The organism is Erythrobacter sp. SD-21, from assembly GCF_000181515.1.
Lineage (GTDB): Bacteria > Pseudomonadota > Alphaproteobacteria > Sphingomonadales > Sphingomonadaceae > Qipengyuania.
Window position 1 is genome coordinate 1 of the sequence record NZ_ABCG01000009.1, and the last position, 55996, is coordinate 55996.

Consider the following 55996-nt stretch of genomic DNA (forward strand, 5'->3'; position numbering starts at 1 on the left):
AACATACGTTCGCGCTGAGCTTGTCGAAGCGCAGCCGCCAGCGGCCATCCTCCTCGCAGCCGGTCGTCCTGATTTCATCGCCAAACGCCGCGATGCGTCGGGCGAAAGCTGGATCGCCTCGGGCGGGCGCGGCTTCATGCTCGATCCCGCATCGCCGCTGGCGCGGGCCGAGTTCCTCGTGATCGGCGACGCGCAGGGGCAGGCGAAGGGCGCGCGCATCACTTCGGCTATCGCTCTGGAACAGGCCGATCTCGAACGCTGGCTGGGCGACCGGATCGAGAAACGGTCCGTCTTGCGCTGGAAACAGGACCGCGTCGAAGCGCGGCTTGAAAAGCGGCTGGGCGCGATCACGCTGGCGAGCGGTCCCGATCCCTCACCGGACAGCGCGGCGCTTGTGGATATCCTTGTGGGCAAGGCTCTGGAAAACCCGGCAAAACTGATGCCGACGGAGTTGCAGGCGCGCGCCGCCTTCATCGGGCTGGATGCGTTCTCGCCCGAGAACTTGGCCGAAACCGCCGATCTCTGGCTAGCCCCGCTTCTGGAAGGTCGGCGCGATCTGGACCTTCCCAAGGGCCGACTGGTCGATGCCCTGCTCGGTTTGCTCGACTGGAACGACCGGCAGCGGCTGGACAGCGAGGCGCCGCGCGAGTTCACCTCGCCCGCCGGCACCACGCACCGGATCGACTACACCGGCGACGACGCGCCCAGCGCGGAGGTGCGCGTGCAGGCGCTTTTCGGCCTCGAACGCCACCCGATGATCGGCCGCACGCCGCTGCTCCTGAAACTCACCAGCCCCGCCGGTCGCCCGATCCAGTCCACCCGCGACCTGCCCGGATTCTGGCGCGGCAGCTGGGACGATGTGCGCAAGGACATGAAGGGCCGCTACCCCAAGCATCGCTGGCCCGAGGAACCATGGGCGGAAAAGCCCAGTTTGAAGACCAAGAACGCCTTTTCAAAATCCGGCGGCTGAATTACAGGGTCCTCATTATGGCAGCACGTATCTACCAGCGACCGCAGAGCGCGATGCAATCGGGCAAGGCCCGTACCGACGAGTGGGTGCTCGAATTCGAACAGTCCGAAGCCCGCCAGGCAGACCCGCTGATGGGCTGGACGGGCAGCGGCGATACGCAGGCGCAGGTTCAGCTCAATTTCCCGAGCAAGGACGAGGCCAAGGCCTATGCCGAGAAATACGGCATCGCCGCCCGCGTCCACGCCACGCCGCCGCACAGCCTGAAGCTGCAGGCTTACGCGGATAATTTTAGGTAATCGGGCCCGCGTAAAATGCGGTGTTGAAATCTGGGCCAACCGCCGCCATATGGCGCGCCGGGAGTCGGGTGGACGTTTGCGTTCGCTCACCGGGTCAGGTCCGGAAGGAAGCAGCCCAGGTGAATTGCGGCGGGTCGCTCGGCTCCTTTATTTTCCCACACCCTTCATGACATTCGGCGCGTCTGCGCCTAACTCATAGCGCATGGGTGATTCACCGGAAAATACCGACGGTCTGCCGTGGGAGACTGACGTCGAGGACGACGCGCCGAGCGCTGCCGAACTGGAGGCGGCGGGGCAGGACTCGATGTTCGGCGATACGCCGGAGCCTCAGGCCGCACCTGCGCCCGAGCCAGCGCCGACACCCGCGCCCGCATCGGTGGAACCGTCAGCTGCTGCAATTCAGACGCAGGAGAGCGCCGAACCCGCGCAGCCCTACCGCGTCCTTGCACGCAAGTACCGACCGCAGACCTTTGCCGAGTTGATCGGGCAGGACGCGATGGTCCGCACGCTGGCCAACGCCATCGCGCGCGACCGGCTGGCCCATGCCTTTCTGATGACCGGCGTGCGCGGGGTGGGGAAGACCTCGACCGCGCGTCTGATCGCCAAGGCGCTCAATTGCATCGGCCCCGATGGCGAGGGCGGTCCGACGATCAGCCCCTGCGGCGTGTGCGAGCCCTGCACGGCCATCGCCGAAGGACGCCATATCGACGTCATCGAGATGGACGCTGCCAGCCATACGGGTGTCGACGATGTGCGCGAAATCATCGAGGCCGTGCGTTATGCCGCGGTTTCGGCGCGCTACAAGATCTACATCATCGACGAGGTCCACATGCTCTCGCGCAACGCCTTCAACGCGTTGCTCAAGACGCTGGAAGAACCGCCGGCGCATGTGAAATTCCTCTTCGCGACGACCGAGGTCGACAAGCTTCCGGTCACCGTCCTCAGCCGCACGCAGCGTTTCGACCTGCGCCGTATCCCGGTCGAACTGCTCGAAGCGCATTTCGCGGAAATCTGCCGCAAGGAAGGTGTCGAGGCCGAGGACGAGGCGCTCCACATCGCCGCCAACGCCGCCGAAGGTTCGGTGCGCGATGGTCTCTCCATCCTCGACCAGGCGATCGCCCATGCCGACATGGATACGGGCGGCAAGGTCACTGCCGATCGCGTGCGCGACATGCTGGGCCTTGCCGATCGCGGGGCGCAGCGGCGCCTGTTCGCCCATATTCTCGATGGCGATGCTAAAGCCGCGCTGGCAGCCGTGGACGACCAATACGCACTGGGTGTCGAGCCGCTTGCGCTGATGCGCAGCCTGATGGACCTCACCCACCGCATCGCGCTGACGCAGGTGTCGGGCAGCGAGGCGGAAGCGACCACAGCCGAGGAACGCGACCAGCTGACAGAATGGTCAAAGCGCCTCGAAGTCGGGCAGGTGCATCGCCTGTGGCAATTGCTGCTCAAGGGACACGAGGAGGTCCGCCACGCGCCCGATCCACTGGTTTCGGCGCGCATGGCGTTGCTCCGCGTGCTGCATGCTGCGGGAATGCCCGATCCGGGCAAGCTGGCGAAGCAGTTGGAAGAGCTGGCCGCACGTGGCCCCGCTCCGGCGGCGAGTGCGGGCGAGGGCGGGGCCGGCGCTCCGACAGCCGCGCTCGACTGGGAAGAGCTGATCGAGAAGGTTTCCGCCGCGGGCAAGTTGCAGGCGGAGAGCATCATGCGCCTCCAAATCCGCCCGATCAGCGTGGAGATGGGCAAGCTCGTCTACACTCGCGATGCGAAGTATGGCGACGCGATCGAGCCAGTGCTGAAGGACGCGCTCTACGCCGTCACCGAGACGCGCTGGCAGTTGGAAACCGGCGATCCTGCGCTTGCCACGCCCTCGCTCGAAGAGCAGCGGCAGGCCAAGGCGGAAGCGGCTAAGGCTGCCATGAAAGAGCATCCGATGGTGAAAGCGGTTGAAGCTGCGTTCCCCGATGCCGAAATGATAGAAGACCGCGCCGACGTTCCCCCGATGCAGCGCGAGGTTCCCTGGAACCGCAGAGCATAAGGACGACCGAGATGAAATCGATGGAAGAAATGATCGCCGCCGCCCAGAAGGCCGCCGAGACGATCCAGACGCAGATGAACGAAGCGCAGGCCAAGCTCGACACGATCGAGGTCGAAGGCGCTGCCGGTGGCGGCCTCGTCAAGGTCCGCGCCACCGCCCGTGGCCGTATCATCGGGGTCGAGATCGACGAAAGCCTGATGAAGCCGGAAGAAAAGCAGATGGTCGAAGATCTCGTCGCCGCCGCCTTCAACGATGCGCGCGACAAGGCGGATCGCAAGTCGGCCGAGGAAATGCAGGCGATCCAGGGCGGCATGGGCCTGCCTCCGGGCATGAACATCCCGGGTCTTGGCTAAGCCTGTCCTACAAGCCATTACGCCTGCTATCGCAGGGGCAATGGCGGGACATGACGACACAGGGAAAGGGCCGCGCGAGCAATCGCTGCGGCCCTTTTGGCGTCCTGCGCGTTTTTTCTTCAGGACCGTGTTCCAAGCGCTCCATCCTTCAGCTACGCACGGCTGAAGCTGAACGGCTGGCGCTGTGCACAGCTAAGCGGGAACACGGCGTTGCGAAGCGGCTCATCGCTACCCATATTCGGTAGCAACCCACGGCGCGCCTGTGCGCCGCAGATGGATAGCCTAATATGACCGAGACCTTTCCCCTCCTTCCCCTGCGCGACATTGTCGTTTTCCCCGGCATGGTGGTCCCGCTCTTCGTGGGCCGCGACAAGTCGGTGGCGGCGCTGGAAGTCGCGATGGAAGGATCGAAGGACATCTTCCTCCTCTCGCAGCTCGATCCGGGCTGTGACGATCCGGAGGGCCGCGATCTGTACGACACCGGCGTCATCGCGCAGGTGCTGCAGCTGCTGAAGCTTCCTGATGGCACGGTCCGCGTGCTGGTCGAAGGGCAGGCGCGTGCCAAGCTGCATGAACTGCGTACCGTCGGCGACTATGTCGCTGCTGACGTGACCGAGATCGAGGAGCCGACTGCATCGGGGACCGAGATCAGCGCCATGATGCGCCAGGTGGTCGAACAGTTCGGCGAATACGCCAAGCTCAACAAGAAGATCGGCGAAGATGCCGCCGAACAGCTCGCTGAAGTCGACGATGCTGGCGATCTGGCCGATACAATTGCCGCTGCCATCCAGGCCAAGGTCTCCGACAAGCAGTCGCTGCTGGTCGAACCCGACCCGTTGAAGCGCCTAGAGATGGTCATGTCCTTCATGGAAGGCGAGCTGTCGGTGCTGCAGGTGGAGCGCCGCATCCGCGGCCGCGTGAAGCGGCAGATGGAAAAGACGCAGCGCGAATACTACCTCAACGAGCAGCTCAAGGCGATCCAGAATGAGCTGGGCGACGGCGACGAGGATGGCGGCAACGAGATCGCCGAACTGACCGAGAAGATCGGCAAGACCAAGCTTTCCAAGGAAGCGCGCGCCAAGGCGGAAGGCGAGCTAAAGAAGCTCAAGGCCATGCAGCCGATGAGCGCCGAGGCGACCGTCATCCGCAACTATCTCGACGTGCTCCTCGGCCTGCCCTGGGGCAAGAAGAGCAAGGTCAAGAAGGACATCGGCAAGGCGCAGGAGATCCTCGATGCGGATCACTACGCGCTGGAGAAGGTCAAGGACCGCATCATCGAATACCTCGCCGTGCAGGCGCGCACCAACAAGCTGAAAGGCCCGATCCTGTGCCTCGTCGGCCCTCCCGGTGTCGGCAAGACCTCGCTTGGGAAGAGCATCGCCAAGGCGACGGGCCGCGAGTTCATCCGCCAGTCGCTGGGCGGCGTGCGCGACGAAGCCGAAATCCGCGGTCACCGCCGCACATATATCGGCTCGCTTCCGGGCAAGATCGTCACCAACCTCAAGAAGGCGGGCAAAAACAACCCGCTCTTCCTGCTCGACGAGATCGACAAGCTCGGTCAGGATTTCCGTGGAGACCCGGCCTCGGCGCTGCTCGAAGTGCTCGATCCGGAACAGAATTCGAAGTTCCAGGACCATTACCTCGAACTCGACCTCGACCTGTCGGACATCATGTTCGTCACCACGGCGAACAGCCTCAACCTGCCGCAGCCGCTGCTCGACCGCATGGAGATCATCCGTCTCGAGGGCTACAGCGAAGACGAGAAGGTCGAGATTGCCCAGCGTCACCTCCTCCGCAAGCAGGTGAAGGACCACGGCCTGAAAGACAGTGAATTCGAGCTGACCGAAGAGGGCCTGCGCGACCTCATCCGTTACTACACCCGCGAGGCGGGCGTCCGCACGCTCGAGCGCGAACTAGCGCGGTTGGCCCGCAAGAGCCTGCGCAAGATTCTCGAGGGCAAGGCCGAAAGCGTGCGTATCACGCCTGACAATCTTTCCGAGTTCGCAGGCGTGCGCAAATTCAAGCATGGCATGGGCGAGGAAGAGGCGCAGGTCGGCGCGGTTACCGGTCTCGCCTGGACCGAGGTGGGCGGCGAACTGCTGACCATCGAAAGCGTCACCACGCCGGGCAAGGGCGAGATCAAGACCACCGGCAAGCTCGGCGAAGTGATGAACGAAAGCGTTGCCGCAGCCTTCAGCTTCGTGAAGGCGCGTGCCCCGCATTACGGTATCAAGCCAAGCATCTTCCAGCGCAAGAACATCCACATCCACCTTCCCGAAGGGGCAGTGCCCAAGGATGGCCCGAGCGCCGGTATCGGCATGGTGACTTCGATCGTTTCCACGCTGTCGGGCGTTGCGGTCCGGCCAGACGTAGCAATGACGGGTGAGGTCACCTTGCGCGGCCGTGTGCTGCCGATTGGTGGTCTGAAGGAAAAGCTGCTCGCAGCACTGCGCGGTGGCATCAAGAAAGTGCTCATTCCAGAAGAAAACGTGAAGGATCTGGCCGAGATTCCCGACAACGTGAAGGAAGGGCTGGAGATTGTAGCCGTGTCCCACGTCGATGAAGTGCTCGAACACGCGCTGACTTCGCTGCTGACTGCGATCGAATGGACCGAGGCGGACGATTTGGCGAGCCAGCCGGGGCCGGCCCATGGCGGCGCTTCGCCCACCGCGCATTAACAAATGATCTGTTGCGCCGCAGCGAACTGTATCGTTGCGGCACAGCATTTTCTCCGTTCGCCGCAAAATCGCGATTTCAAGCTTAGAAAGGGCTGATTTTCGCGGAATTTGCCTTTGACACGCGCGAGAAAAGCCTCTCAATTCGCTGCTCCCCGGTTGAACCGATTCACCGGACCACAATCAAAACTCGAATGAGGGGGTTCTAAAGAGAATGAACAAGAACGATCTGATTGGTGCAGTTGCAGAAGCGAGCGGCCTTTCGAAGAGCGACGCATCGAGCGCCGTCGAAGGCGTGTTCGACGCAATCACCAAGTCGCTGTCGAAGGGCGACGAAGTTCGCCTCGTCGGCTTCGGCACCTTCTCGGTCGCCAAGCGCAAGGCCTCGACCGGCCGCAACCCGCGCACCGGCGAACCGATGAACATCCCCGCTTCGAACCAGCCGAAGTTCAAGGCCGGCAAGGGTCTCAAGGACGCCGTCAACTAAGACGCGCCTCGAAAGCACAAGGAAACGCCGCAGCCACCTAAGGGTGACTGCGGCGTTTTTACTTTCCTACAGGGTTTGCTCTGGACTAGTCGAACGCGATCAGGGCCGTCGGGGCCTGTTCGGTGCGCGGGTTGATGTCCCACACCAGAGACTGTCCGTGCGCGTGGGGCCGCGGCCCCTCGTCGGTGTTGTTGGCGAGGATGCGGCCGTCGGTGACGATGGTGAAGGTCCCTTCGGGCACGACGATCTTGCCTATCTCCTCGCCGTCCTTGCCGGACATCTGCGCGAGGCCGGCCATCCCGGCCATCATACCCTGCATCGGATTTCCGCCCCCTTGCGCGGCGAAGCCCGGCGCATCGACGCGCAACTGGTTCTCGTCGCGCAGCATCACGGTGACGAACATGTTCGCCATCGGCATCTTTTCGATCATGGGGAAGGCGAAATCGTGGCTCATCCTTCCCGAAATGCGGAAGTCGACGTCGAACAGTCCATCGCCGAGATAGGTCACGTCTTCCCAACCGCGCTGGCGTTCGAGCTTCTCGGCCAGTTCTTGCGCCGCTTCGGGATTGGACGGATCAATTCCGCCCAGCATGGCCTTCATTTCCTCGGCCTTCTTCCTGCGTTCCGCCTCGCGCGCGCTAGCCCTGGCATCCCATTCGGCGCGCTGCTCGTTCACCTCGGCAAGCGTGCATTCGCGCGTTTCGAAATCCTCGTCATAGCACTCGGCCTCGAAGGTTTCTTCCTTGCCCATTTCCGCCAGTTTCGACAGCGCGAGCATCTGTATCTCGCCGTCGTAGCTGTAGGAAAAGCTGCCATCCTTCATGACGTGCAGCTCGCTGGTAAAAGCACCCGGCGTCAGCAAACAGCCGGAAAGGGCCAGCGTGCTCGCCGCAACGAGACTGGCTGCGCGCAGTTTCATCGGCATCTTGGTCACTTAGAATTTCCCCCAGTTCAATCTTCAGCCGCGCGTGGCAGCCGCATAAAGCGCGATCGCAGCCGCGTTAGACACGTTAAGGCTTTCGATTTCGTTAGAAATGGGCAGCTTGGCGAGGGCATCGCAATGCGTCTCGATATTTTGCCGCATGCCTTCGCCTTCCGCGCCGAGCACAATCGCAACAGGTCCCGCGGGGAGGGCCTCTGCAAAAGTGGTGTCGGTATGGCCAGTGAGGCCGATGCGCCAATATCCGGCCTCGGCCATCTCCTCCATCGCACGGGCGAGATTGACTACCCGGATCCACGGGAGCGTCTCGAGCGCGCCCGATGCAGACTTGCCGATTACGCCACCTTCGGGCGGAGCGTGGCGATCCTGCGTGACGAGCGCCGCCGCGTTGAAGGCGACGGCCGAGCGCATGATCGCACCGACATTGTGCGGATCGGTAACCTGGTCGAGCACGATGATGGGGCGCGCCGGATCGCCGTCGAGCACTTCATCGAGGAACCGGTCCTCCAGCGCCGCGCATTCGAGGACCAGACCCTGGTGCGGCGCATCCTTGGCGACGAGGCGCGCGAGGTCCTGCACATCGGCGTACTCCACAGGGAAATCGGGCGGCAGCTCGCCGTCGAGCGAAGCCACGCCTTCGCGCGTCGCCCACAGCTTGCGATGCTGCCGGTCGGGGTTCTTGAGCGCCGCCTCGACCGCGTGGCGGCCCCAAAGGCGCACGTGGCCCGCGCTGGCCCGGCCACTGCCGCGTCCGCCCTTCATGCGGCCGGCGCGGCCTCTCAATGCGCGTTTGCGTTCGCCTTTTACCATGCTTTTCGTCCTGTATCCGAGATTGCGAGGCGCTCCTGCCAGCGAGGGCATTGACACGCAAGCGCCGCTTCGCCAAAGGGGCGCCTCTCGGCAGGGGATACCTAGCGAATCCCCGCACTTCAGCTCGAACTTTCGGGCCAGATGGCGAACTGGTGTGGACAGGTGGCCGAGTGGTTAAAGGCAGCAGACTGTAAATCTGCCCGCGCAAGCGTACGCTGGTTCGAATCCAGCCCTGTCCACCACCCGCCAAATTTCGATCGTCGTGAACTGGCGGCCAGCCAAGGTTGGATGCCGCTGTTCTCGCCTAGGCTTGTCTGTCCTCCGTCTCGCTCTCCAGCACCGCCGCCATCGGTGTCGTGCGCGGAAGGCTCTGGAACGTTTGCTGGTCTTCCGACGGGACCGAGGCGCGCGCAAAGCTGCGCCAGATACCGAAGATACCGCCGGCAAGTGACAGGCCACCGATAACCAGGAACAGGCCCTGTGGTCCGAGAGTCCCCATCCCGCCCGAGCCGATGAGCGGCCCTGCCACGGCGCCCGCCGAATAGGTGAGCACGAGTCCACCGCTTGCGCCGATCCGTTCCTCTTCCGCGAGGTGGTCGTTCGAATGGGCGACGCAAAGCGGATAGAGGGCGAAGGCGAAGCCGCCGAAGAGGCAGCCCAAGGCAATGGTCGTCAGCGGTGGAAGCACCGCGAGAGCGAGGGGGGTCGATATCGCGGCCACGGCGAGAAAGCAGCTGATCACCACCAGACGACGGTCGAACCGGTCCGAGAGGATGCCGAGCGGATATTGCAGCACCACGCCGCCGGCGATAACCAGCGAGGTGAAAAGCGCGACCTGCGACAGTCCCATGCCGATGCGCTGGATGTAAACCGCGCCAAGACCATAGAACGCTCCGAGCATCGTTCCCGTCACCAGGGTGCCCACAATTCCGAGCGGCGAAACCCGGTAGAGGCGGCGGAGCGAGAAGGGCGCAATGGCTTCCATCCGCGGTTGTTCCATGCGGGTGAGCAGGACGGGCAGTAGGGCGATCGAGAGCAGGATTGCTGATACCATGAAGGGCAATGCGGGCGCGCGGTCGCCGAGATTGAGCAAGAACTGGCCCGCAGCCTGCCCGCAATAAAGGGCGATCATATAGGCGGCGAGAACGGCGCTGCGGTTCTTCGGGTTTGCTTGCTGGTTGAGCCAACTCTCGAGGCAGACGAACACGCCCGCCATGACGAAGCCGTCGATAAAGCGCAGTATGATCCAAACACTGGGGTCGTCGAGGATCGCGTAGGTGAGGCTGCTGGCCGAATAGATGGTCACGAAAGCGGCAAAGGCGCGGATATGGCCGATCCGGGCGATAATCCGAACCGCCCGCAGGGAGCCCAGCATCAATCCGCCGAAATAGCTGGTCGCAACCAGGCCGATAATGCCGGCCGGAACGCCCAACAGTTCGAGCCGGATTGCGATCAGGGTCGACAGGAACCCGCCTCCTGCCATCAGCACGAAGATCGCCAGTAGCAGGGCGCGCACGGGATAGGCGGAAGACATCATGACGCTCCGCCGTATGCGTGGCGGGGTCGCTCTTCAAGACAAGTCTTGGACTGGACAGAAAGGCGAACTCAGCCCGTCTCTGCCTGGCCCTTGATCGCCCCTGTGTCCTTGACCGCATTCCTCGACGGTCTGGCGAGGAAACCCCAAACAACCTTGGCTGGGGTTCCAAGCGCCCACAGGAACGCCCAGACGAAGGCGATCGCGGCGCCCATGTTGAGGTCGGTCCAGTTCATCAAGGGGCGATGGAGGACGTAAAGCGGATAGGACATCCCGCCGAGAATGACCGCCGGCTGCACGAAACCCTTCGGCATTTCCTTCAGGCTGAGGATGACTACCAAGGGGAACAGCACAAGGATTGCGAAATGCGGGAAAGTGCCCCCTACCATGATCGCCACGGGCAACAAGGCGACACCGAGCAGGGGTGAGATCGACAGCGTGCGCTCTCCCCACAGGCGATAGAGCAGAATGCCTTGGATATAGGGCACGAGCGTGCGCAACATGGTGGCGGGGAAGCGGTCGAAATATACCCCTGCCTCGATCCCGATCGTCGCGACCATGTAGAACCACGCGGCAAGCAGGACGAGCCAGAGCCACACCAGCGTGCGCGTGCTCATCTTCCCGAGGACGAGCACATGCAGCAGGTTGGCGGCGAGTTCGAAGAAAAGGGACCAACCCGGGCCATTGACCGCAAAGGCATGGGTGAAGAAGGGGTTGGGCAGGAACAGCATCGCCAGCGCGAAGGCCGCGAACACCTGCAGGGTCGGTTCCTTCGTCAGCAGATAGGCTCCGCCGACAAGGCATCCGATGAAGAAAGGGAAGATCAGGCGCTTGTACCGCCTTCTCATGAAGCCGAGGGCGCCGAGCGTCGATATGCGGGCTTCATAGGTGCGCGTCAGGATGTAGCCCGACAGGAGGAAGAACAGGTCGACCGCAAACAGCCCCGTCTTCGACCAGTTCATGTGGTAGAGGACGACGATGATCGCGGCGAGACCGCGCAGCGCGTCCAGGCCATGAAGCCGGTTGATATTGCCCCCGCTATTCGACATCGGTTCCCTGCTGACGATTATTCCATCGCCCTCCATGACACAGTACGGTTAACGCGCACTTATGAAAGACCTCGTTTTCATCGCTTCGGGCGGCCGTACTGGGACAAATCTCTTCGGCAACGGCCTTAAGGGCGTGATCGAGGACTGCTGGTCCCAGCACGAGCCGGACAATTTCGTCCTCAAGCGAGGGCACCCGACGCACGAGCGGATCGCCGACTTCGGGCTGGCGCATATGACGTTGGGCAAGCTCAAGTCGGGCCTGCGGGTGATCGGAACGCGCTATCTGAACGGGGCGGACAAGGCCGAGACCATTGCGGCGCTGCGCGTCATTCGCGCAAATTACCACTCTCGACGTCCTGAAGGACTGATCGTGGAGAGCTATTCGCAATGGTGGATGGTGGCCGATATCATCGACGAGATCTGGCCGGGCGCCCGTATGGTCGGCGTAGTTCGCGATCCGCGGGACTGGATTGCCAGCTGGCTGTCGCACGACCCCAGCCGGCGTAAGGGCTGGGAGCCAATGGCACGCTCCGTCCGCTGCGAAGGCTGGGGATCGATGAGCCAGGTCGAGCGGCTAGCGTGGGAATGGAATCGCATCGCCACCGTGCTGCTCGACAACGAGGGGCCGGGCGTCCGTACCTATCGCTTCGAGGACCTCATGTTCGAGCCCGAGGCGAAGGCGCTCGAGGACATGGTCCGGTTCATCGCCAAGGGACGCAATTACGGCGAGGTGTCCAAACTGCGGAATGCCCGCGTCAACAGCTCCGGGGCGCGCCAGTGGACCGAATACGGCCCGCAATTCGCGCAGATCGTGGACCGCTACGCCGGGGAAACGATGGAGCGCCTCGGCTATGACCGTCAGGTGACGGCCACCGGTAGGGCGAACTGAGACGCCACGACGTCACTCGGCGGTTTCGGGCGCTCCCGTTGCTGCCAGGGTAAAAATCCCGCTCGCGAGCGCGGCCATCAGCAGGCTGATAAGGCGGTTGAGGCCCACGGCAATGAACGCGGCCGCGGGAACGGTCGAGGTGGCTTGCGACAGGATCGCGGCAAACGCTTCGCTGATCCCGAGACCGGCGGGTGCAATCGATGAGGCGGAGCCCGCGATCGAGGCGAAGGCGAATACCAGCGTCTCGTCGAAGCCGACAGCCAGTTGCAGCGCTGCGAACGCGAAAAAGAGCCGGACCGCGACAAGCAGCAGTCCGAGAATCCGCAGAACCAAGGAAAGCATGGCTAGCGCGGGTCCCGCGTGCCATGCGAGCCACCCGGTCGCGCCGATCGCGATCACCAGCCCGCCAAGCGCCAGCAGCGCCGGAACCCAGCCCAGCGACAGCAGGCTGAGCCCGGCAGCAATGGCGGCGCAGGCGATCCAGACCAGGGCGTTTGCGAACACATGGCTCGCCGAATGGGTGGTGGTTGCCCCGCCTTTAACGAGCGCCGCGGTGCGCACGATGGCTCCGCCGGGAAGCGGCAGGACCTCGGCCAGCTGCGCAAAGGAAGCGACACGGAAGGCTTGCCCGAAATTCATCTCCACCTCGGCGGCCTTCGCGGTGACGAGCATGTTCGTCGCAGCATAGGCCAGGCCAAGCGGCGCGAGCAGGGCGAGGAGGATGGCGAGGGCCTTGCCGTCGATATCCTGCGGCGCGATGCCGAGGTCGCGGATGGAGATCACGCAGCCGACCACGAACAGCACCAGGCCCGCAAGAAGCAGGGGCATGCGCCATCTTCGGCGGCGTTCCGCCAATGCTCGCAAGCTGGCGGTGAAGCTGGAGATGCGGTCGCTCATGCCCCGTTCGCCTCAAGATAGACCTCGTAGGTTTGCCGCGCGACGCGATCCCACGAATAGGCGCTACGGGCCGTGTCGTGCGCTTTCGCGATGAAGGCGGCGCGCTGTTGCGGGAACCACCCGGCGATAGAGGCAATGGTTTCGCTCCAAGCGGCGGCATCGCCAGAGGTGACAAGCATGCCTGTTTCGCCGTCGATCACCGCGTCGAGCAGCCCGTCGCATTTCGCCGCCACTACGACGCCTCCCGATACGGCAGCTTCCGGGGCGACGAGGCCGAAACCTTCGTACTCGCCCGAGGGCAGGGCAATATTGGGCACGATCACGCAAAGCGCGTCGCGATAGGCTTCCGCCAGCACCTGCTGGTCGAGCGGCCCGAGGAAACGCACCCGCCGATCGCTGAGCGCGGCATTTTCGGAAGCGTCCCATTTCGTCCCCGCGACATCGAGTTCGATGTCTCCCGGCAAGAGCGGAAGCACTTCGCGGATGAACCAGCCGCACCCTTTGCGTTCGACGAGGCGGCCGGCGAAGAGCACACGGCCGTTATGGTTTCCGGTCGCCTTGCCCGAGGGCAGGTCGGTCGCCAGCGGCACTACGCGCGCGGTTGCCCAGCCGGTTTCGGCCGAAGCCGCTCGCGTCGCGGCGCTGTTTGCAATGACCTCGGCGTTTCTGAGCAGGGCAGAGCCAAGCTTGAGATAGGCTCCGTAGAGTCTGCCCTTAAGCCCCTTCCGCCGATGGAAGGCCACGTCGGTTCCATGGGCGGAAAGGACCACGCGCGGCTTGCGCGGTGACAGCCGGGCGACCAAGCCGAATGGCCACAGCGCCATGTCGCCCAGGTGCAGGATATCGGGAGCCGAGGCGCGCGACGTCCAGTGCCGGGAAAAGGTGAAAGGAAAGCGGGCGAGTTTCAGGGCGCTGGGAGGGGACCCGTCTGCGCGCCCCGGAAGGGAGACGATGTCGACCTCGGCGTGTTCGGCCAATTCTTCCGTCAATCGATGCGAATAGGTCTCCATGCCCCCGATCGCGGGTGCCCATTTGCGGGTCACGAAACAGACCGAAAGCCGGGGCGTATCCGTCCTGTCCACGAATCAGCCGCGCGAGGAGATGGAGGAGCCCACTAGCGGGCCGCCTTGGTGCAGACGAAGATCAGCGTGGGCATGGCTCCGGATAGCGACCGGACCAGACCCTTGGGCGCTTTGCCGAGGACGTTGCCCGCCGCGCCGCTGATTTCGTGGTCTGCAACCCAGAAATAGGCATCGGCGGTGACCTCGCGGGTGGTTTCGAAGTGCTTCGCCAGGAACGCGGCCAGTTCGCCGCGCGTGAAGGGGAAGCAATCGTAGAAAGTGTGGCGGCCGAGCTTGCTAACCAGCACGTTCGAAACGCCGCGCGGGAGCGCGCCGAGCAGCGGCAGCTTGTAATGCGGTTCGATCAGCGCCCACTTGTTCGGCACCGCGAGGTAAAGCTTGCCCCCCGGACGTAGGCACCGGCGAATTTCGGCAAGAAGGATAGCCTGTTCAGGGCGATCCCCAACGTGTTCGATCACGTGATTGAAGATGATCGCGTCGAAGGCCTCATCCTCGAAGGGTAGCGAGAGGTCTTCCAGCCTTGCCGGTTCGAGGCCATCGACGGCAAAGGCGCTGGTGTCGCGGTCGGCAGCGGTCACCACAGCGCCCTGGGATACGAGATATTCGGCGATCACGCCGGCACCTGTCCCCAGGTCGAGAACGCTCTTGCCCGCGAGGTCCATGCCGAGCAGATCGACGATCTTTCGCGCCTTGCGCAAGCGTTTGCCGCGTTCGGAGGCAACGTGACCCTTTACCTCGATATCTTCGCGACCGGATTGCTGTTCCATGCTCGTACCCATCTCAAAATCCGTAATAGATCGGTGTGGTGGGAGGTGCCTCGGCGGGGCGGGGCAGGTGATCACCCCAGCGCAGCACGGCTTCCGGTCCGCTCCAATCATGAATGCCCTGATCCAGCGTCACTGTCGAACCGCAAGACAGGGTTTTTCCATCGATCGCGGCGCGGCCTTCGCATTCCAGCGTGTATTCACCCGCCAATACGATCTCGAAGCGGTCGGCGGCGCTGGCGATGGTCTTGCCGGCCACCCAGACCGGACCCCAGTGCTCCACATAATCGTCTCGAAGGATCGCACCGTCTTTATCGAGCAGGCGGAAGTCTCCCAGCTTGTTGGTGCCAAAAACCGCATCTTCGAGAATGGGAGTGTTGAGGATCAGCAGGGGCGGCTGGTCCCGTCGGATCGTGGCCGCGAGCGGCGGATGCTTGCCTTCGAGATATTGCTCGGTGCCCCAGGTCGACATGAAGAAGCCGCTCTTGGGGAAGGAGGGGATGATGCCGTTGCGGTCGATATAGGATACCGGCTCGGGAAAGGCTTCGTGCACGGCCTCGGCAATCTGGCGCTGGGCCGACTGGTCCATTTGCCAGCTCGAGGCGAGGCGGATCGCGACGAGCGAGGCCATCGCAGCCACCAGCGCCACGCGGTGGAGGGGCTTTGCGATGCGCGAGGCGCCTGCAGCGGCCAGCAGCGCGGCCGGAAGGAGGATGAAGGGAAAGAAATAGGAAAAGGCGTTGCGATAGAAGACGAGGCTGACGAGCGGCAGCGCAAACAGGAGGAGAGCGATGCCGAACACCCGTCTGTCCTTCTCGCCGATCCGCTTGAAGGCAAACCACAGGCCAATGACGATAAGCAGCAGGCTGAGCACGCTCTGGCTGATCCACAGGGCGATGTAGGGCCAGCGCGGGAACAGCGCTTGCGAGAAAACGACCTTGTCGAGCACGTCCAGGCTGCCCGAAGCGAGCGTGGTCTTGTCGCCGGGGGCGGTGATCATGGGGGCTGAGGGAAGACCGCGGGCGTGCCACAGCCAGAGCGCGACCAGCGCGGCGATGCATACTGCGCCTGCTTTGGCGAAATGGCGCAAGACAGGGATGAAGCCTTCCGTCTCGTCCTCGCTCATGCGCAGGAGGAAAGCGCCAAGAAAGGCCGGCAGGAAGAAGGCGGATTTCAGCGTGACCATGAGGCTAAGCGCCGCCAGCAGCCCTGCGAAAACGGCGCGCGACCAGGCCATTCGCCCGCAGACCAGCACGGCAAGCGAGACCATCATCAACACACCCGCAAAGGGATCCGCACGGAAGCTCGCCCCATGCGCCAGCGCAAAGCCCGCAGCGCACCATGCGGCAACCGCCAGCAGCGCTTCGCCAGTACCGAAGAACCGGCGGGCGATACGGTAAAGGCAGAAAAGGCTCCCCGCTTCGCACAATAGCATGAACAGGCGCCCATAGACGACCTGGTCCGATTCGCTTCCCGGCAGCCCGCTCAGCCAGGCGAGTGGCCGCACGTAGAACGTTTGCATTGCGGTGGTCAGCCGGTCTTCCCCGAACGCGTAAATGTGCGAAAGGAAGTAGTATTCGTCCCAATTGATGTTGAGACGGAAAGCCAGCGCCAATTGGGCAATGGCGAACAGCAGGAGGAACCCGCCCGCGGCAAGGCGATCGACCGGAATTCTGGCGGTCATCGGCGCTGAACGACGCGCGGCGTTGCCATGCCGATGGACTCAACCTTGGCGCTGGCCTCGGCTGCCTTGGCGTCCCGCTCATCAAGGCGGGCTTCCAGCTTGCGAAGCTTCTCGAGCGAGGCTTCGGCGAGCTTGCGGTTGGCGCTTATGAGGTCGGCGAGGATGCCGAGCAGGCAGGTGATCGCGCCGAGCAGCAACACCGCTCCGCCGATCACCAGCGACTGGACGTGGCCGTCGCCATTGCCTTGGAGGAAAAACCACAGGAAGCGCAGGATCGGCAGGATGCCGACGAAGATCAGCACCATGCCAGCGCCGCCGAAAACCTTAAGCGGATTGTAAGTGGTGTAGGCCCGCGCCACGGTCATGCCGGTCTGCTGGATGAACTTCGGGATCGAACTGAACAGGCGCGAGGGACGCGCGGCCGGGTGGGTGCGCACTGGCGTGCTCGTGATCCGCATCCGCTTGCGGCCTGCCTGGATCAGCATATCGGTGGTGTAGCTGAAATCGGTAGTGATGAAGATGCGCTGGGCGGCTTCGCGACTGATTGCGCGGAACCCGCTGACGGCATCGGTGATGTCGGTTTGCGAAAGAGTGCGCACCACCGTGCTGCCGAGCCGTTGGAGCATCCGCTTGAACGGACCGAAATGCGCGTTGTCGCGCACGCCGCGGTCGCCGATCACGATGTCGGCATCGCCCGAGACGACCGGCGCCACGAGTCTGGCGATGTCCGCGCCTTCGTATTGGCCATCAGCATCGGTGTTGACGATAATGTCCGCCCCGTTGCGCAAGGAATAGTCGACCCCGCTTTGGAAGGCGGCCGCGAGCCCGCGGTTTCGGCGGTGGCGCACGACATGGTGCACGCCGTGCTTGTGTGCGACCTCAGAGGTGCCATCCGAACTGCCGTCGTCGATTACGAGGATCTCGATCGTATCCACACCGTCGATCGCCTTCGGCAGGGCGGCCAGCGTGTCGGGAAGATGGTCGGCCTCGTTGAGGCACGGAATCTGGATGATGAGTTTTGTCACTGATGTCCCTCGCGTCTCCCCTCCAGCTACCAACCACCTCTTAAGACTCCGTAAAGCATGATGCCGCGCATGATGCCGGACATCCGGCCCGAAAGTTTCCGTACGGTAAGCCATCCGTTAACCACTCCTCCCTAGACCGGTCTGCGAAGGGGCGCGCTCAAGGATGGCCCCATCGACGGGGGCAATTCATTGACACAATCGGGTTTGATGCCCATCGACCGGATGGTTTCCAGGTCGCCTGCGGCAATTGGCGGAGGCGTGGCCGAAGGGTTCGAAGCGGTCGTCCCGGCTTTCTCGACGGCGCTCGAGGCGCGATCGGCGCTGGGTGCGTCCTGCACGATCTACCACCGCGGGCAGAAAGTCGTCGATCTCCACGGCGGCTGGAAAACAAAGGACCGAACGCGGGGCTGGGATAGCGACACCGCTACGCTGGTTTATTCGCTGACGAAGGGATTGACCGCTATCGCCGCCGCCGTGGCGGTCTCGCGCGGGCTGTTCTCCTACGAGGAACGGGTTGCCGACATCTGGCCGGAGTTTGCCGCGCAGGGCAAGGACCGGATGAGCGTGGGCGAGGCACTGAGCGAGCAAGGCGGGCTTGCCGCCATCGATTTCAAGCTCACGCTCGACAATCTCACCGACGAGGACGCGATTGCTGAAGCCATCGCTGCGCAAAAGCCCAACTGGACGCCGGGCGAACACGCCGGCAACCACGCCTACACGCTCGGCTGGATCGCCAGCGAACTCATCCGCCGCCGCGACCCGCAGGGCCGCAACCTCGGGCGTTTCTTCGCCGAGGAAGTCGCTGCTCCGCTGGGCGCAGACGTCTGGATCGGCTTGCCCGACAGCGTGGATCGCGACCGTCTGGCGCGGATCGAGGGCTTCAAGCTGCAGGACCTCTTCATACACCGCACCACCATGCCCTGGGCGCTCACTTTCGAGATGTGCCTGCCCGGCACGCTGGCCTTCCGCACGCTCAACAACCCGCTAATCATGCAGGGCCCCGGCGCGCTCGATTGCGAGCAGTTCTGGCAGAGCGGGCAGGGCGGGGCAGGCGGCATCGCGTCTGCCGATGGTCTTGCGAAGGTTTACCAGGCCTTCACCGCCGGCGGCGAGGCGCTGGGCATCACGCCCGAAGTCATGCGCCACCTCACAGAGGGACACAGGCCCCCTTCAAAGGGACTGAAGGACAAGGTGCTGAGCGCCGAAATGTATTATTCGCTCGGTTTCGAAAAACCGTTCGAGAAATGGGAATTCGCCCGCACCCGCAGCGCCTTCGGCAGCTTCGCAGTGGGCGGTTCGCTGGCCTATGCCGACCCGCAGGACGAGGTAGCCTACGCGTGGATCACCAACACCCTCGGCACCGGGAAGTGGGACGACCCGCGCGAAAAGATCGTGCGCGAGGCCTTCTACTCCTGCCTGGAGAATATCGCATGAGCATCGCCCATATCGTGTTGTCGGACCTCCATCTCGGCGCGCGTGACAGCCTGCTGACCCATGTCAACGGCGCGGACGAAATCGCCGAGGGGCCTTCGGAAGTCCTGGCAAGCTTTGCCAACGCGCTGCGCGAGACGCTGAAGGAGGGCGAGAAGCCGCAGCTGGTGCTGCTCGGCGACGCTCTCGATCTCGGCCTCTCGCCCTTCGGCGATGTGTCCAAGAGTTTCCTCCAGCTGATCGACGCCTTCTTCCCGGCAGAGGGCGGTGAAATCTTCAGCCGCGAGATCATCTATGTCGCGGGCAATCACGATCACCACCTCTGGCGCATGGCGCAGGACCATCGCTTCGTGCGTTCGGTGATGAAGGGCGAGATCCCGGGCGATCTCGAATACGTCACTACCATAACCGGCACGCCGACGCATCGCTGCCGCATGATGGAATCGCTGATCGCGCACCGTCCGCACATGGCGGGGGCGCATGTCCACATCGCCTATCCCAATTGGGGCCTCGCCGACCGTAGCCGCAACCGCGCCGTCGTGATGCACCACGGGCATTACGTCGATTCCATGTACCGCGCGCTGTCGAACTTCCGCAGCTTCCTCGAGGGCAGCGAGACGCGGCCTGCGACCATGCGCGAACTCGAAGAGCAGAACGGCCCGTGGATCGATTTCCTGTGGTCCGACCTCGGCAGCGCCGGCAAGATCGGCGGCGAGGCGGGCACGCTTTACGAGACCATGCTGAGTGCGGGTGCCAGCCACGACATGGCCGGAAGCATCGCGCGCCGCGTCACCGGCGGGCTGCACGCCAAGCTTGGCATCAATCCCAAGATGGAACTGAAATACGGCATCACGCTGGACAACCTCATCCGTGCAGGTGTCGACCTCACCGCCGGGCGCGGAGCGGAAAAGCAGCGCGAGGGTTATCGCCATGTGCTGGGCGAGGACGAGGTCGACGATATCGGCTGGTATCTCGGCACGCCCATGGCCGCGCAGCTGCGCGAGGAACTGGGCGAGCTGCCGCAGGAACTGCATTTCGTCTTCGGCCACACGCACAAGCCGTTCCAGGACGAGCTGATGGTGGAGGGCTACGTCCTGCCCGTAGGCGTCTTCAACACCGGCGGCTGGGTGCTCGACGAGCCGGGCCTGATGCCGGTACAGGGCTGCGCCGCCATGCTGGTGTCGGACGAGCTGGAAGTCGCCTCGCTCCGCCTCTTCAACGATCCGGTCGACGGCGTGATGCTGCCGGTCCGCGTCGAAGGTAGCGGGCGCGAGACGAAGCTGGTGGGCGAAGCTGCCGCAGCCGTCGAAGCGGCCGCCTCGCACTGGGCCGATTTCTCTCGCGCCGTCCATGCGCGCATCGACGAGAAGGGCGCCAAGCGCGTGCGCCGTTTCCTCGAGACATCCGAACACATGCGGGAGGCCGCGGAATGACCACCCTGCAGAAACGCATCGCCAAGCCGCTGTCGCGGGCGAAAGCGCATTATACCGTCGTCGTCATCGGCTCGGGCTATGGCGCGGGCGTTGCCGCCAGCCGCCTTGCGCGCGCCGGGCAGGATGTCTGTGTGCTCGAACGCGGCAAGGAATTTCTGCCGGGCGAATACCCGAACAAGATCGCGGACGCACAAAGCGCAATGCAGTTCAACGCCAAGGGTGGCCGGATCGGCGAGCCGGATGCGCTGTTCGAAGTCCATGTGAACGAGGACCAGTACGCCCTGGTCGGCTGCGGCCTCGGCGGCACCTCGCTGATCAACGCCAATGTCGCGCTCGAACTCGACAAGCGCCTGCTCTACGAGGCGCACTGGCCCGCCGCCTTCCGCGAAAACCGCGAGGAGATCGACGCCTATTACGAGCGGGCGCGCGAGATGCTTTCGCCCAATCCCTATCCCGACAGCTACCCTGCGCTCGGCAAGCTGGAGGCGCTGGAGCATTCGGCCAAGGCGATGGGCAAGCGTTTCTACAAGACGCCGATCAACGTCACCTTCGAGGACAAGACCAACCGCTTCGGCGTGCCGCAACCGGCCTGCACCAATTGCGGCGATTGTGTTTCGGGCTGCAATGTCGGCGCGAAGAACACGACGCTGATGAACTACCTTCCCGATGCGGCGAACCATGGCGCGGAAATCTTTACGCAGGCCAAGGTGCTCTGGATCGAGCGCAAGGGCGAGCAATGGCGCGTCCATCTTGAGGCCAATGGCAAGGATGCGGGGAAAGGACCTGCAAGCATCACCGCCGAGCATGTCATGCTGGGTGCAGGCGCGATCGGATCGACCGAAATCCTCCTGCGCTCGCGCGACAAGGGCCTGCCGCTGTCCAAGCGCCTCGGTCACGGTTTCTCGGGCAATGGCGACGGCCTGGGCTTTGCCTATGACAGCTATTTCAAGGCCGAGAAGCAGGGCGATGTGCTCACCGCGCAGCCGATCCACGCCATCGGCGTGGGCGCGAACCAAGTCTCCAAGGAAGCCTATCCCGGCCCCTGCATCACCGGCGTGATCGACATTCGCGACACGAAGGACGTGACGAAGGGGCTGGTAATCGAGGAGGGCGTGGCCCCCGGCATCATCGGCGCCGCGCTTGCGCCCGCCTTCTTCTTCGGCGAGGCGCTGGCCGACGGGTTCACCCGCTTCGGCATGGACCAGGTCAAGCCGCGCCTGCTCGACGCCAAGGCGATGGGCGAGGCGTTCCAGGCCGATCCGGCCAGCATCGGCGAATGGGCCTACAAAGGGCCGCTTTCGCGAATGCAGACCTATCTCGTGATGAGCGTCGACGATTCGCATGGCCAGCTCGCGCTCGAGGATGACCGCATCACCGTACGCTGGGCCGATGCGGGCAAGCAGGACACCTTCACCCGCGACGACGATCTGATGCGCGAAGCCGCCGAAGCGATCCAGGCGCAGTATTTCTCCGACCCGATCTGGAACGCGCAGATGGGCCGCAAGCTCATCACCGTCCACCCGATCGGCGGTTGCGGCATGGGCGACGACGCGGCCAGCGGCGTGGTGGACGACACCTGCCGCGTTTTCGCGGGCGAGGCGGGCACGGATGTCCACGAGGGTCTCTACGTGTGCGACGGGGCGGCGCTTCCGGGCGCGGTCGGCGTCAATCCGCTGCTGACCATCACCGCCGTGGCCGAACGCGCGCTCGAGAAGATGGCGCAGCGAAACGGCTGGACCATCGACTATACGCTGAGCGCAGAAGGTCCGCTGCCGGAGCCGGTGGAAGACGATTGCGGCGTCGACGACGAACCGTTCAAGGTGAACTTCGGCGAGAAGCTCGAACTCTCGGTGGCGAAATGGGTCGCCGGACACGCCATCGACCCGGTCTCGCGCCAGATCGAGGCGGCGGCCCTCCATTTCGAGAGCGACGCCATCGACAAAGGCAAGGCGGCAATCCGCAAGCTGGTGAAGGAGCATCCCGAGGCGATGAGCCCGGGGCTCGCCTTCACCGAGACCATGGCCGGACATATCAGCGCCAAGGGCTGCCACCATCGCCCCTGCGACCACGCCGAGCGCATTCGCGACGATTACGCCAATGGCGCGGCATGGGGACGCTGCGAGGGAAGCGAATGCAGCTTCCTGCTGACCGTCACCACCGAGAACCTCCATCGCATGATCGAGGAGCGCGAGCATCGCTCGGCGATCACCGGCACGGTGCTGGTGAGCGCGATTTCGCCCGACCCGCTTCCCGTGCGCGAAGGCACGTTCCGCCTGCTGGTGGCCGATCCGGGCCAGCCGGAAAGCTGGAAGATGCTTTACGACATGGTGCTGGAAGGTCCCGAAGGGCCGATCCACTTCCATGGCTTCAAGACGCTGCAGCAGCGCGGCAAGTCCGATCCCTGGACCGATCTCACGACGCTGTTCGTCACCCTGCGCCACGGCGAGGACGAGAACGGGGAGCTGATCGGGCGCGGGATGCTCAGGCTGGGCGTCAACGAGTTCATGCGCCAGCTGACCACGATCGAGGTGCACGATGCCGACACGCTCGTCGGCCATGTCGTGAACCTCATCCCTAAGGCGAAGAAGGCGATCGAGACCGTTTTCGTCGGCAAGTATGCTGGCTTCTTCGCCATGACCGTCTTCCGCGCCTATGGCGGGATGCTGGCGACGCTCAACGACTTCCCGAAGACCGACGCGAAAAGTTTCGTGGCGCGCGAAATGCGCCTGCCGCCCGCCGAACGCCACATCGTGCCGACGGGAGACGGGGTGAACATCGGCCTCACCCGCTATCGCGGCGGCACGCGCGGGCCGCTGGTGCTGGCACCTGGCTTCTCGGTGCGCGCGTCGAGCTTTGCGACGCCGACCGTGGATGAAAACCTCACCGAAAGCCTCGTCGCCAAGGGTTACGACGTGTGGCTGTTCGACTACCGCGCCAGCAACGATGCGGGCAACGACATCGAGCGCCCGCCCGAATTCACCATCGACCACATCGCCCGCTACGACTGGCCCGCAGCGGTTGATAAAATCCGCAAGGTCACGGGTGCGGAAAGCGTGCAGGCGCTGGCGCATTGCGTGGGGTCGATGAGCCTTCTCATGGGTATCGGCGCGGGCCATGTCTCGGACGTGCGTTCGCTGATCAGTTCGCAGCTGACGCTGCACCCGGTCACCGACTGGCTGAACTACCTCAAGGCCGATCTGGGCGTGGCAGGCGCGCTGTCGCAGATCTCGTTGCTCGACGGGCATCTCGATTTCGTGAGCCAAGGGACCGAGACCGATTACGAGATCGACGCGGTCGCCTACCAGATCCCCGTGCCGGACGGGCAGGCCTGCAAGAACCCCACTTGCCGCCGGGTGTTCGGCGTGTTCGGTCCAAGCTGGGACCACTCGCAGCTCGGCCACGACACGCACAACGCGCTCGGCAGCATGTTCAGCCGCGTCTCGCTCAAACCTTTCGAGCAGCTCTGCACGATCATGCACGACGGGCTGGCGGTGAATGCGGACGGCCAGGCGGTCTACACCTCCGCCGATGCAGCGCGCCGGCTGGCGCTGCCGATCAGCTTCCTGTCGGGTGCGACCAACCGCATATTCTACCCGGAAAGCGGGCAGCGCACGCGGATGTGGCTGGCCGATCACAACGGCAGCGACCTCTATCAGCAGCGCGTCGTGCCCAATTACGGGCACATGGACCTGTTCATCGGCTACAACGCGCATCGTGACGTGACGCCGGTGATCCTCGAACAGCTCGAATGGCTGGACGCGCAGGCCGAAGCGACCGGAGAACGCCGCACGGCGTGACATGCTCACTTGCGGGGCGGCGGGAGCGGGACTAGTCACGCGCCATGACCGACAAAGCTACCATGACCGGCCGCCCCGTAATCTCCTCGACCGGCCTCTTCACCCCGTCCGAAAGCATCACCAACGAGGAGCTGGTCGCCAGTTTCAACGAATACGTGCGGCGCCACAACGCGGCGAATGCCGAGGCGATCGAGGCGGGCGAAGTGGAACCGCTCAACGAAAGCTCGGTCGAATTCATCGAGAAGGCGAGCGGGATCAAGGCGCGCCACGTGATGGCGAAAGTGCCGGTGCTCGATCCGGAAATCATGGCCCCGCGCTGGCCGCAGCGCTCGAACGACGAGCTGTCGATCCTCGCCGAAATCGGCGTGAAAGCGGCGACACAGGCGCTGGAGCGCGCTGGGCGAAAGCCGGAAGACGTGGACGCGGTGCTTTGCGCGGCCTCCAACATGGAGCGCCCCTATCCGGCGATGGCGATCGAGATCCAACAGGCGCTAGGGATCGACGGCTTCGGTTTCGACATGAACGTCGCGTGCTCGTCCGCCACCTTCGGCATCCAGACCGCGGCGGACTATATCCGCTCAGGCAACGCGAAGAGCGTGCTGGTCATCAGCCCGGAGATTACCAGCGGCCATCTCAACTGGCGCGATCGGGACAGCCACTTCATCTTCGGCGATGTGGCGACGGCAGTGCTGGTGGAAGATGCCGCCATTGCCCCTGCCGACCATTGGGACATCCTCGGCACCAAGCTGAAGACGGTTTTCTCGAACAACATCCGCAACAACTTCGGCTTCCTCAACCGCGCCTATCCCGACGATGCGGGCGGGCCGGACAAGCTTTTCGTCCAGGAAGGGCGCAAGGTCTTCAAGGAAGTCGTGCCCATGGTCGCGCAGATGATCGTGGACGAGGCCGAGCGGCTCGATCTCGATCCGCAGGGCCTGCGCCGCCTATGGCTGCACCAGGCGAATACGGGCATGAACCGCCTGATCGCGCATCGCGTTCTGGGCCATGAGGCGAACGAAGACGAAAGCCCGACGGTGCTCGACACCTACGGCAACACATCGAGCGCGGGCTCGATCATCGCCTTCCACCTTCACAGCAAAGACCTGGAGGCCGGCGACACCGGCCTCATCTGCAGCTTCGGCGCGGGTTATTCGGCCGGTACGGTGTTCGTCCGCAAGTCGGCCTGACCTCCCGGGACCGGCACGCGGTCCCACGCCTCGAACACCAGCTCGGCGAATTCCCAGATTAGCCAGACGGCGACGAGGCTGACCAGCCCGTCGAGCGCGTAGTGATAGGCGAGGTGGACCGATCCGATCCAGATCACCACCATGAACCAGAAGAAGAAGCGTCCGGCCTTCACCGAGGTCTCGCGCGCGGCCAGCCAGAAGAGCACGCATACGGCGATGTGCATCGAGGGCATGGCGCTGATTCCGCGGCCGAGACCGTTGTCCGCGCTGAGGTAACTCGCCAGCAGCATATCCTGCACCGGCACGGTCATCACCGGCACCTGCTCGTTGGCCGAGCGCAGATAGTCCATCTGGGGCGCGAAGTCGGGGATGCCGAGGATCGGTTCGACGAAGACCGGCCCTACTGACGCCAGCCATGTCGCCAGCAAACCGCCGACCAAGGACCACGCCATGGCATAGCTCAAGAAGAACTTGCGCCTGACGCCCTTGTACACGCCGGGCGCGATCGCCACGACAGCCACGCCGAGATAAAGCAGCAGCACCCAGAGGTGATAGAGCACGGCGAGCGTCGCCGACACCACCGGCCAGCCGAACACGGGCTGCAGCACTTCCCACGCATCGTAGCCGAACAGCAGAGCCCGCTCCCAGGCGATGAAGGTCGGGTCCCAGTCGAATTCGCTAAAGAGCGGGATCATCGCCTTCAGGCTTGAGAAGACGGGGATCAGGATGGCGCACATGAGCAGGAGCGGGACGCTTGCCGCCAGCGTGGCGAGGGCGGAACGCGTCAAGTACCGCTCTCGCGCCCAGGCGAAGGGGCGGGCGGGCCGATCCCGGAACAGGCGCCAGATAATATCGACAAAGAACCAGGCGATGGCGCCCGTGTAGATGAGCTGGATGCTCGTGGTCGAACCCGCGTTGTCATAGGGAATGTCGAAGCGCGACCACAGGTAAAACACCACCGCCGCGCAGGCGAGACCGTAGAAATAGAGCGGAAATTCTCCCCACCAGCGGCGGGCAACCTGCGAGAGCGTGTTCATAAGCTGGCGTTTACCATGATTGGGTGAAGGAATCGCTAAGCCGGTGATGCACCCGCGTTGCAAGCTTGTGACGCGCGGTTTCCCCGCGTAGTGGACAGCTATGGCAGGAGACCTCCAAGACAATCAGGGGCGCGGCGATACCATATCGGCTATCCCTCGGATCCATCCCGAAGGTCGCAAGTTCGGGCTTGCCGCGCTAGGCCTTTCGCTGGTCTTCGCTTGGTTCGCCTGGGAAACGCTGGCCTGGCCGCTGGCCTTCCTCTCGCTTTGCGTTTTCGCCTTCTTTCGCGATCCGGAACGGGTCGTACCGCAAGACGACCGGTTTATCGTTTCGCCAGCGGACGGGACCGTATTGACTATCGACGAGGTACAACCTCCGCGAGAACTGGTGATCGGCGACGGCAGCGGGACCGAGGGGCTGGCTCCCGTGCCCGTCACGCGCGTGTCCATCCACCTCTCGATCTTCGACGTCCATGTGAACCGCACGCCGATTGCCGGCATGGTGCGGCGGCTGATCTACATTCCGGGCAAGTTCCTAAATTCTGATCTCGACAAGGCGAGCGAGGACAACGAGAGGCAACACATTCTCATCGAGCGGTCGGACGGTCTCAAGGTCGGTTTCACGCAGATTGCAGGGATCATTGCGCGGCGGATAGTTTCCTTTGCGAAACCGGGAGATACCCTGGGCGTTGGTCAGCGAGTGGGCATGATCCGTTTCGGCAGCCGGGTGGATATCTACCTGCCGGCCGGCACGGGGTCTTACGTCATGGTCGGCCAGAAGGTGGTTGCGGGGGAAACCGTGATTGCCGCCGTGGGCAGCCAGCCCCTGCTTGAAGGAGTTACGCAATGAGCCTGCTGTCCGACCCCACGCCGCGCCCCGAGCCGGAAGAGCGCGCGCGACTCGGCCCCAAGGCGGCTGAGGACGAACAGCCGGTCATGGGCAAGTCGCGCGGCCTGTCACTGCGGGCAATGGCTCCCAACGCGATTACGGCGGCGGCGCTGTGTTCGGGGCTGACCGGCATCCGCTTTGCCATTTCCGAGCAATGGGCGGCGGCCGCCGTGGCGATCATAGTAGCCGGCATCCTCGACGGGATGGACGGGCGCATCGCACGCCTCCTGAAGGCGCAATCGCGCTTCGGGGCGGAACTCGACAGCCTTGCCGACTCGCTCAGCTTCGGCACCGCGCCCGCGATCATCATCTACCTGTGGTCGCTTTCGGCGGAGCCGCGCTGGGGCTGGTTTGCTGCTTTGGCACTGGCAATCTGCTGCGCCCTGCGCCTCGCGCGCTTCAACGCGCAGATCGACATGGAAGAGCAGCCGCACAAATCGCTCGGATTCCTGACCGGCGTTCCCGCACCCATGGGGGCAGGGCTGGCCTTCATGCCGTTCTATTTATGGTCGGCGACAGGCATCGAGGTGTTCCGCGAGCCGATCTTCGTGGCGCCCTGGATACTCGCGACGGCGCTGTTGATGATTTCGAGCATGGCGACGCCAAGTTGGACTTCGCTTCGCCCGCGACGGGGCATTCGCCTGTGGGTGCTGGCTTTCGCCGGATTGCTGTTTGCGGCGCTGCTGGTCGAACCCTGGTGGACGCTAAGCGCGATCGGGATCGGCTACCTGATCCTGCTGCCGTTCACGCTGATGCGCTACGCACGGATCAAGCGGCGCGCTGCGTCGCCTGCCGGATGACCGGATAGGCGCGGGCCTGGCGCCCGAAGCCATTCGCACTGCCTGTAATGATCGCGGGGCGTGGGCCGACGCCCGCGCTCGCATAGCCCTGCTTCATGCGCTCCCGCAGCGTGCCGAAAGCGGACCACCAGCGAACGCCGCTATCGGCAAGCACGAGAACCGTCGCCACGCTGGCGAAGGAGAGGGCGGCAATGAGAACAGCTGCAAACATATCGGTCATCTCCTCCCCGCCTGCCTGTGCACAAAGCTGTTGACAGCCGGGGTAAATTTACGGGAAAACCCCTAAATCCCGCCGGGTGTTCCGGCGATGAGAACAATGTTCCTGTTTTGTTCTCGCCTGTCAAGCGCTTTTCGCGCCCGGATTCCCTTTTCCTGAGATGAATTGAGACTGGCTTTGTCCGGAAAAGGCCGCTATTGGCGCGCCGTTCGCTACAGAATCGGCCAATCCGGGCCATTTCGGCGGCGGGCAAATCCACATGGAAGGCGCTCATACCGGTGCCCGGCCGCGGGGTTCTCCGCATCACGGGTTCCAGTCTTCCAGAGGTACAACCGGAAAGGAAATGACCATGGCGGCTCCTACCGTCACCATGCAGCAACTGATCGAGGCCGGCGCACATTTCGGCCACCAGACCCACCGTTGGAACCCGCGAATGAAGCCGTACATCTTCGGCGCGCGCAACGGCATCCACATCATTGACCTGTCGCAGTCCGTGCCGCTCTTCGCGCGCGCTCTCGACTTCATCAGCCAGACCGCACGCTCGGGCGGCAAGGTGCTGTTCGTCGGCACCAAGCGCCAGGCGCAGGACCCGATCCGCGAAGCTGCGCTCGCTGCGGGCCAGCACTTCGTCAACCACCGCTGGCTGGGCGGCATGCTCACCAACTGGAAGACGATCTCGGGCTCTATCAAGGAACTCAAGACGCTGGAAGAAACGCTCTCGGGTGACACCAGCGGCCTGACCAAGAAGGAAGTCCTCAACCTCACGCGAAAGCGCGACAAGCTTGAGCTTTCGCTCGGCGGTATCCGTAACATGGGCGGCATTCCGGACGTGATGTTCGTGATCGACGCCAACAAGGAAGACCTTGCCATCAAGGAAGCCAACGTGCTTGGCATTCCCGTGGTCGCCGTGCTCGACACCAATGTCGATCCGAACGGCATCGCCTTCCCGATCCCGGGCAACGACGACGCTGCCCGCGCCATCAAGCTCTACTGCGACGCCGTTGGCGAAGCGGCCCGTTCGGGCAAGGGCGAAGGCGTGACCGATTCGGGTGCCGACGTGGGCGCGATGGCAAATCCGCCGGAAGAAGCTGCGGCCTGAGGCCATTCCCGTGGGACGGCTGCGTAGCGTGGCCGTCACACAAGCGAACTCGAGCGCCGGGCCGCTGATACCAGCAGGCCCGGTGCTGCACGCATCCAAGATTACCCAAGAAGGAATTTACCATGGCTGCATTCACTGCCGCTGACGTGAAGGCCCTGCGCGAGAAGACCGGCGCGGGCATGATGGACGCCAAGAAGGCTCTCGAAGCTGCGAACGGCGATATCGAAGCCGCTGTCGACGCCCTGCGCGCCAAGGGCCTCGCCACCGCCCAGAAGAAGTCCAGCCGTACCGCGGCTGAAGGCCTCGTCGGCATCGCCGTCGAAGGCACCAAGGGCGTTGCCGTCGAAGTCAACTCGGAAACCGACTTCGTTGCCAAGAACGAGCAGTTCCAGGACTTCGTCCGCAAGACCACGCAGGTCGCACTTTCGACCGACGGTGACGATGTCGAAGCCCTCAAGGCTGCCGGCTATCCCGACGGCGGTTCGGTCGCGGAGAAGCTGACCAACAACGTCGCCACCATCGGCGAGAACCAGCAGATCCGCCGCATGAAGACGGTTTCGGTCACCAACGGTGTGATCGTGCCCTACATGCACAACGCGGTCGCTCCCGACCTCGGCAAGATCGGCGTCCTCGTCGCTCTCGAAAGCGAAGGCGACACGGCCAAGCTGGAAGAGCTGGGCAAGAAGCTCGGCATGCACATCGCTGCCGCCTTCCCGCAGGCGCTGACCGCCGACGGCCTCGATGCCGAAGTGATCGAGCGTGAGCGCGCTATCGCCAAGGAAAAGGCTGCCGAAAGCGGCAAGCCCGAAAACGTCCAGGAAAAGATGGTCGAAGGCGCGGTCAACAAGTACGCCAAGGAAAACGCCCTCCTCAGCCAGGTCTATGTCATCGACAACAAGACCCCGATCGCACAGGTCTTGGAAGCAGCTGCCAAGGATGTCGGCGCCAAGGTCGAACTGGTGGACTACGTCCGCTTCCAGCTCGGCGAAGGCATCGAGAAGGAAGAAAGCGACTTCGCAGCAGAAGTGGCCGCTGCCGTCGGCGGCTGAGCAAAACGCACGCTGCATTAGAAGCGGCAAGTGCGACAGAAAACTTCGACCGCCGCCCCCTCGCTTAAAGTGGGCGGCGGTCGTTTTTGTTTCTGGCGATGGAGGCCTTCGAACTGAAGGATCATAAATAGCTGTGCCTTTGGTGATTCGCTGCTATCTCCCGCGCCATGAAACCTGCGCTTCACCCCCAGGAAGAAGATCGCCTCAGAGAACTGCGACGCTATGGGATCCTCGACACGGAGCGAGAGCGTGATTTCGATGAATTGGTGGAATTGGCATCCGCGCTTTGCGAAGCGCCGGTATCGGTTGTCAATTTCATCGATGAAGGGCGGCAATGGTTCAAGGCCGAGGTGGGGCTGGGCGTTCGATCCACACCAATCGAAACGAGCCTTTGCGGCCATGTCATCCTTCAGGGTGATTTCGTCGAGATACCCGATACGCTCAAGGATGAGCGGATGGCAGACAACCCGCTGTGTACGGACAATCCCGGCTTCCGCTTTTATGCTGGGGCAGTCCTCAAGGGCGAAAACGGCCTTCCGCTCGGCACATTCTGCATACTCGATCACAAGCCGCGCAATCTGACGGATCAGCAGCGTTCGGTTATTCGCGTCCTTGGCCAGCACGTCATGCGTGCCCTCAATCTAAGGCTTGCATTCGAGCGCGAACAGACTTTGCGCCGCGAAGTGGATCACCGGGTAAAGAACTCTCTTGCCTCGATAAGCTCGATCATAACTATGAAAGCGCGGCGCTCTCCGGATGAGGGGACCAGAACCGCGTTGGAGGATATCGGGCTGCGCATCAGGTCGCTGGCCTCGTTGCATGAACAGCTGCAGGATGTCGGCGCACATCAGACCGTTGACCTGGTCGTCCTGTTCGAACGGGTTGGCACGGACTTGCGGCAATTGCTGCCCCAGGGTGTCGATCTCGATATTCGCGTAACCGGAAGGCAGGTCGCGCCAGCTTTGGCAAACTCACTCCTGCTTATCGTCAATGAGTTCGTTTCGAACAGCGTCAAGCACGGACTTTCCAAGAAGGGCGGCAACATTTCCATCGCTATCGATGCGGGCACGGCTGGCGATAATTGGTCTATCGTGTGCAAGGATACAGGGGATGCTTCTGCGCAGGATGCCCAGCGCGCCGCTCAATCGAGCGGTTTGGGCACGAGGGTGATTCACTCCATCGCGCGGGGGTTGGACGCGCAAGTCGAATTTAGCGCCGATGGTGGTGGGATGAAGCTGGCTGTCCGGAAATAGAGCGAACGCCAGCTTGCAAAGTCAGGCTCGCGGCGCCGTACGGCTCGACCCGTTCGATGAGCCCGGATGCTCTGTGACCCGGCGCGTCATCGCGGCTTGCCAGCCCATCGCCGTGAGCGGCAGCGTGGTGAGCGCGAAAAATCACAAGGCCCTGCGATAGACCAGTTTTGGATCGCCGGCGATCACGCCCACGGTGTCTTTCCCCAATGCATACCGGACTGATAGCCATAGTAGTGATATTTGGATCGAAAGAATGCGACAGGCCCCCGCATCCATACCCTTGGCAGCGACGCGCCCACGCTCTAAGGCCGCGCAAACCCTATAAATAGAGACCGCCTCCATGACCCTCCCCAAGATGAACCGCGTCCTCCTGAAGCTGTCGGGCGAGGTGTTGATGGGGACCAACCAGTTCGGGATCGACCCGGCCTTCGTGCTGGAGCTGGCCAAGGAAGTGAAGGCGGCCAAGGATACCGGCCTCGAGATCTGCCTCGTCATCGGCGGCGGCAATATCTTTCGCGGCATGGCAGGCGCGGCGCAAGGCATGGACCGGGCGCAGGCCGATTACATGGGCATGCTCGCGACCGTGATGAACGCGCTGGCAATGCAGAGCGCGCTCGAGCAGCTGGGCGTGGAAACGCGCGTGCAGAGCGCGGTGCAGATGGACCAGGTTTGCGAGCCGGTGATCCGTCGCCGTGCCGAACGCCACCTCGAAAAGGGCCGCATCGTGATTTTCGCCGCCGGCGTCGGCGCGCCCTATTTTACCACCGACAGCGGCGCTGCCCTGCGCGCAGCCGAAATGAAGTGCGACGCGCTGCTGAAGGGCACCAGCGTCGATGGCATTTACGACAGCGATCCGAAGAAGAACGCCGATGCCAAGCGTTTCGAAACCGTAAGTTACTCCAAAGTTCTGGCAGATGATCTCAAGGTCATGGACGCCAGCGCCGTGGCCCTTTGCCGCGACAACGAGATCCCCATCGTGGTGTTCTCGATCCGCGAAAAGGGCAATGTCGTGAAGGTTCTTTCAGGTGAGGGCACGCAGACCATCGTCACCGACCACACCGCTTGATACGAAACGAGAAAGACAAGAGGAAGCCGATCATGGCCAAGTACGACAAATCCGATATCGAACGCCGCATGAAAGGCGCGATCGAAAGCCTGAAGGGTGATCTTTCGGGCCTGCGCACGGGCCGCGCCAACACAAGCTTGCTCGATCCCGTCGTGGTCGAAGTCTACGGCTCGATGATGCCGCTGAACCAGGTCGCCACCGTCTCGGCGCCTGAACCGCGCATGCTGAGCGTGCAGGTGTGGGACAAGGCCAATGTCACCGCGGTCGAGAAGGGCATTGCGAAGGCAAACCTCGGTCTCAACCCGATGATCGACGGTCAGAACGTGCGCCTGCCGATGCCCGACCTCACCGAGGAACGCCGCAGGGATCTCGCCAAGCTCGCCGGCCAGTATGCCGAACAGTCCAAGATCGCGATCCGCAACGTCCGCCGCGATGGTATGGAAGCGCTCAAGGAAGACGAGAAGAAGAAGGAAATCTCCGAGGACGACCGCAAGCGTTCGGAAGACGAGGTTCAGAAACTGACCGACAAATATGTCGCCGAAGCCGAGCAGGCCGCATCGGCCAAGGAAAAGGAAATCATGACGCAGTGAGGCCTCTCGGGGCCTTGCGTGCGCGGACTTTCCGTGATGGCTGACAACCAGGACAAGATAGCCCGCCATGTCGCCGTTATCATGGACGGCAACGGGCGCTGGGCCAAGCGCAAGCACCTGCCGCGCGCCATGGGCCATCGCAAGGGCGTGGAGGCGGTGCGCGAACTTGTGCGCAGCCTCAAGCACACCGAGATCGAGTGCCTGACGCTCTACGCCTTCAGCAGCGAGAACTGGAAGCGCCCCGAGGACGAGGTCGACGACCTGATGAATCTCATGCGCAAGTTCATCAAGTCGGACTTGCCCGAATTCGTCGCCAACGACGTGAAGCTGCATATCCTCGGCGACTGGCGCGGGCTCGCTCCCGATATCGTCGCCATGCTGGAAGATGCGCTGGAGCAGACCTCGGGCGGGTCGCGGACGCTGGCCGTTGCGCTCAATTACGGGGCGCAGGCGGAAATCGCTGCGGCGGCGCGGGCTGCGGCAGAGCAGGGTTCAATCACCGAAGAAGCGATCGAGGCGAATCTCTACTCCGCCGGACTGCCGCCGCTCGACCTTCTGATCCGCACCAGCGGCGAAGTGCGCCTGTCCAATTTCCTCTTGTGGCAGGCCGCCTATGCGGAAATGATCTTCACCGAAGTGTTGTGGCCCGACTTCACGCCGGAGCATCTGCGGGATGCGCTGGACCAGTTTGCGGGCAGGGAGAGACGTTTTGGCGGCAGGTGAGAGCGAAGCGGTTTCGTCGGCGGCAAAATCGAAGAATGCGGACCTGCCGATAAGGCTGCTCTCCGCCGCCGTGATGATGTCTATCGCCGTGGCCGCAGTGGTTGCGGGCGACCCCTGGCTCGACGGGTTCATCGTCCTCGTCTCGCTGGCGACCTTCGTCGAGTTCGTGCTGCTGATCGTTAAGGTGACGCAGAACGTGCCGTTCCGGCTGGCCGCTATCCTCGCTGGCGCGGTCTATATCGGGCTTGCCGGGTTCGTCCTGACGCGGCTGCCGGTCCCGATGATCGTGGGCGTGATCGGCGCGGTGATCTTCGTCGACACCTTCGCCTATGGTTTCGGGCGCACGCTGGGCGGGCCGAAGATCGCGCCAAAGATCAGCCCGTCCAAGACCTGGGCCGGGCTGCTCGGCGGGATCGTTGGCGCGAGCACCTGGCTGGCGCTCTTCGTCTATGGCGCGGCGCGGCAGATCAGCGGGGCGAACACGCTCGGCTTCGAGTTCGCCGAGATCGGCACGCTTGTCGCCTTGGGCGCAGCGATTGCGGTTGCGGCGCAAAGCGGCGATTTCTTCGAAAGCTGGCTCAAGCGCAAGGCCGGGGTCAAGGACAGTTCCAACCTCATACCGGGCCATGGCGGTGTCTTCGACCGGACCGACGGGATCATCCCGGTGGTGCTGCTTGCCGGACTGCTGCTAAGCTCTGCGCCATGACACGGTCGCTCATAGTCCTCGGCGCCACCGGATCGGTGGGCGCGTCCACGCTCGACCTCGTCCGGCGCAATCCGGATCACTGGCGGGTAGAGGCGCTGACCGCGCATTCCAGCGTGGCCGACCTTGCCGCACTGGCGAAAGAATTCGGCGCGAAGATCGCCGTGATCGCTGACGATGCGCGCCTCGGTGAACTGCGCGAGGCGCTGGCGGGATCGGACGTCGAAGCCGCCGCCGGGCGCGCGGCGCTATGCGAGGCTGCGGCGCGCCCCGCCGATATCGTGATGGCGGCCATCGTCGGCTGCGCCGGGCTCGGTCCGGTCATGGCCGCAATCGAGCAGGGCCGCACCGTCGCACTCGCGAACAAGGAGGCGCTGGTTTCGGCGGGAGAGGTTATGACCGCCGCGGTCGAGAAACACGGCGCCACGCTGCTGCCCGTCGACAGCGAGCACAACGCGATCTTCCAGTGCCTGCAGGGCGGGCGGCTGGACGAGGTGCGCAGCATCACGCTGACCGCAAGCGGCGGCCCGCTGCGGCTGGTCGAGGATCTGGACGCGGTCACGCCCGCACAGGCCATCGCGCATCCCAATTGGGACATGGGCGCCAAGATCAGTGTCGACAGCGCGACCATGTTCAACAAGGGCCTCGAACTGATCGAGGCGCATCACCTCTTCCCTGTCGGCCTCGACCGGATCCGGATCGTGGTTCATCCGCAAAGCGTCATCCATTCGATGGTCGAATATCGCGACGGGTCGACGCTGGCGCAGCTTGGCCCTTCGGACATGCGCGTGCCGATCGCCTCCTGCCTTGCCTATCCGGCGCGCATGGACACGCCGATGGCCCCGATGGACCTCGCCGGCATCGGCGAACTCAGCTTCTTCCCCCCTGACGAGACGCGCTTTCCCGCGACGAAACTGGCGCGGCAAGCGGCCGAGGCGGGCGGGGCGGCCCCGGCCACGCTCAACGCCGCCAACGAGGTGGCGGTGGCCGCCTTTCTCGCCGGTCAGATAAAGTTCAGCTGCATTGCAGCATTGGTGGAAGACACACTCAACGCCGGAAACCTGCCACCTGCGCCGCGTTCGCTCGAGGATGTTCTCGTGCTGGACGAAGCCGCGCGCAAGGCTGCCACGGCCCGAATGGAGACTGCCTGACCTTGGACGGATCGATCCCCTTCTGGATGTACATCCTCGGCTTCCCGCTGCTGTTGGGGCCGCTCGTTACACTGCACGAACTTGGCCATTATCTGGTGGGCCGCTGGTTCGGCGTGAAGGCGGAAGCCTTTTCGGTCGGCTTCGGCAAGGAAGTGTGGGGCTGGACCGACGGGCGCGGCACGCGCTGGAAACTCTCGGCGATCCCGCTGGGCGGCTATGTCCAGTTCAAGGGCGACATGGACCCGGCCAGCATTCCGCATCCCGACAAGATCGACGAAGCGAGCGCGCAAGAACGCGATGGCAGCTTCCATCACGCTTCGCTCGGCAAGCGGGCGCTGATCGTCTTTGCCGGACCGGCTATGAATGTTCTCGTCACCCTAGCGATCTTCGCGAGCTTCTTTGCGATCTACGGCAAGCCCGTGGCGGCGGACCCCGAAGAAACGACCGTCATCACTCGCTTCGCCGAGGAAAGCGCCGCGCGAGCTGCCGGGCTGGAAATAGGCGACCGCATGATCGCCATCGACGGTGAGCCGGTGGCGGAATTCCAGGACGTGGCGGACCAGGTGCTGATGTACCCCGGACGTACGATCGACATGGAGATCGAGCGCGAGGGGGAGCGCCTTACGCTGCCGGTCAGAATTGCCGATATCGAAGAGGCCGACCGCTTCGGCAACAAGAGCCGTATCGGGCGGATTGGCATCTATTCCTCCGAACTTGCGGTGGAGGAAGTCGGCATCGGTGAATCCATCGGTCTTGCGTTTGTCCAGACCGGCAAGCTGGTCGACATGATGGTCACCGGGATCAAGCAGATCATCGTCGGCGATCGCTCGGTAAAGGAGCTGGGCGGACCGGTCACGATCGGCAAATTTGCAGGCGAACAGTTGAGCATGGGGCCGCTTGCCTTCATCAACTTTGCCGCGCTGATTTCGCTTAACTTGGCATTCATCAACCTCCTGCCAATCCCGGCGCTCGACGGCGGACACCTGGCTTTCTACGCGGCTGAAGCAGTCCGCCGGAAACCCTTGGGTCCGAAGTCTACGGAGGTGGCCTATCGGGCCGGCGTGGCACTGGTGCTCGCCCTGATGGTATTCGTCACCTTCATCGATATCGCCAAACTTCCCTTCTTCGGGAATTAGGCGGGGAAAGGCCGAGCCGCATACGCCTTGCCAGGCGTCACGCGGCTTGATCGTGGAGCTTGCATCGGGCAGGGGGCCAATCGGCCGCCTGCGCCCTGCAGGCGAGGAAAGATTTCAAGGACGGGAACTCCCTTGTCGATGACTGGATTTGCGAACGCCGCGACGACTTCAAAAACGCGGACCACGCGCCTTGTGGCGGGCCTGCTTGCGGGCACGATCATGGGCTCGATGCCGGTTGCGGCCCTGGCGCAGGAGACGGGCGGCGACGAAGCCGATGCAGCGCAAGCCGCGCCCGCCCAGCAGCAGGACGCGGTTCGCACGATCGCCGTGGCCGGCGCCCAGCGCCTCGAACCGCAGACGATCCTGTCCTACATCCGCCTGCGCCCGGGCGATGCCTATACCCAGGCCGCGGGCGACGAGGTGCTTAAGGATCTCTACGCGACCGAACTGTTCTCCAACGTCAGCGTGGTAAACGATTCGGGCAATGTCGTGATCACTGTGGCCGAAAACCCGGTCATCAACCGCATCCTTCTGGAGGGTAACGATCGGATCAAGAACGACAAGATCATTCCGGAAATTCGCCTTGCCCCGCGCCAGATCTTTACCCGTTCAAAGGTGCGCGCCGACGTTGCCCGCATCATCGAACTCTACAAACGCCAGGGCCGCTTTGCCGCAACGGTCGAGCCGCAGCTCGTTCAGCTGAGCCAGAACCGCGTCGATATCGTCTTCGAGATCGATGAAGGGCCCAAGTCCAAGGTTCGTCAGATCAACATCATCGGCAACGAGCAGTTCTCGGACGGAGATCTCAAGGGCGAGATGGTCACCAAGGAGACAGGAGGCCTGCTGAGCTTCCTTAGCTCGAACACCAGCTACGACCCCGATCGCCTGGCATTCGACCAGCAGAACCTGCGTACCTTCTACCTCACCGAAGGCTATGCCGACTTTCGCGTCGTCTCCGCCGTGGCCGAGCTTACGCCGGACAAGGAAGACTTCATCATCACCTATGTGGTCGAAGAGGGTGAGCGTTACAAATTTGGCGATGTGAAGGTCGAAAGTCAGCTGCGCGACTTCGACAGCAATGCCATGTCGCAGCGGCTCCCGATGCAAGCGGGCGACTATTACAATGCCAAGCAAGTCGAGGACACGGTCGAACAGTTGACGGACCTCGCCGGCACCTTCGGCTATGCTTTCGCGGATGTGCGGCCCGATTTCAATCGAAACCCCGAAACCCTGACAATGGACGTCAGATTCGTCCTGCGCGAAGCGCCGCGCGTTTACGTCGAGCGGATCGATGTGAACGGCAACACATTGACGCAGGACAAGGTCGTCCGCCGCGAATTCCGCGTGGCAGAGGGCGATGCCTTCAACAGTCTTGCGATCAAGCGATCGGAAGCCCGCATCAAATCGCTGGGCTATTTCCAAGAGAATTTCGAGGTTACGCAGGTGGAGGGCAGTGCGCCCGACCGCGTCGTCCTTGAAGCCAATATCGAGGAGCAGCCGACCGGCGAACTCCAACTGTCGGCCGGTTTTTCCAGCCTTGAACGATTCGTTCTCGCCGGTTCGATCCGCCAGAAGAATTTTCGCGGGCGCGGGCAAACCGTCGGCCTCAGCTTAAATTATTCGCGATTCTCAAAATCAGCGCAGGTAAGCTTCTCCGAACCATACCTGTTTGACCGCAACATTTCGATGGGCGCGGACATCTATCATCGCGAATACGACAACGATTTTTTTGCTAGCGAGTTCAACCGTTATAGTCAGGCGACGACGGGTTTGTCGCTTCGTGCTGGCGTTCCATTGACTGAATATATGTCTGCCATTGGCAGCTATACGCTGAATTTCGAGGACGTGAGTATCGGTACGCAGTTCTTCACCGACACAGACGGTGACGGTGTAGAAGAATGTGTCGGGTCGCGCTTTATCTGCGAAGCGGTAGGCAAAAGGACCAGTTCGATCCTGGGCCTGAGTGTGAATTACAATTCGCTGAATAGCAGCTTCCGACCGACCAGTGGCGAAACGGTTTCGATATCGACCGAATTTGCGGGACTTGGCGGCAACGTAGACTACCTCCGTTTGCGGTCGCGAATGGCAAAGTACTTCGACGTCGGCTCCGGCTTTATCTTCTCGCTTCAGGCCGAAGGCGGTTGGATCAAGGCGCTAAAGAGCAATGCCGAGCCTGGCTTCGACGACGTGCGACTGACAGACCGCTTTTTCCTCGGTGAACCGCAGTTCCGAGGGTTCGATATCCGGGGGGTGGGCCCTCGCATCGTGCAACTTGCCTATCTCGACGATGATAACGATCCCGATACGCCTCGCGTGCTCCAGACGTTGGAGCAATTGCGTGAGAACGAGAACAATCGGAGTATTGATTATTCGCTTGGAGGTCGCGCTTACTATCTCGGCCGGGCGGAGCTCGATATCCCGCTTGGAAGTGGCGCTCAGGAAATGGGTCTTCGTCCATCGGTCTGGATCGATGTTGGTTCGCTCTTCGCTGTCGATCGCCCGATTCTCGCGGATAACCCGAACGGCGTTCAGTCTACGATTAGAGGCGAACCGGTTTTCCTAGGACCGCTTTATGATGCGGACGGCAATCCGGTTCTTGATGACAACAACACCCCCAATGATCCTTCTGACGATGTGCCGGTTGTCGGCCAGACGCTCGATCAGTTCGATGCTGATGGCAATCCGAATGATCCCTTCATTCCCAGCGGCACCTTCTTCAAGGAAGTCCTTCTGGGCGACAGCATCTCCCCACGCATTACCGCTGGTATCGGGGTGAACTGGAATTCGCCATTCGGTCCGTTCAGGATCGATATCTCTCACGTCATTAAAAAGCAGCGTGGTGACGACACCAAGACGATCTCTTTCAATGTAGGAACGCAATTCTAATGAAGATTCTCAAGCAGACCATCGCCGCAGCGAGCCTGGCTGTCGCCGGCATCGCCGCAACGCCGCTCGCAGCGCAGGTCAGCGGCAACATCGCCGTAGTCAATCCGCCCGCGACGATCGCCGGATCCAGCGCGCTGAGCGCTGCATACCAGCAGATCAACACAACCTTTGCTTCTCAGATTTCCCAAATCCAGCAGAAGCAGCAGCAAGCCCAGACGCTGCTTCAACAACTCGATACGAATAGCGACGGCAATCTGGATCAGTCCGAGCAGCAGGCCGCGCAGAATGCACCGCAGGCGCAGCAGATTCAAACTCTCGAGCGTGAAATTGCACAGCTACAGAATCAGGTCGATGCGGCGCGGGTCTATGCCATCGAACAGATTCTCCAGCAGTATGGCGCCGCCCTGCAGACAGTGACTTCGGCTGATAATATTCAGGTAGTGCTTTCGCCTGAAGCTGTTGCATGGTCCAATCCGGCTACCAACATCAATCAGAAGGTTGTGGCGGCACTCAACTCGCGCGTGCCCTCCGTGCAAACAACCCCGCCGCAGGGCTGGCAGCCGAGCCAGCAGGCAGTCGGCGTGTACCAGCAGGTCCAGCAGGTCCTGATGGTCGCCGCCGCCCGCCAGCAGGCCGCCGCAGCGCAGCAGCAGTCCGCAGCACAGCCCTCGGGTCGCTAAGAAAGACAAGGGAGCAGGGGATATGAGCGAGACCGGTTTCGACGTGGTCGAGGTGCTCAAGCGCCTTCCGCACCGCTATCCCCTGCTGCTCGTCGACCGCGTGGCCGAACTCGTCCCGGACGAGCGGATCCACGCGATCAAGGCGGTCAGCTTCAACGAGGACTTTTTCCAGGGGCATTTTCCCGGCGCGCCGATCATGCCGGGCGTGCTCCAGATCGAAGCGCTGGCGCAGGCCGCCGGCGTGCTCGCGGTGGAAAGCCTCGGTCTCGCCGGATCGGGCAAGCTCGTCTATTTCATGGCGATCGAGAACGCCAAGTTCCGCGCGCCCGTGACGCCTGGTGTGCTGCTCGATCTCAAGGCCAGCTTTGTCCAGAAGCGGGCCCGCGTCTGCAAGTTCGCAGGCGAGGCCTCGGTCGATGGCAAGGTGACCTGCGAAGTCAGCTTCACCGCGATGATCGCCGACGCGCCTGAGTAGGTTTTTGTTTTGCGCACCGACCTTCGTCGGTGCGTCCTCGCTAGATGTGCAGCAAGCTGCACTCGCTGCGGACGGGCGGTCGCCCTTGCCGGGCCTCCGCCGGCCCGGTCATGGTCACGGCAGTCGAAGCGTGCCTGCGCGTCGGCCGATCAGGCCGAAGCCAAGGAGCGCGGACGCGCTCCGCCCGGCGTCTGAGGGCGCAAACAAATAACGGGAAATCGGACTTGCCTTTTAAGGCGATTCCGATTACCCGCGCGCCTTTCCCAACACAGCTGGATCGGTCGGAACCGCTCCGAAGCTAAAAGGACGTTTATCATGAAGGCCGAAGGTCACCCCGATTACCACATGATCACGGTCAAGATGACCGATGGCACCGAATTCCAGACGCGCTCGACCTGGGGCAGCGAAGGCGACACGCTGACGCTCGACATCGACCCCACTAGCCACCCGGCATGGACCGGCGGCAAGCAGCAGCTTCAGGAAGGCGGCCGCGTTGCAGCCTTCAATAAGCGCTTCGGCGGTCTCACGCTCAAGAAGTAAGCTTCTTCGGCGACGAAATTTCAAGGGCGGCCCTTCCGGGGCCGCCCTCTTTCGTTGGCGGGTCAGGGCTTGATCGGCGCGAACCGCAACACGCCGGTATATTCATAGGCGTTGCCATCACCGGGGTGGCGCTGGCCGTTGAACACCGGGACTTGCGCCAATTCATAGATCGAAACGCCGTCCACGCAGGCGAGGTTGACCCCGTAGTGATCGGGCTCGGAGCGCAGCTGGTGGAAGGTGTGGATGCCGCAGCGCGAACAGAAGCGGTGCTTCGCCTGCCCGCTGCCGAACGTATAGAGTGTGAGCGCGTCCTCGCCCCGCGTGATCTTCAGCGAGGCCATCGGCACGTCCAGCATCACCACGCCCTTCATGGCGCAGATGGTGCAGTTGCAGCGCCGGATGATTGCGCCTTCGGGCACGGTGAAGCTGAACCGTACGGCGCCGCAATGGCAGCCACCTTCGCGCGTTTCGCCGGCAGCGATCACCAGCCCCACTCCTTCTCGCGATACCATTTCGTGATCACGTATTTGACGCCCTTCCTGACCTTCATCCCGTGGTGGATGGTGTTGGGGTTCTCGCGCCCCTCGGGCCGCATATTGTTCCAGCAGACCAGCTTGCCCGGCTCGGGCTGGAAGGTCTTTCCCACCGCCTTGAAGCGAGTCGCCCCGCCGGCTTCCACTGCGTTCAGATAGACCATGAAGGTCCAGGTTCGCTGGCCGGCGACCGAGCAGTATTTCTCCCAGTCCTGCCCGCCGCGGTTGAAATAGTCGCAATGCGGTTTGAACTCCTGCCCGACATCATAGCGCTGGCCCTGTAGCGGCTCGCCAAATTTCGGATCGATCCCGTTGAGCGCGGCGAGCAGGGCTTCGATTTCGCACACCACCGGCTCGTCCGGATCGAGATCGCAGGTCTCGCTGGTGCGGAAGTAGTGGTCGTTTCCCGCGTCGGCGAGGGTCGAGGGGCGGCGGTCCTTCTCGATCAGCGCGACCAACTGCTCGCACATCGCCGGCGAGGCGAAATCGCGCAGCTGGAAGAGCTCCGCTTTGGGTGTCGGTACGCGTTGAATCCCTGGGCGGGACAGCAGGAGCGCGCTCGAAGATTCGCCGGGATTGGTCATCGCGAGCCACGTTATCGGTCGTGGAGCGCGCCGCAAGCAAAGAAAGAAAATTGCGCGTGGCACGCCGGAAGCGCTTTTTCGCTTCCCATCGAAGCCATGTTGTGCAACAGGCGCACGCCGTTGCGCAAGGCGGGTTGACGGCCCGTTTTCCGCGTATATGTGCCGCCTTCCCGGCAGCGTTCCGGGGGCATGTGGCGATCGTAGCTCAGTTGGTTAGAGCGCCGGTTTGTGGTACCGGAGGTCGCGGGTTCGAACCCCGTCGATCGCCCCATTTTCTCCTTTCGCGTGCCGGTTTGAGAGACACCTTATTTTAGGGGGCGAGAGGCCGATGACAGCGTTCTGGACCGAAGCGGATTACGACGACCACGAACTGGTCGAGGTCGTGCGCGACCCCAAGAGCGGCCTTACCGCGATCATCGCGCTGCACTCCACCCATCTCGGCCCCGGCGCGGGCGGCACCCGCTTCTGGCATTACGGCAACCCAGAAGACGCCATGCGCGATGCGCTGCGCCTGTCGCGCGGCATGAGCTACAAGAACGCCATGGCTGGCCTTCCCATGGGCGGCGGCAAGGCCGTGATCCTCGCCGGCGAGGACAAGACGAAGACGCCCGAAATGCTGGCGGCCTTCGCCGATGCGGTCGAGGCGCTGGGCGGGCAGTATGTCACCGCCGAAGACGTCGGTATTTCCGAAGCCGACATGGCCGCCGTGGCCCAGCGCACGCAATATGTGTCGGGCCTGCCCGTCAGCGGCGAGGATGCCGCCGGCGGCGATCCAGGTCCGTTCACCGCGCTCGGCATCTTCCTCGGCATCAAGGCCGCGGTGAAGCACAAGCTCGGCAAGGACAGCATGGACGGCGTGCACGTCGCGATCCAGGGCACGGGCAGCGTCGGCGGCGGTGTCGCGCGCCTTCTCGCCAAGGAAGGCGCGAAGCTGACCCTGTCGGACATCCACGTGGACCGCTGCAAGGCCTTGGCCGCAGAACTCGACGCCGAATGCGTCGGCCCCGATGCGATCATGGCGGTGGCGTGCGACGTATTCAGCCCCAACGCGCTCGGCGCGATCCTAGACGAGGAAGGCATCGCCAAGCTTGATTGCAAGGTCGTTGCAGGCGGGGCGAACAACCAGTTGAAGCGCCCCGAGCACGGACCGATGCTGGCCAAGCGCGGAATTCTCTACGCCCCCGACTACGTGATCAACGCGGGCGGCATCATCTCGGTCACGCTCGAATACCTCTGCCGCAACGACGAAGCGCCCTGCGATATCAACGAGGTGCGCAAGCGCATCGCGCTGATCCCGGGCCGTCTCGAACAGATCTGGCAGGAGAGCGACAAGACCGGCGTCTCGCCCGACCAGGTCGCCGACAAGTTGGCGCAGGAGCTCATCGGGCGCTAATCCGCCTTGCGAGCAGGGGCGGGGGCTGCAATAGGCTCACCCACGGCTTTCACCATGCACGGCTTCGCTAATCCCAAACGGTTTCTCGCGCTGGCGAGCTGGCTCACGCCGCTCCTGCTGGCCGGAGGACTGGTGCTCACCGCCGCGGCCCTTTTCTGGGGTTTCACGCAGGTTCCGCCCGACCGCCTGATGGGCGAAACTGTGCGCATCCTTTTCATCCATGTGCCCACCGCATGGCTGGGGATGGGCGGATGGACCGCGATTGCGGTGTCGAGCCTCGTCTTCCTCGTCTGGCGTCACCCGCTGGCGGCCATCGCGGCGCGCGGTGCAGCGATGCCGGGGCTCGTCTTCGCGCTGATCTGCCTTGCCACCGGCTCGATCTGGGGTCGACCTACCTGGGGCACATGGTGGGTCTGGGACGGTCGACTGACTTCGATGCTTGTCCTCGCCTTCCTCTACATCGCCTATATCGCGCTGGCGCAGGCGGCCGAGCGCGAGGGCGTTTCGGCGCGCATTCCGGCAATTTTCGGCCTGTTGGGCGCGATCAACATTCCCATCATCAATCGCAGTGTGGTGTGGTGGAATTCGCTTCATCAGCCGCCCAGCATCACCATGGGCAAGAGCGCCATCGACGATATCTTTCTCGGTCCGCTGCTGGTCGCGGTGATCGGCTTTTCGCTGATCTTCGGCGGCGTGGTGCTGGCCCGCATGCGGGCGCTGCTGGCCGACATTCAGGCCGAGGCGCGCCTGCGCCGCCGCGCGATGGAGGCCGACTGATGCGTGAGGCTCTCGACCAGTGGCTCTTCGTCTACGCGGCCTATACCATCGGCGTGGGCGGTACCCTGTTGATGATCGCGTGGAGCTGGATCGCGATGAAGCGTGCCGAGACTCGGCGCGAGAAAGCGCGTAAGCGATGAAAGCCAAGCACCAGCGCCTCGTCCTTGTCATCCTCGCGCTTGTCGCGCTGGTTGGAGCGGGCTTGCTCGCCGCTTATGCGCTGCGCAACCAGGCGAGCTATTTCTACCTGCCCGAGCAGATGCAGGCCGAGCCTCCGGAAGTCGGGCAGGCCGTGCGCCTTGGTGGCATGGTCGCGCCGGGCTCGCTAGCGACCCAGGCCGACGGGATCACGGTGACCTTCACCGTCACCGGCCGTGAAAATTCCGCCGTGCCGGTCCGCTACGCCGGCATCCTGCCCGATCTGTTTGTCGAAGGGTCGGGCGTGGTCGCGGAAGGGCGGCTCGCTGCCGACGGCACATTCGTCGCCGACAACCTGCTCGCCAAGCACGACGAGAATTACGTCCCGCGGGAGCTGGAGGGCATGAGCGAGCACCAGGCGGCCGAAATGGCCGAAGAGACGACGGTCGGCCTCGAATGATCGCGGAACTCGGTCTGGCGGCGCTGTGGCTGGCCGCGGCCCTGGCCGTGCTGCAACTCGTCGGCGGCGCGTTGGCGCTGCGCGGCGGGACCGAGAGCGAGCTGGCCGCGCTGACCCGTCCGGCAGCCGTCTTGCAGGGCGGGCTGGTGGCGCTGTCCTTCGCCATGCTGCTGTGGGTCTTCGCAATCACCGACCTGTCGGTGAAGCTGGTGGCGATGAACTCGCACAGCGCCAAGCCGCTGATCTTCAAGCTGTCGGGCGCGTGGGGGAATCACGAAGGCTCGATGCTGCTGTGGGTCACCGTCATGGCACTGGCAGGCGCGCTGATCGCCGGGATCGAGCGGCGCTTGCCCGAACGCACCATGCAGGCGACGCTGGCTGCGCAAGGCTTCGTCGCGCTTGGCTTCTACGCCTTCCTCCTGCTCAGTTCGAACCCCTTCGAGCGGTTGCCACAGCCTGCTGCCGAGGGGCTGGGCCTCAACCCGCTGCTGCAGGACATCGGCCTCGCCTTCCATCCGCCCACGCTTTACATCGGCTATGTCGGCCTGTCGGTTGCCTTCAGCTTCGCCGTTGGCGCGCTCATCACCCGCGAGGTGACACCCGCCTTTGCCCGGGCGATGCGTCCGTGGATCCTCGGCGCATGGGTGTTCCTGACGCTCGGCCTCGTAGCGGGCAGCTACTGGGCCTATTACGAGCTTGGTTGGGGCGGGTACTGGTTCTGGGACCCGGTCGAGAACGCTGCACTGATGCCATGGCTCGCTGCGACCGCCCTCCTGCATTCCGCGGGCGTCCTCGCCAGCCGCGACGCGCTGCGCGTGTGGACGATCATGCTGGGCGTCGTCGCCTTTTCCATGTCGATGCTCGGCACCTTCCTCGTCCGGTCGGGCGTGCTCACCAGCGTCCACGCCTTTGCCGTGGACCCGGAGCGGGGCAGCTTCATCCTCCTGCTCCTTACGCTCTATATCGGCGGAGCGCTCTTGCTCTTTGCCTTGCGGGCAGGCGCGATCAGCGAGGGTGAGCGGTTCTCCGTCGCCAGCCGCGAGGGCGCGCTGGTGGTGAACAACGTCATGCTGAGCGCGATCCTCGCCGTGGTGCTGCTCGGAACGCTCTATCCTCTGCTGACCGAGGCATTCGACGTGCGCGTCTCCGTGGGTCCGCCCTATTTTAACCCGGTCGGGGCGATCTTCGCCTTCCCGATGCTAGCGGTGATGGCTGTCGGTCCGCTGCTGCGCTGGCGCAGGGACAGCTGGGGACGGATTTCGAAGGAACTGGCGCTCGTTGCCGCTATGCTCCTGGCCGGGATTGTCCTCTTCGCTGTGCTGGGCGAGATCGCGCTGCTGCCGCTGCTCGGTCTTGCCTTTGCGGTCGCGCTGGCGGTGGCGAGCTTCCTGCCCCTGAAGGGCCGCCGCCTGAAGCGTGTGCCGATCGCAACCTGGGGCATGATCACGGCGCATTTCGGTATTGCCGTGATGCTCTTCGGCATGGCGAGCGAAGGCGCCTTTTCGCAGGAACGGCTCGCCGCGCTGGAAGAGGGCGGGACGACCAGCGTCGGGCCTTGGGCGGTCCGACTCGAAGCTGTCGAGCCCGTCGCTGGGCCCAACTGGACCGCGCTCGCCGGGCGGCTGACAGTCCGCCACCGGGACGGCGACCCGCAGGCCATCGCGCCGCAATCGCGCAATTTCTGGGCCCCGCCGCAGCAAACGACCGAGAGCGTCCTCGTCACCCGCTGGAACGGCCAGCTCTATGCCGTGATGGGAGGTTCCAGCACTGACGGGCGCTGGCAGGTGCGGCTGTGGTGGAAGCCCTTCGTCACCCTGATCTGGTATGGCGGACTGCTCATCGCGCTGGGCGGAGTCCTTGCGCTGGTGGGGCGTGTCCGCAGCGATCTCAAGCACCGTTACATAAGCCGCCGCATCACCGAGCGGCGCGAAGAAAGAGAGACCGCCTAGATGAGCTGGCGCCTGTGGTTACCCTTCCTGCTGTTCTTCGGCTTCGCCGGTCTGGCCGCCTACCAGCTCAGCCAGCCGAAAGACGATACCATCAAGAGCACGATGGTTGGCAAGGAACTGCCCTATTTCACGCTTCCGCCCGCCAGCCTCGAGCGGCCCGGCGTCGACAGCCGCTATTTTTACGAGGGCGAGCCAAAGCTGCTCAACATCTGGGCCAGCTGGTGCCTTCCCTGTATCGCCGAAGCAGCTCAACTCGAGCAGCTGAAGGACGAGGGTGTCGAGATCGTCGGCGTCGCCATCCGCGACGAGCCAACCGATGTGATGCGGTTCCTGACCCAGCATGGCAATCCCTACACCCGAATCGGTCGCGACGACCTGTCCGAAGTGCAGCTTGCGATCGGATCTTCGGGCGTGCCGGAGACCTTCGTGATCGATGGCAAGGGCGTGATCACCTACCAGCACGTCGGCGACATCCGGCACGAGCATGTGCCAATGCTGCTCGAAGAGCTGCGCAAGGCGGGGCGGTGAGGGACCTTCTCGCCCTTCTGGCGATTGTGCTGGCGGTTCCGCTGGCCGCGCAAGGCAGCGCGCCGCCTGCGCCCTATGCCTATCGCCAACTCGACGATCCGGATCAGGAAGCCGTCGCGCGCGAACTCATGCACACGCTGCGCTGCATCAGGTGCCAATCGCAGTCGATTGCGGATAGCGACGCCCCCATGGCGGGCGACATGCGCCACCAGGTCCGCATCCGCATCGCTGCAGGGGAAGAACCCGAGGCGGTGCGCCGCTGGCTGATGGCACGCTATGGCGATTATGTCAGCTACGAGCCGGTGATGAGCGCCACGACCTGGCCGCTGTTCGCCATTCCGCCAATCTTGGCGCTGCTGGCGGGGCTGATCGTCTGGCGCCGCCTGCGGAGGCGCGCGTGAGTTGGCTTCCGGTCATCGCGCTGGCGGCCGTCGCTTTCGCCGCGGCGATTGTCCTGTTGCGAGTGGGGCGCAAGGGATGGAGCCTCCTAGGCGCGACACTCCTTTTCGGGTTGACCGGATACGCCTTGCAGGGTTCGCCCGACCAACCTTCTTCGCCCGGCACGGCGACGGCCGAACAGGCGGCCAGCGGCGAACTGCTGGTCGAAGCCCGGCGCGAATTCTTCGACACCTCGCAATTTCCGGCGCGCTGGGTGATTACGGGCGACAGTTACCTGCGGCGCGGAAGCTATGTCGAGGCGGCCAATTTCTACCGTAACGCGATCGAGGAAAACCCGACCGACCGCGAAGCTTGGCTGGCCTTGGGTATTGCGCTGGTCGAGCATGCCGAGGGCAACCTCACCCCCGCCGCCCTCAGCGCCTTCCAGCGCGCGCAGATGCTAGACGAGAAGAATGGCGGCGCGCGCTACTTCCTCGGCCTTGCATGGCTGCGTGCGGGACAGGCCGAGCGCACCCGTGAACTGTGGCGCGAGGCGGTGATCGAAGCTCCGGAAGACGCGCCCTGGCGCGGCTCGCTCGCGCTTCGGGCCATGCGGCTCGAGCAGATGATGGACGCGGCAGACGCGCCGCCGCCTGCGATGCAAGCGCAGGGCCAATAAGCTTGAACCCGCGAGATGTTGCCCCGTTCCCGCCATGGTGCTAAGCGCCGCGACCTTGCACGGGGCTTGGCCCCGGAAAGCCAAGGTTTTGACGCTATGCGGCAGGTAACACCCACCCTATGACCGAGGCCACCGCGCCGAGTTCGCAGCCGGAATCCGGCGGCGGGAAAGCTCATGGTCATGGCCATGGCGCCTCCAAGGCTGCGCTGGCCGTGGGCGCGATCGGTATCGTCTTCGGCGATATCGGCACCAGCCCGCTTTATGCGTTTCGTGAAACCTTTGCGGGCGCGGTCAATATCGCGATCGACCGGATGCACGTGCTGGGCGTCGTCAGCCTGATCTTCTGGTCGATGGTGATCGTGGTGGCGCTGCAATACGTCACCATCCTCATGCGCGCGGACAACAAGGGGCAGGGCGGCAGCCTTGCGCTGATCGCTCTCATCAGCCGCCACATCGGGACGACAAAATACGCGTGGCTGGTGGTCCTGTTAGGCGTGTTTGCCACCTCGCTGTTCTATGGCGACAGCATGATCACGCCCGCAATCTCGGTTCTCTCCGCGGTCGAGGGCCTCACGGTGGTCGACCCGGGGCTGGAGACCTTCGTCATACCGATCGCGGTAATCCTGCTGATCTGCCTCTTCGTCCTCCAGCAGCGTGGGACAGCCAAGGTGGGCGCGCTGTTTGCGCCGGTGATGATCGTCTGGTTTATCACCCTGGCCGGGCTGGGCCTCAACCAGATCATCCAGAATCCCGACATCCTCTACGCGCTCAATCCGTACTACGCCGTGATGTTCTTCATCACCGACAAGTTCGTGGCCTTCCTCGCCATGGGCGCGGTGGTGCTGGCGGTGACGGGGTCCGAAGCGCTTTATTCCGACATGGGCCATTTCGGCCGTGGTCCGATGCGCCTCTCGTGGTTCGGGTTCGTCATGCCGTGCCTCTTGCTGAACTATTTCGGCCAGGGCGCGATGATCGCCGGCCTGCCGCCCGAACAGGCGGCCGAAGTCGTGAAGAACCCCTTCTTCCTGCTCGCAGGCGAAGAATACCGCCTGCCGTTGGTGATCCTGGCGACGGTTGCGACCTTCATCGCCAGCCAGGCGGTCATTTCCGGCGCGTTCAGCATCACCCACCAGGCAATGCAACTGGGCTTCATGCCGCGCCTCTCGATCCGCCATACGAGCGAAACCGAGGCGGGTCAGATCTATATCCCCGTGGTCAACTGGGCGCTGATGGTCGCGGTGATCCTGCTGGTGCTGACGTTCCAGAGCTCTTCGGCCCTTGCCAGCGCCTATGGCATCGCGGTGACCGGCGCCGTCACCATCGACACGCTGCTGATGGGCGTGCTGTTCGTGGGCGTGTGGAAATGGAAGTGGTGGTACGCCGCGCCCGTGGTGATCTTCTTCCTGATCATCGACGGAGCCTATTTCGCGGCGAACCTGTTCAAGGTGCCCGACGGCGGCTGGTTCCCGCTGGTCGTGGGCCTCATCGCATTCACGCTGCTCACAACCTGGGCGCGCGGCCGCAAGCTGATGCGCGAGCGTATGCATGAAACCGCGCTGCCAATCGAAATCTTCGCCAAGAGCGCCAAGAATTCCGCCACCCGCGTGCCCGGCACCGCCATCTTCATGGCCAGCCAGACCGCCGGTGTGCCGTCTGCGCTGCTCCACAACATCAAGCACAACAAGGTGCTGCACGAGCGCGTGGTCATCCTGACCGTGCTGATCGCCGACAGCCCCTATGTCGATCCCGAGGAGCGGTGCGAGTACCATGACCTCGGTGATGGCTTCTATCGCGCCATCCTGCACTATGGCTTCATGGAAGAGACGGACGTGCCGCAAGGGCTCAAGAAGATGACCCGTTGCGGCGGCGAATTCGACATGATGCACACCAGCTTCTTCCTCAGCCGCCAGACGCTGCTCGCAAGCGAAAACCCCGGAATGCCGATCTGGCGCGAGAAGATCTTCGCCTGGATGCTGCGCAACGCCGCGACCGCGATGGACTTCTTCCGCCTGCCCAGCAACCGCGTGGTGGAACTGGGCAGCCAGGTCGAGATCTAGCCGACCCGGAACGTCTCCTCCAGCGAGCGATAATAATGGCATGAGGGAATTTTTCACCTGCTATCGCTGGCCGCTGGTCACCTTTCTGCTCGCCGCATGTCTCGGATACGCCGCGCGTTCGGCAATCGGGCGGGTTTACGGAGCAGCCGAAGCGGTCGACCTTCTCAACGCCCTGTCACGCGCGGGGCTCTATCTCGGTTCGGCGATTGCCACGGCCTCGGCTACGATCATCGCGCTGATGCTGACGCTGATCGGGATGATCCGCAGGATAAACACGGATTTCGATCAGGGGCCTATCGTGACATCTCGATGGTGGCGCGCATTTCCACGATCACCCTGCTGGTCGCGCTGTTCCTGCTGATGGCCTTCGCGCTCCCGATTGGGGAGTTTGACGAATTGCCGGCAGAGTGGTTCCAGAATGTGTACGAAGGCCTTTTCGCCGGAACCGTCCTCATGGTGGGCCTGTCGGCCGCCACCGTGGTGCTGATCTACAATACGCTGATGCGCGTTATCGTGCAGATCACTCCGGGTGACGAGGTGTAGTCTCGCACTCTAACTCCTTCGGCCAGCGGCTTTTCCATTTCCGCCCGTTCGAAACTCTGCTCCCCGATATAGACGACCTGTTCCTCAACCAGAGCGAAGCCCATGCGCGCGAAAGCGGGCTGCGCCATCAGGCTGGCATGCACCCACAGGCGTAACTCGCCCGTGGCGCGCGCCTATGCCTCGATCGCATCGTAGAGAATGCGAAACAGGCCGCGCCCCTGGGCTTCGGGGCGGATATACGCGAAATCGATATAGCCACTGGCGTCGAGGCTCATGAAGCCGAGCGTTGCGCCATCGTTGCGGTGCGCCATCGCGATGTCCTGCCGCGCGAGCCGCTTGTCCCATGACGCGCCGCTGCGGCGTTCGGGCACCCAAGCCTCGCGCTGCGCTTCGTCATACTTGCTGGGACCATGACGAACCGCGTCGAACATGATGTCAGCGAGGATCTCGTAGTCCTGCTCGCAAGCCCAGCTAAGTGCGATCGTGTCGTGCATCGGCGGCGCTGTTAGCGCGGGGATCTGGAAATTCAAGATCGGCTTAATTGCCGGCTAGGACCCCGTCGGCGGTTCGTCCTTCATCAATTCGTCCGTGTCCTCCAGCGAAAGGCCGTGCTTGAGCAGCATCGGTATCTGGCTGAAGGTGAAGAGGAAGGTGAGGGGCAGGAAGACCCAAATCTTGGCCCAGAGCCAGCTCTCGAACGTCATCATGCGCACCAGCACTTCGTTGAGACCGGCCAGCGCGAAGAAGAAGAAGCCCCAATTGCGCGACAGCTTGAGCCAGCCTTCGTGCGTGACGCCTTCGAACGCGGCTTCCAGCAGCACTTGCAGCCAGGCGCGTTTGCGCAGCCAGCCGACGATGAGGACCGTGCCGAAGAGCGCGTAGATCGCGGTCGGCTTGAACTGGATGAAACGTTCGTCGCGCAGCCAGATGGTGAGCGCGCCGAAGCCGACGATCAGCGTGGTCGAGAGGATCAGCATCGGGCTGACCTTGCCGAATTTCCACTTGCTGAAGACCAGCGCCACGACGGCGGCCGCCATGAAGGCGATCGTGCCGTAGATCACCGCGGCAATCTCGCCGAAAGTAGAGGTCTCGGGCGGCTGGTAGAACTTGTAGACGCCGAGGAAGACGAGCAGCGGCCCGTAATCGACCAGCGTGTGCAGCCAGCCGGTGGGCTTCTTCGTCTCGGTGGGCTTGGTCTCGCTCATCAGGCAATCCCCGCAATGACGCGCGCGACAAGGTCAGGATCGAAGGGGCGCAGGTCGTCGATCTTCTCGCCCACGCCAATGGCGTGGATGGGGAGGCCGTATTTCTTGGCCGCCTGCACCAGCACGCCACCCCGCGCCGTGCCGTCAAGCTTGGTCATGACGAGGCCGGTGACGCCCGCGACTTCCTTGAACACATCGATCTGGCTGAGTGCGTTCTGGCCGTTGGTAGCGTCGAGGACGAGCACCACGTCATGCGGCGCCTCGGGATTGAGACGGCCGAGGACTTTGCGGATCTTGGCCAGTTCGTCCATCAGCTCGCGCTTGTTCTGGAGGCGGCCGGCGGTGTCGACGATGAGCACGTCGGTGCCGATCTCGGTCCCCTTCCTGACCGCGTCGAACACGATGCTGGCCGGATCGCCGCCTTCGGGGCCTCGCACGATGGGCACGCCCACACGGTCGGCCCAGGTCTGCAGCTGGCCGATGGCCGCCGCGCGGAACGTGTCGCCTGCCGCCAGCATGACGTTGTAGTCGTCTTCCACGAAGAGGTGCGCCAGCTTCGCGATGGTGGTAGTCTTTCCGCTGCCGTTCACGCCGATGACCAACAGAACCTGCGGGCGCGGGAAGGCGGTAATCTCCAGCGGCTTGGCGACGGGGCGCAGGATCGCCGCGATTTCTTCGGCCACCGCTTCCTTCAATTCGTCGGCGCTGATTTCGAGGCCGAAGCGCTTTTCCTTCAGCCTTTCGCGGATGCGAGCAGCCGCGCTGGGTCCGAGATCGGACATGATCAGCGCGTCCTCGACATCGTCGAGCGTGGCATCGTCGAGCTTGGCCTTGGTCACCGCCTCGGCGAGGTTTTCGGACAGACGCTCGGATGTTTTCTTGAAGCCGCCGAACAGGCGCTCGGTCCAGCTGGGTTTGCTCATGACAGGAGATTGTCCTCGAGTGTCTTGGGCGTCACGGTGACGATGGAGCCGCGCGGTATGCCTTCCGGCAGTTTCACGCGGGCGAAGTGGGGCGAATAGCCGGTCCCGTCCGCTTCGGCGAGGACTGAGTGCGGCTTATCGACGAGCGTCCGCAGCCACTCTGCACGCAGCTTGGCCACCTCGGCGCGCAATTCGGCGGCGCGGCGCTTGATCGTGGGGCGCTCCACTTGCGGCATGCGCGCGGCGGGCGTGCCGGGGCGCGGCGAATAGGGGAAGATGTGGCCGTGGAGGATGGCGAGTTCGCGGATGATCGAGAGGTTGGAAGCGTGGTGCTCCTCCGTTTCGGTCGGGAAGCCGGCGATCAGGTCCGCGCCGACGACGAGGTCGGGACGGCAGGCCTTCAGTCGCGCAACGAGGTCGACCGCATCGGCGCGAAGATGGCGGCGCTTCATGCGCTTCAGGATCAGGTCGTGCCCGTGCTGCAGCGAGAGGTGGATGTGCGGCATCACGCGGGGCTCCCCGGCGAAAAGCTCGAATAGCTCCTCGTCGACCTCGATCCCGTCGATGGAGGACATGCGGATGCGGGTGAGGGCGGGGAAGGCGTCCAGAACCGCGCGAATGAGGGCCCCCAGTCTGAGGCTGCCGGGCAGGTCGTGACCCCATGAGGTGACATCGACGCCGGTCAAGACAACTTCTCCTGCACCGGTATCGAGATGGCTTTCGACCTCGCGCAGCACCTCGGCGACGGTGAGTGAGCGGCTTTTCCCGCGGCCCTGAGGGATGACGCAAAAGGTGCAGGCGTGGTCGCAGCCGTTCTGCACCGCCACGAAGGCGCGGGTGTGAAGCGCCTGCACGGGCGGGGCGCTGGCGGGCACATTCCATGCGCGCGGATCGAGCTTGGCCTTGTTGGCGATGAACCCGTCGACCTCGGGCATGGCCGCGAGCTGGTCGCGCTCGATATCGGCGGCGCAACCGGTCACCAGCAAGCGAGCCTCGGGGTTTGCCTTGCGCGCCTGCCGGATGGCCTGCCGTGTCTGGCGCACCGCCTCGCTCGTCACCGCGCAGCTGTTGACGACGACGAGATTGTCCTCGCCCGCCAGCATGGCGCGAATGCGCTCGCTCTCGGAGAGATTGAGGCGGCAGCCAAGGGATACGACCTGCGGGGCGTTCACGCGTAATCGTCCCACTCGAAACTGCCACGGAAAGCCTCGGTGGCAGGACCGGTCATCTGGATCGTACCGCCCGGTTCCCAGGCGATCTCCAACTCGCCGCCGGGAAGCGCCACGGTGACTGGGCTGTCGACGAGCTTGCGGCGCATGGCGCGAACCGCTGTCGCGCACGCACCGGTCCCGCAGGCGCGCGTCAGGCCCGCCCCGCGTTCCCATACGCGCAGGCGAATGCGGCTGCGGCTTTCGATAGTGGCGACGTTGACGTTCACGCGCTCGGGGAAGAGCGGATCCTTCTCGATCTCCGGCCCGATCCGGTCGAGCGGCACGGCATTGGTATCCTCGACGAAGAAGATCACATGCGGATTGCCCACGTTTACCGCGCCGGGATTCTCCAGCATTTCCCAGCCGACCGGCATGGAGAGCGTGTCCATCGGATAGGCGAGCGGGATCGCGTCCCAGTCAAAGCGCGGCGTTCCCATGTCCACACGTGCCCCGCCGTCGGAGGGGGATGCCGAAAGCAGCCCACCGGCGGTCTCGATCCGGGCCTCTACGCCATGCAGCAGCGCCACGGCGCGCGTCGCGTTGCCGCAGGCGCCAACTTCGCTGCCGTCGTGGTTGAAGATGCGCATGCGGAAATCGGCGCTGCCGCTCGGCTCGAGCAGGATCAGCTGGTCGCAGCCGATGCCTTCGTGGCGATCGGCAATCGCGGCGGCGCGGCCCTTGTCGAGCACAGGCAAGGCAGTTTCGCGCGCGTCGAGGACGACGAAATCATTGCCGAGGCCGTGCATCTTGATGAAGGGGACGCGCATGGTCCCGCGCATCTAGGGTGTGGGGCGCCGAGCGTCCAGTGTCAGACGGCGCGCGAGCCAGCTTCGCTACCACCGGACGCGGTGTCGTCCTGCCCGTTCGCGGGGACCTCGGCGATTTCGGCGCTGCCGGCAACCGCCACCCTGCCATTCGTCGCAAGCCGTTCAAGAACCTTGGCCGCCGGTTCGGGCCGACCGTAGTGATAGCCCTGACCCTTCATTTTACCCCAGCGCTT

The 55996-nt window shown here is 63.7% G+C and carries 56 protein-coding genes, 2 tRNA genes and 1 other RNA gene (1 of these 59 cut by a window edge); 40 read left to right on the plus strand and 19 right to left on the minus strand.

Annotated elements, in window-relative coordinates:
• The 7 genes from ED21_RS12915 to ED21_RS12940 all read left to right on the plus strand — a co-directional run.
• Positions 1-970 (plus strand): ATP-dependent helicase C-terminal domain-containing protein (locus ED21_RS12915; RefSeq protein ID WP_006834369.1); only part of this gene is annotated, 970 nt, incomplete at its 5' end.
• Between the two features lie 17 nt (positions 971-987).
• Positions 988-1266: an ETC complex I subunit gene (locus tag ED21_RS12920; protein ID WP_006834370.1), complete on the plus strand. Its 279-nt coding sequence runs from the start codon at positions 988-990 to the stop codon at positions 1264-1266.
• Positions 1267-1323: 57 nt separating this feature from the next.
• Positions 1324-1418: signal recognition particle sRNA small type (gene ffs, locus ED21_RS15240), an RNA gene on the plus strand.
• 50 nt (positions 1419-1468) lie between these two features.
• Complete coding sequence (locus ED21_RS12925) at positions 1469-3307, plus strand: DNA polymerase III subunit gamma/tau (RefSeq protein WP_006834371.1); 1839 nt, start codon at positions 1469-1471, stop codon at positions 3305-3307.
• A gap of 11 nt (positions 3308-3318) precedes the next feature.
• Positions 3319-3660 carry a YbaB/EbfC family nucleoid-associated protein gene (locus ED21_RS12930; RefSeq protein ID WP_006834372.1) on the plus strand — a complete coding sequence of 114 codons (342 nt, stop codon included), beginning with the start codon at positions 3319-3321 and terminating at the stop codon, positions 3658-3660.
• 287 nt (positions 3661-3947) lie between these two features.
• The gene (gene lon / locus ED21_RS12935) at positions 3948-6338 is read left to right on the plus strand and encodes an endopeptidase La (protein ID WP_006834373.1); all 2391 of its coding nucleotides are present in this window, start codon (positions 3948-3950) and stop codon (positions 6336-6338) included.
• A gap of 211 nt (positions 6339-6549) precedes the next feature.
• Positions 6550-6822: an HU family DNA-binding protein gene (locus ED21_RS12940; RefSeq protein ID WP_006834374.1), complete on the plus strand. Its 273-nt coding sequence runs from the start codon at positions 6550-6552 to the stop codon at positions 6820-6822.
• An 85-nt stretch (positions 6823-6907) separates the two neighbouring features.
• Here ED21_RS12940 and ED21_RS12945 read toward each other — a convergent pair whose 3' ends face one another.
• Positions 6908-7747, minus strand: coding sequence for a hypothetical protein (locus ED21_RS12945; protein ID WP_156787483.1), 840 nt, complete (start codon positions 7745-7747; stop codon positions 6908-6910).
• A gap of 33 nt (positions 7748-7780) precedes the next feature.
• Entirely contained in the window at positions 7781-8572 is a 792-nt protein-coding gene (rlmB, locus tag ED21_RS12950; RefSeq protein ID WP_006834376.1) for a 23S rRNA (guanosine(2251)-2'-O)-methyltransferase RlmB, read from the minus strand.
• Positions 8573-8728: 156 nt separating this feature from the next.
• On the opposite strand from rlmB, the gene ED21_RS12955 reads away from it, so the two are divergent.
• Positions 8729-8814, plus strand: a tRNA-Tyr gene (locus tag ED21_RS12955).
• 62 nt (positions 8815-8876) lie between these two features.
• Here the strand turns inward: ED21_RS12955 and ED21_RS12960 are convergent.
• Both ED21_RS12960 and ED21_RS12965 read right to left on the minus strand, forming a co-directional pair.
• Positions 8877-10109, minus strand: a complete 1233-nt coding sequence (locus ED21_RS12960; RefSeq protein ID WP_006834377.1) for an MFS transporter — start codon at positions 10107-10109, stop codon at positions 8877-8879.
• A gap of 68 nt (positions 10110-10177) precedes the next feature.
• The gene (locus ED21_RS12965) at positions 10178-11155 is read right to left on the minus strand and encodes an acyltransferase (protein ID WP_198005862.1); all 978 of its coding nucleotides are present in this window, start codon (positions 11153-11155) and stop codon (positions 10178-10180) included.
• Positions 11156-11216: 61 nt separating this feature from the next.
• Between ED21_RS12965 and ED21_RS12970 the strand changes: the two genes are divergently transcribed.
• Entirely contained in the window at positions 11217-12044 is an 828-nt protein-coding gene (locus ED21_RS12970; RefSeq protein WP_006834379.1) for a sulfotransferase, read from the plus strand.
• A gap of 12 nt (positions 12045-12056) precedes the next feature.
• Here the strand turns inward: ED21_RS12970 and ED21_RS12975 are convergent, their stop codons facing one another.
• The 5 genes from ED21_RS12975 to ED21_RS12995 form a co-directional block, all read right to left on the minus strand.
• The gene (locus ED21_RS12975; protein WP_006834380.1) at positions 12057-12941 is read right to left on the minus strand and encodes a hypothetical protein; all 885 of its coding nucleotides are present in this window, start codon (positions 12939-12941) and stop codon (positions 12057-12059) included.
• Complete coding sequence (locus tag ED21_RS12980) at positions 12938-13984, minus strand: glycosyltransferase family 4 protein (protein WP_198005863.1); 1047 nt, start codon at positions 13982-13984, stop codon at positions 12938-12940. Before ED21_RS12980 ends, ED21_RS12975 begins: the two co-directional genes overlap by 4 nt.
• 71 nt (positions 13985-14055) lie before the next feature.
• Positions 14056-14790, minus strand: a complete 735-nt coding sequence (locus ED21_RS14870; protein ID WP_083800468.1) for a bifunctional 2-polyprenyl-6-hydroxyphenol methylase/3-demethylubiquinol 3-O-methyltransferase UbiG — start codon at positions 14788-14790, stop codon at positions 14056-14058.
• A gap of 13 nt (positions 14791-14803) precedes the next feature.
• On the minus strand, positions 14804-16471 hold the full coding sequence (locus ED21_RS12990; RefSeq protein WP_006834383.1) for a glycosyltransferase family 39 protein: 1668 nt from the start codon (positions 16469-16471) through the stop codon (positions 14804-14806).
• The gene (locus ED21_RS12995) at positions 16468-17496 is read right to left on the minus strand and encodes a glycosyltransferase family 2 protein (RefSeq protein WP_006834384.1); all 1029 of its coding nucleotides are present in this window, start codon (positions 17494-17496) and stop codon (positions 16468-16470) included. Before ED21_RS12995 ends, ED21_RS12990 begins: the two co-directional genes overlap by 4 nt.
• 258 nt (positions 17497-17754) lie before the next feature.
• Between ED21_RS12995 and ED21_RS13000 the strand changes: the two genes are divergently transcribed.
• Genes ED21_RS13000 through ED21_RS13015 form a run of 4 tightly spaced genes read left to right on the plus strand, consistent with a single transcriptional unit; the run spans position 17755 to position 25344 of the window.
• Positions 17755-18930: a serine hydrolase gene (locus tag ED21_RS13000; protein WP_233995763.1), complete on the plus strand. Its 1176-nt coding sequence runs from the start codon at positions 17755-17757 to the stop codon at positions 18928-18930.
• Complete coding sequence (locus ED21_RS13005) at positions 18927-20360, plus strand: metallophosphoesterase (RefSeq protein ID WP_006834386.1); 1434 nt, start codon at positions 18927-18929, stop codon at positions 20358-20360. The genes ED21_RS13000 and ED21_RS13005 overlap by 4 nt, the downstream gene beginning before the upstream one ends.
• Positions 20357-24157 carry a GMC oxidoreductase gene (locus ED21_RS13010; RefSeq protein WP_006834387.1) on the plus strand — a complete coding sequence of 1267 codons (3801 nt, stop codon included), beginning with the start codon at positions 20357-20359 and terminating at the stop codon, positions 24155-24157. Before ED21_RS13005 ends, ED21_RS13010 begins: the two co-directional genes overlap by 4 nt.
• Before the next feature lie 44 nt (positions 24158-24201).
• A complete protein-coding gene (locus tag ED21_RS13015) occupies positions 24202-25344 on the plus strand; it encodes a beta-ketoacyl-ACP synthase III (RefSeq protein ID WP_006834388.1) in 1143 nt (380 codons plus the stop codon).
• Here ED21_RS13015 and ED21_RS14875 read toward each other — a convergent pair.
• Complete coding sequence (locus ED21_RS14875; RefSeq protein ID WP_006834389.1) at positions 25305-26381, minus strand: phosphatase PAP2 family protein; 1077 nt, start codon at positions 26379-26381, stop codon at positions 25305-25307. The genes ED21_RS13015 and ED21_RS14875 overlap by 40 nt on opposite strands.
• 100 nt (positions 26382-26481) lie before the next feature.
• Here ED21_RS14875 and ED21_RS13025 point away from each other — a divergent pair, with 100 nt between their 5' ends.
• Both ED21_RS13025 and ED21_RS13030 read left to right on the plus strand, forming a co-directional pair.
• Entirely contained in the window at positions 26482-27231 is a 750-nt protein-coding gene (locus tag ED21_RS13025) for a phosphatidylserine decarboxylase (RefSeq protein ID WP_006834390.1), read from the plus strand.
• Positions 27228-28070 (plus strand): phosphatidylcholine/phosphatidylserine synthase, encoded by an 843-nt coding sequence (locus ED21_RS13030; RefSeq protein WP_006834391.1) that lies wholly within the window; start codon positions 27228-27230, stop codon positions 28068-28070. The genes ED21_RS13025 and ED21_RS13030 overlap by 4 nt, the downstream gene beginning before the upstream one ends.
• Here the strand turns inward: ED21_RS13030 and ED21_RS13035 are convergent.
• Positions 28039-28290 (minus strand): hypothetical protein, encoded by a 252-nt coding sequence (locus ED21_RS13035; protein ID WP_006834392.1) that lies wholly within the window; start codon positions 28288-28290, stop codon positions 28039-28041. The genes ED21_RS13030 and ED21_RS13035 overlap by 32 nt on opposite strands.
• Before the next feature lie 346 nt (positions 28291-28636).
• Between ED21_RS13035 and rpsB the strand changes: the two genes are divergently transcribed.
• The 13 genes from rpsB (at position 28637) to rpmE (ending at position 41638) form a co-directional block, all read left to right on the plus strand.
• A complete protein-coding gene (rpsB, locus tag ED21_RS13040; protein ID WP_034922751.1) occupies positions 28637-29386 on the plus strand; it encodes a 30S ribosomal protein S2 in 750 nt (249 codons plus the stop codon).
• A gap of 122 nt (positions 29387-29508) precedes the next feature.
• Positions 29509-30435: a translation elongation factor Ts gene (gene tsf / locus ED21_RS13045; RefSeq protein ID WP_006834394.1), complete on the plus strand. Its 927-nt coding sequence runs from the start codon at positions 29509-29511 to the stop codon at positions 30433-30435.
• A gap of 167 nt (positions 30436-30602) precedes the next feature.
• Complete coding sequence (locus tag ED21_RS13050; protein WP_034922726.1) at positions 30603-31688, plus strand: sensor histidine kinase; 1086 nt, start codon at positions 30603-30605, stop codon at positions 31686-31688.
• Positions 31689-32028: 340 nt separating this feature from the next.
• Positions 32029-32754, plus strand: a complete 726-nt coding sequence (gene pyrH, locus ED21_RS13055; protein ID WP_006834397.1) for a UMP kinase — start codon at positions 32029-32031, stop codon at positions 32752-32754.
• A gap of 32 nt (positions 32755-32786) precedes the next feature.
• Positions 32787-33344, plus strand: a complete 558-nt coding sequence (frr, locus tag ED21_RS13060) for a ribosome recycling factor (RefSeq protein WP_006834398.1) — start codon at positions 32787-32789, stop codon at positions 33342-33344.
• A gap of 36 nt (positions 33345-33380) precedes the next feature.
• The gene (gene uppS / locus ED21_RS13065; RefSeq protein ID WP_006834399.1) at positions 33381-34067 is read left to right on the plus strand and encodes a polyprenyl diphosphate synthase; all 687 of its coding nucleotides are present in this window, start codon (positions 33381-33383) and stop codon (positions 34065-34067) included.
• On the plus strand, positions 34054-34773 hold the full coding sequence (locus ED21_RS13070; protein ID WP_006834400.1) for a phosphatidate cytidylyltransferase: 720 nt from the start codon (positions 34054-34056) through the stop codon (positions 34771-34773). Before uppS ends, ED21_RS13070 begins: the two co-directional genes overlap by 14 nt.
• A complete protein-coding gene (gene dxr / locus ED21_RS13075; RefSeq protein WP_006834401.1) occupies positions 34770-35921 on the plus strand; it encodes a 1-deoxy-D-xylulose-5-phosphate reductoisomerase in 1152 nt (383 codons plus the stop codon). Before ED21_RS13070 ends, dxr begins: the two co-directional genes overlap by 4 nt.
• A gap of 26 nt (positions 35922-35947) precedes the next feature.
• Complete coding sequence (rseP, locus tag ED21_RS13080; protein ID WP_006834402.1) at positions 35948-37057, plus strand: RIP metalloprotease RseP; 1110 nt, start codon at positions 35948-35950, stop codon at positions 37055-37057.
• Between the two features lie 138 nt (positions 37058-37195).
• A complete protein-coding gene (gene bamA, locus ED21_RS13085) occupies positions 37196-39943 on the plus strand; it encodes an outer membrane protein assembly factor BamA (RefSeq protein WP_050784780.1) in 2748 nt (915 codons plus the stop codon).
• Complete coding sequence (locus tag ED21_RS13090; protein WP_006834404.1) at positions 39943-40623, plus strand: OmpH family outer membrane protein; 681 nt, start codon at positions 39943-39945, stop codon at positions 40621-40623. Before bamA ends, ED21_RS13090 begins: the two co-directional genes overlap by 1 nt.
• Before the next feature lie 22 nt (positions 40624-40645).
• Complete coding sequence (gene fabZ / locus ED21_RS13095; protein WP_006834405.1) at positions 40646-41098, plus strand: 3-hydroxyacyl-ACP dehydratase FabZ; 453 nt, start codon at positions 40646-40648, stop codon at positions 41096-41098.
• 315 nt (positions 41099-41413) lie between these two features.
• On the plus strand, positions 41414-41638 hold the full coding sequence (gene rpmE, locus ED21_RS13100; protein ID WP_006834406.1) for a 50S ribosomal protein L31: 225 nt from the start codon (positions 41414-41416) through the stop codon (positions 41636-41638).
• Positions 41639-41700: 62 nt separating this feature from the next.
• Here rpmE and ED21_RS13105 read toward each other — a convergent pair whose 3' ends face one another.
• The gene (locus ED21_RS13105; RefSeq protein ID WP_198005864.1) at positions 41701-42123 is read right to left on the minus strand and encodes a GFA family protein; all 423 of its coding nucleotides are present in this window, start codon (positions 42121-42123) and stop codon (positions 41701-41703) included.
• Entirely contained in the window at positions 42120-42755 is a 636-nt protein-coding gene (locus ED21_RS13110) for a 2OG-Fe(II) oxygenase (protein ID WP_006834408.1), read from the minus strand. Before ED21_RS13110 ends, ED21_RS13105 begins: the two co-directional genes overlap by 4 nt.
• 194 nt (positions 42756-42949) lie before the next feature.
• On the opposite strand from ED21_RS13110, the gene ED21_RS13115 reads away from it, so the two are divergent.
• The 12 genes from ED21_RS13115 (at position 42950) to ED21_RS15850 (ending at position 51657) form a co-directional block, all read left to right on the plus strand.
• A tRNA-His gene (locus tag ED21_RS13115) sits at positions 42950-43026 on the plus strand.
• A 57-nt stretch (positions 43027-43083) separates the two neighbouring features.
• On the plus strand, positions 43084-44148 hold the full coding sequence (locus ED21_RS13120; protein ID WP_006834409.1) for a Glu/Leu/Phe/Val dehydrogenase dimerization domain-containing protein: 1065 nt from the start codon (positions 43084-43086) through the stop codon (positions 44146-44148).
• A gap of 54 nt (positions 44149-44202) precedes the next feature.
• Entirely contained in the window at positions 44203-44925 is a 723-nt protein-coding gene (gene ccmC, locus ED21_RS13125) for a heme ABC transporter permease CcmC (protein ID WP_006834410.1), read from the plus strand.
• Positions 44925-45065 (plus strand): hypothetical protein, encoded by a 141-nt coding sequence (locus ED21_RS15695; protein ID WP_006834411.1) that lies wholly within the window; start codon positions 44925-44927, stop codon positions 45063-45065. The genes ccmC and ED21_RS15695 overlap by 1 nt, the downstream gene beginning before the upstream one ends.
• Complete coding sequence (gene ccmE / locus ED21_RS13130; protein WP_006834412.1) at positions 45062-45523, plus strand: cytochrome c maturation protein CcmE; 462 nt, start codon at positions 45062-45064, stop codon at positions 45521-45523. The genes ED21_RS15695 and ccmE overlap by 4 nt, the downstream gene beginning before the upstream one ends.
• Complete coding sequence (locus tag ED21_RS13135) at positions 45520-47472, plus strand: heme lyase CcmF/NrfE family subunit (RefSeq protein ID WP_006834413.1); 1953 nt, start codon at positions 45520-45522, stop codon at positions 47470-47472. The genes ccmE and ED21_RS13135 overlap by 4 nt, the downstream gene beginning before the upstream one ends.
• Positions 47473-48000 carry a DsbE family thiol:disulfide interchange protein gene (locus ED21_RS13140; RefSeq protein ID WP_006834414.1) on the plus strand — a complete coding sequence of 176 codons (528 nt, stop codon included), beginning with the start codon at positions 47473-47475 and terminating at the stop codon, positions 47998-48000.
• A complete protein-coding gene (locus tag ED21_RS13145) occupies positions 47997-48401 on the plus strand; it encodes a cytochrome c-type biogenesis protein (protein WP_006834415.1) in 405 nt (134 codons plus the stop codon). Before ED21_RS13140 ends, ED21_RS13145 begins: the two co-directional genes overlap by 4 nt.
• Positions 48398-49057 carry a tetratricopeptide repeat protein gene (locus tag ED21_RS13150; RefSeq protein WP_006834416.1) on the plus strand — a complete coding sequence of 220 codons (660 nt, stop codon included), beginning with the start codon at positions 48398-48400 and terminating at the stop codon, positions 49055-49057. Before ED21_RS13145 ends, ED21_RS13150 begins: the two co-directional genes overlap by 4 nt.
• Positions 49058-49176: 119 nt before the next feature.
• Positions 49177-51114 carry a potassium transporter Kup gene (locus ED21_RS13155; RefSeq protein WP_006834417.1) on the plus strand — a complete coding sequence of 646 codons (1938 nt, stop codon included), beginning with the start codon at positions 49177-49179 and terminating at the stop codon, positions 51112-51114.
• Positions 51115-51154: 40 nt separating this feature from the next.
• A complete protein-coding gene (locus ED21_RS15845) occupies positions 51155-51475 on the plus strand; it encodes a hypothetical protein (RefSeq protein ID WP_233995765.1) in 321 nt (106 codons plus the stop codon).
• Positions 51424-51657 carry a hypothetical protein gene (locus ED21_RS15850; RefSeq protein ID WP_006834418.1) on the plus strand — a complete coding sequence of 78 codons (234 nt, stop codon included), beginning with the start codon at positions 51424-51426 and terminating at the stop codon, positions 51655-51657. The genes ED21_RS15845 and ED21_RS15850 overlap by 52 nt, the downstream gene beginning before the upstream one ends.
• Positions 51658-51830: 173 nt before the next feature.
• Here the strand turns inward: ED21_RS15850 and ED21_RS13165 are convergent, their stop codons facing one another.
• The 6 genes in view from ED21_RS13165 to ED21_RS13190 are tightly spaced (at most 54 nt apart) and all read right to left on the minus strand, a layout consistent with a single transcriptional unit that may run on beyond the window.
• Positions 51831-52151, minus strand: coding sequence for a hypothetical protein (locus ED21_RS13165; protein WP_006834420.1), 321 nt, complete (start codon positions 52149-52151; stop codon positions 51831-51833).
• 54 nt (positions 52152-52205) lie between these two features.
• Positions 52206-52862, minus strand: coding sequence for an inner membrane-spanning protein YciB (locus ED21_RS13170; protein ID WP_006834421.1), 657 nt, complete (start codon positions 52860-52862; stop codon positions 52206-52208).
• Positions 52862-53785, minus strand: a complete 924-nt coding sequence (gene ftsY, locus ED21_RS13175; protein WP_006834422.1) for a signal recognition particle-docking protein FtsY — start codon at positions 53783-53785, stop codon at positions 52862-52864. Before ftsY ends, ED21_RS13170 begins: the two co-directional genes overlap by 1 nt.
• Positions 53782-54957 (minus strand): MiaB/RimO family radical SAM methylthiotransferase, encoded by a 1176-nt coding sequence (locus ED21_RS13180; protein ID WP_006834423.1) that lies wholly within the window; start codon positions 54955-54957, stop codon positions 53782-53784. Before ED21_RS13180 ends, ftsY begins: the two co-directional genes overlap by 4 nt.
• Positions 54954-55763 carry a diaminopimelate epimerase gene (gene dapF / locus ED21_RS13185; RefSeq protein ID WP_034922766.1) on the minus strand — a complete coding sequence of 270 codons (810 nt, stop codon included), beginning with the start codon at positions 55761-55763 and terminating at the stop codon, positions 54954-54956. The genes ED21_RS13180 and dapF overlap by 4 nt, the downstream gene beginning before the upstream one ends.
• A gap of 41 nt (positions 55764-55804) precedes the next feature.
• Positions 55805-55996, minus strand: partial view of a bifunctional diguanylate cyclase/phosphodiesterase gene (locus ED21_RS13190; protein ID WP_006834425.1) — the 3' end only. Its footprint extends 1494 nt past the window's final position; the window shows 192 of its 1686 coding nt (coding positions 1495-1686); the start codon falls outside the window, past its right edge — the gene reads right to left on this strand; it ends in the stop codon at positions 55805-55807.

Bases quoted from the DNA above. Each gene is read 5' to 3' on its own strand.
- ED21_RS13005 (WP_006834386.1), top strand. From the start codon at position 18,927: ATGAGCATCGCCCATATCGTGTTGTCGGACCTCCATCTCGGCGCGCGT.
- ED21_RS12925 (WP_006834371.1), top strand. From the start codon at position 1,469: ATGGGTGATTCACCGGAAAATACCGACGGTCTGCCGTGGGAGACTGAC.
- ED21_RS13140 (WP_006834414.1), top strand. From the start codon at position 47,473: ATGAGCTGGCGCCTGTGGTTACCCTTCCTGCTGTTCTTCGGCTTCGCC.
- dxr (WP_006834401.1), top strand. From the start codon at position 34,770: ATGACACGGTCGCTCATAGTCCTCGGCGCCACCGGATCGGTGGGCGCG.
- pyrH (WP_006834397.1), top strand. From the start codon at position 32,029: ATGACCCTCCCCAAGATGAACCGCGTCCTCCTGAAGCTGTCGGGCGAG.
- frr (WP_006834398.1), top strand. From the start codon at position 32,787: ATGGCCAAGTACGACAAATCCGATATCGAACGCCGCATGAAAGGCGCG.
- ED21_RS12945 (WP_156787483.1), bottom strand. From the start codon at position 7,747: ATGCCGATGAAACTGCGCGCAGCCAGTCTCGTTGCGGCGAGCACGCTG.
- ED21_RS13010 (WP_006834387.1), top strand. From the start codon at position 20,357: ATGACCACCCTGCAGAAACGCATCGCCAAGCCGCTGTCGCGGGCGAAA.
- ED21_RS13030 (WP_006834391.1), top strand. From the start codon at position 27,228: ATGAGCCTGCTGTCCGACCCCACGCCGCGCCCCGAGCCGGAAGAGCGC.
- ED21_RS13135 (WP_006834413.1), top strand. From the start codon at position 45,520: ATGATCGCGGAACTCGGTCTGGCGGCGCTGTGGCTGGCCGCGGCCCTG.
- ccmC (WP_006834410.1), top strand. From the start codon at position 44,203: ATGCACGGCTTCGCTAATCCCAAACGGTTTCTCGCGCTGGCGAGCTGG.
- rpsB (WP_034922751.1), top strand. From the start codon at position 28,637: ATGGCGGCTCCTACCGTCACCATGCAGCAACTGATCGAGGCCGGCGCA.
- ccmE (WP_006834412.1), top strand. From the start codon at position 45,062: ATGAAAGCCAAGCACCAGCGCCTCGTCCTTGTCATCCTCGCGCTTGTC.
- ED21_RS13050 (WP_034922726.1), top strand. From the start codon at position 30,603: ATGAAACCTGCGCTTCACCCCCAGGAAGAAGATCGCCTCAGAGAACTG.
- rseP (WP_006834402.1), top strand. From the start codon at position 35,948: ATGTACATCCTCGGCTTCCCGCTGCTGTTGGGGCCGCTCGTTACACTG.
- ED21_RS12975 (WP_006834380.1), bottom strand. From the start codon at position 12,941: ATGAGCGACCGCATCTCCAGCTTCACCGCCAGCTTGCGAGCATTGGCG.
- ED21_RS13120 (WP_006834409.1), top strand. From the start codon at position 43,084: ATGACAGCGTTCTGGACCGAAGCGGATTACGACGACCACGAACTGGTC.
- uppS (WP_006834399.1), top strand. From the start codon at position 33,381: ATGGCTGACAACCAGGACAAGATAGCCCGCCATGTCGCCGTTATCATG.
- tsf (WP_006834394.1), top strand. From the start codon at position 29,509: ATGGCTGCATTCACTGCCGCTGACGTGAAGGCCCTGCGCGAGAAGACC.
- ED21_RS15695 (WP_006834411.1), top strand. From the start codon at position 44,925: ATGCGTGAGGCTCTCGACCAGTGGCTCTTCGTCTACGCGGCCTATACC.
- dapF (WP_034922766.1), bottom strand. From the start codon at position 55,763: ATGCGCGTCCCCTTCATCAAGATGCACGGCCTCGGCAATGATTTCGTC.
- ED21_RS15845 (WP_233995765.1), top strand. From the start codon at position 51,155: ATGAGGGAATTTTTCACCTGCTATCGCTGGCCGCTGGTCACCTTTCTG.
- ED21_RS12965 (WP_198005862.1), bottom strand. From the start codon at position 11,155: ATGTCGAATAGCGGGGGCAATATCAACCGGCTTCATGGCCTGGACGCG.
- ED21_RS13090 (WP_006834404.1), top strand. From the start codon at position 39,943: ATGAAGATTCTCAAGCAGACCATCGCCGCAGCGAGCCTGGCTGTCGCC.
- bamA (WP_050784780.1), top strand. From the start codon at position 37,196: ATGACTGGATTTGCGAACGCCGCGACGACTTCAAAAACGCGGACCACG.
- ED21_RS12990 (WP_006834383.1), bottom strand. From the start codon at position 16,471: ATGACCGCCAGAATTCCGGTCGATCGCCTTGCCGCGGGCGGGTTCCTC.
- ftsY (WP_006834422.1), bottom strand. From the start codon at position 53,785: ATGAGCAAACCCAGCTGGACCGAGCGCCTGTTCGGCGGCTTCAAGAAA.
- ED21_RS13110 (WP_006834408.1), bottom strand. From the start codon at position 42,755: ATGACCAATCCCGGCGAATCTTCGAGCGCGCTCCTGCTGTCCCGCCCA.
- rpmE (WP_006834406.1), top strand. From the start codon at position 41,414: ATGAAGGCCGAAGGTCACCCCGATTACCACATGATCACGGTCAAGATG.
- ED21_RS13015 (WP_006834388.1), top strand. From the start codon at position 24,202: ATGACCGACAAAGCTACCATGACCGGCCGCCCCGTAATCTCCTCGACC.
- rlmB (WP_006834376.1), bottom strand. From the start codon at position 8,572: ATGGTAAAAGGCGAACGCAAACGCGCATTGAGAGGCCGCGCCGGCCGC.
- ED21_RS12960 (WP_006834377.1), bottom strand. From the start codon at position 10,109: ATGATGTCTTCCGCCTATCCCGTGCGCGCCCTGCTACTGGCGATCTTC.
- ED21_RS12920 (WP_006834370.1), top strand. From the start codon at position 988: ATGGCAGCACGTATCTACCAGCGACCGCAGAGCGCGATGCAATCGGGC.
- ED21_RS13025 (WP_006834390.1), top strand. From the start codon at position 26,482: ATGGCAGGAGACCTCCAAGACAATCAGGGGCGCGGCGATACCATATCG.
- ED21_RS13035 (WP_006834392.1), bottom strand. From the start codon at position 28,290: ATGACCGATATGTTTGCAGCTGTTCTCATTGCCGCCCTCTCCTTCGCC.
- ED21_RS12930 (WP_006834372.1), top strand. From the start codon at position 3,319: ATGAAATCGATGGAAGAAATGATCGCCGCCGCCCAGAAGGCCGCCGAG.
- ED21_RS13165 (WP_006834420.1), bottom strand. From the start codon at position 52,151: ATGCACGACACGATCGCACTTAGCTGGGCTTGCGAGCAGGACTACGAG.
- ED21_RS12970 (WP_006834379.1), top strand. From the start codon at position 11,217: ATGAAAGACCTCGTTTTCATCGCTTCGGGCGGCCGTACTGGGACAAAT.
- lon (WP_006834373.1), top strand. From the start codon at position 3,948: ATGACCGAGACCTTTCCCCTCCTTCCCCTGCGCGACATTGTCGTTTTC.
- ED21_RS14870 (WP_083800468.1), bottom strand. From the start codon at position 14,790: ATGGAACAGCAATCCGGTCGCGAAGATATCGAGGTAAAGGGTCACGTT.
- fabZ (WP_006834405.1), top strand. From the start codon at position 40,646: ATGAGCGAGACCGGTTTCGACGTGGTCGAGGTGCTCAAGCGCCTTCCG.
- ED21_RS12940 (WP_006834374.1), top strand. From the start codon at position 6,550: ATGAACAAGAACGATCTGATTGGTGCAGTTGCAGAAGCGAGCGGCCTT.
- ED21_RS15850 (WP_006834418.1), top strand. From the start codon at position 51,424: ATGGTGGCGCGCATTTCCACGATCACCCTGCTGGTCGCGCTGTTCCTG.
- ED21_RS13170 (WP_006834421.1), bottom strand. From the start codon at position 52,862: ATGAGCGAGACCAAGCCCACCGAGACGAAGAAGCCCACCGGCTGGCTG.
- ED21_RS14875 (WP_006834389.1), bottom strand. From the start codon at position 26,381: ATGAACACGCTCTCGCAGGTTGCCCGCCGCTGGTGGGGAGAATTTCCG.
- ED21_RS13155 (WP_006834417.1), top strand. From the start codon at position 49,177: ATGACCGAGGCCACCGCGCCGAGTTCGCAGCCGGAATCCGGCGGCGGG.